49 protein-coding genes, 2 other RNA genes and 2 pseudogenes (1 of these 53 running past the window's edge) are annotated in these 57,239 nt (G+C 65.3%); 25 read left to right on the top strand and 28 right to left on the bottom strand.

The features are described 5' to 3' along the window. Nucleotides 1-125: 125 nt before the first annotated feature. Nucleotides 126-1,274, bottom strand: a complete 1,149-nt coding sequence (locus tag ACDH77_RS16190; RefSeq protein WP_029820216.1) for an HDOD domain-containing protein — start codon at nt 1,272-1,274, stop codon at nt 126-128. Between the two features lie 113 nt (nt 1,275-1,387). Continuing rightward, nucleotides 1,388-1,924 (bottom strand): inorganic diphosphatase, encoded by a 537-nt coding sequence (gene ppa / locus ACDH77_RS16185; RefSeq protein ID WP_005911986.1) that lies wholly within the window; start codon nt 1,922-1,924, stop codon nt 1,388-1,390. A gap of 197 nt (nt 1,925-2,121) precedes the next feature. Here ppa and ACDH77_RS16180 point away from each other — a divergent pair, with 197 nt between their 5' ends. After that, nucleotides 2,122-2,604: a hypothetical protein gene (locus ACDH77_RS16180; RefSeq protein ID WP_008573723.1), complete on the top strand. Its 483-nt coding sequence runs from the start codon at nt 2,122-2,124 to the stop codon at nt 2,602-2,604. 288 nt (nt 2,605-2,892) lie between these two features. Here ACDH77_RS16180 and ACDH77_RS16175 read toward each other — a convergent pair whose 3' ends face one another. Next, complete coding sequence (locus tag ACDH77_RS16175; protein ID WP_014090993.1) at nt 2,893-4,920, bottom strand: sodium-translocating pyrophosphatase; 2,028 nt, start codon at nt 4,918-4,920, stop codon at nt 2,893-2,895. 251 nt (nt 4,921-5,171) lie between these two features. On the opposite strand from ACDH77_RS16175, the gene ACDH77_RS16170 reads away from it, so the two are divergent. Beyond that, entirely contained in the window at nt 5,172-5,696 is a 525-nt protein-coding gene (locus tag ACDH77_RS16170; RefSeq protein WP_011348509.1) for a hypothetical protein, read from the top strand. A 245-nt stretch (nt 5,697-5,941) separates the two neighbouring features. Here ACDH77_RS16170 and ACDH77_RS16165 read toward each other — a convergent pair whose 3' ends face one another. Continuing rightward, nucleotides 5,942-7,198: a 6-phosphofructokinase gene (locus ACDH77_RS16165; RefSeq protein ID WP_071117271.1), complete on the bottom strand. Its 1,257-nt coding sequence runs from the start codon at nt 7,196-7,198 to the stop codon at nt 5,942-5,944. Nucleotides 7,199-7,357: 159 nt separating this feature from the next. Between ACDH77_RS16165 and ACDH77_RS16160 the strand changes: the two genes are divergently transcribed. From ACDH77_RS16160 to ACDH77_RS16145, 4 genes are all read left to right on the top strand, one after another. After that, nucleotides 7,358-7,921 carry an adenylate kinase gene (locus tag ACDH77_RS16160; RefSeq protein ID WP_008573731.1) on the top strand — a complete coding sequence of 188 codons (564 nt, stop codon included), beginning with the start codon at nt 7,358-7,360 and terminating at the stop codon, nt 7,919-7,921. 352 nt (nt 7,922-8,273) lie between these two features. Continuing rightward, a complete protein-coding gene (gene mpl, locus ACDH77_RS16155) occupies nt 8,274-9,641 on the top strand; it encodes a UDP-N-acetylmuramate:L-alanyl-gamma-D-glutamyl-meso-diaminopimelate ligase (RefSeq protein WP_372353549.1) in 1,368 nt (455 codons plus the stop codon). Next, nucleotides 9,641-10,237, top strand: a complete 597-nt coding sequence (locus ACDH77_RS16150; protein WP_029820210.1) for an LON peptidase substrate-binding domain-containing protein — start codon at nt 9,641-9,643, stop codon at nt 10,235-10,237. The genes mpl and ACDH77_RS16150 overlap by 1 nt, the downstream gene beginning before the upstream one ends. A gap of 287 nt (nt 10,238-10,524) precedes the next feature. Next, entirely contained in the window at nt 10,525-11,409 is an 885-nt protein-coding gene (locus tag ACDH77_RS16145; protein WP_008577877.1) for a bestrophin family protein, read from the top strand. Between the two features lie 643 nt (nt 11,410-12,052). On the opposite strand, the gene ACDH77_RS16140 is transcribed toward ACDH77_RS16145, so the two are convergent. Beyond that, nucleotides 12,053-14,146 (bottom strand): bifunctional DedA family/phosphatase PAP2 family protein, encoded by a 2,094-nt coding sequence (locus tag ACDH77_RS16140; protein ID WP_127166003.1) that lies wholly within the window; start codon nt 14,144-14,146, stop codon nt 12,053-12,055. A 151-nt stretch (nt 14,147-14,297) separates the two neighbouring features. Here ACDH77_RS16140 and ACDH77_RS16135 point away from each other — a divergent pair, with 151 nt between their 5' ends. Continuing rightward, entirely contained in the window at nt 14,298-14,957 is a 660-nt protein-coding gene (locus tag ACDH77_RS16135) for a serine/threonine-protein kinase (protein ID WP_008577881.1), read from the top strand. Nucleotides 14,958-15,081: 124 nt separating this feature from the next. Continuing rightward, a complete protein-coding gene (locus tag ACDH77_RS16130) occupies nt 15,082-15,897 on the top strand; it encodes an SDR family oxidoreductase (RefSeq protein ID WP_011348489.1) in 816 nt (271 codons plus the stop codon). A gap of 140 nt (nt 15,898-16,037) precedes the next feature. Here ACDH77_RS16130 and ACDH77_RS16125 read toward each other — a convergent pair whose 3' ends face one another. After that, on the bottom strand, nt 16,038-16,910 hold the full coding sequence (locus tag ACDH77_RS16125) for an ion transporter (protein ID WP_029820205.1): 873 nt from the start codon (nt 16,908-16,910) through the stop codon (nt 16,038-16,040). A 72-nt stretch (nt 16,911-16,982) separates the two neighbouring features. On the opposite strand from ACDH77_RS16125, the gene ACDH77_RS16120 reads away from it, so the two are divergent. Beyond that, complete coding sequence (locus ACDH77_RS16120) at nt 16,983-18,209, top strand: acetylornithine transaminase (RefSeq protein WP_136733895.1); 1,227 nt, start codon at nt 16,983-16,985, stop codon at nt 18,207-18,209. Nucleotides 18,210-18,394: 185 nt separating this feature from the next. On the opposite strand, the gene ACDH77_RS16115 is transcribed toward ACDH77_RS16120, so the two are convergent. Further along, nucleotides 18,395-19,012, bottom strand: a complete 618-nt coding sequence (locus tag ACDH77_RS16115; RefSeq protein WP_218496919.1) for an HAD-IA family hydrolase — start codon at nt 19,010-19,012, stop codon at nt 18,395-18,397. A gap of 285 nt (nt 19,013-19,297) precedes the next feature. On the opposite strand from ACDH77_RS16115, the gene ACDH77_RS16110 reads away from it, so the two are divergent. The 6 genes from ACDH77_RS16110 (at nt 19,298) to azu (ending at nt 26,112) form a co-directional block, all read left to right on the top strand. Next, complete coding sequence (locus ACDH77_RS16110) at nt 19,298-21,592, top strand: TonB-dependent receptor (RefSeq protein WP_122272374.1); 2,295 nt, start codon at nt 19,298-19,300, stop codon at nt 21,590-21,592. Nucleotides 21,593-21,661: 69 nt separating this feature from the next. After that, complete coding sequence (locus ACDH77_RS16105; RefSeq protein WP_057681647.1) at nt 21,662-23,269, top strand: flavin monoamine oxidase family protein; 1,608 nt, start codon at nt 21,662-21,664, stop codon at nt 23,267-23,269. Continuing rightward, nucleotides 23,266-23,691 (top strand): cytochrome c, encoded by a 426-nt coding sequence (locus ACDH77_RS16100; RefSeq protein ID WP_031424216.1) that lies wholly within the window; start codon nt 23,266-23,268, stop codon nt 23,689-23,691. Before ACDH77_RS16105 ends, ACDH77_RS16100 begins: the two co-directional genes overlap by 4 nt. Nucleotides 23,692-23,715: 24 nt before the next feature. Beyond that, complete coding sequence (locus tag ACDH77_RS16095; protein WP_031424214.1) at nt 23,716-24,219, top strand: RidA family protein; 504 nt, start codon at nt 23,716-23,718, stop codon at nt 24,217-24,219. A 30-nt stretch (nt 24,220-24,249) separates the two neighbouring features. Beyond that, the gene (locus ACDH77_RS16090; protein ID WP_372353548.1) at nt 24,250-25,452 is read left to right on the top strand and encodes a pyridoxal phosphate-dependent aminotransferase; all 1,203 of its coding nucleotides are present in this window, start codon (nt 24,250-24,252) and stop codon (nt 25,450-25,452) included. A 210-nt stretch (nt 25,453-25,662) separates the two neighbouring features. Further along, a complete protein-coding gene (gene azu / locus ACDH77_RS16085) occupies nt 25,663-26,112 on the top strand; it encodes an azurin (RefSeq protein WP_005911961.1) in 450 nt (149 codons plus the stop codon). An 81-nt stretch (nt 26,113-26,193) separates the two neighbouring features. Here azu and ACDH77_RS16080 read toward each other — a convergent pair whose 3' ends face one another. From ACDH77_RS16080 to hemL, 3 genes are all read right to left on the bottom strand, one after another. Further along, nucleotides 26,194-28,965, bottom strand: coding sequence for a LuxR C-terminal-related transcriptional regulator (locus tag ACDH77_RS16080; RefSeq protein WP_031424210.1), 2,772 nt, complete (start codon nt 28,963-28,965; stop codon nt 26,194-26,196). Between the two features lie 314 nt (nt 28,966-29,279). Then, nucleotides 29,280-29,355, bottom strand: a non-coding RNA gene (locus ACDH77_RS16075) — sX9 sRNA. A gap of 461 nt (nt 29,356-29,816) precedes the next feature. Further along, nucleotides 29,817-31,106 (bottom strand): glutamate-1-semialdehyde 2,1-aminomutase, encoded by a 1,290-nt coding sequence (hemL, locus tag ACDH77_RS16070; protein WP_011348479.1) that lies wholly within the window; start codon nt 31,104-31,106, stop codon nt 29,817-29,819. 302 nt (nt 31,107-31,408) lie between these two features. Here hemL and ACDH77_RS16065 point away from each other — a divergent pair. Together ACDH77_RS16065 and ACDH77_RS16060 are read left to right on the top strand one after the other, a co-directional pair. Then, nucleotides 31,409-34,593, top strand: a pseudogene (locus ACDH77_RS16065) (TonB-dependent receptor domain-containing protein). 543 nt (nt 34,594-35,136) lie between these two features. Continuing rightward, a pseudogene (locus ACDH77_RS16060) lies at nt 35,137-35,338 on the top strand (hypothetical protein); the annotation flags it as partial. 84 nt (nt 35,339-35,422) lie between these two features. On the opposite strand, the gene thiE reads toward ACDH77_RS16060, so the two are convergent. Beyond that, the gene (thiE, locus tag ACDH77_RS16055; protein ID WP_031424204.1) at nt 35,423-36,061 is read right to left on the bottom strand and encodes a thiamine phosphate synthase; all 639 of its coding nucleotides are present in this window, start codon (nt 36,059-36,061) and stop codon (nt 35,423-35,425) included. A gap of 23 nt (nt 36,062-36,084) precedes the next feature. On the opposite strand from thiE, the gene ACDH77_RS16050 reads away from it, so the two are divergent. Further along, complete coding sequence (locus ACDH77_RS16050) at nt 36,085-36,324, top strand: rubredoxin (protein ID WP_008575804.1); 240 nt, start codon at nt 36,085-36,087, stop codon at nt 36,322-36,324. 144 nt (nt 36,325-36,468) lie between these two features. Here the strand turns inward: ACDH77_RS16050 and ACDH77_RS16045 are convergent, their stop codons facing one another. From ACDH77_RS16045 to ACDH77_RS16005, 9 genes are all read right to left on the bottom strand, one after another. Next, nucleotides 36,469-37,350, bottom strand: coding sequence for a SirB1 family protein (locus ACDH77_RS16045; RefSeq protein WP_014090972.1), 882 nt, complete (start codon nt 37,348-37,350; stop codon nt 36,469-36,471). A 168-nt stretch (nt 37,351-37,518) separates the two neighbouring features. Continuing rightward, nucleotides 37,519-37,968, bottom strand: a complete 450-nt coding sequence (locus ACDH77_RS16040) for a DUF192 domain-containing protein (protein WP_031424199.1) — start codon at nt 37,966-37,968, stop codon at nt 37,519-37,521. 162 nt (nt 37,969-38,130) lie between these two features. Further along, entirely contained in the window at nt 38,131-38,778 is a 648-nt protein-coding gene (gene rpiA / locus ACDH77_RS16035) for a ribose-5-phosphate isomerase RpiA (protein WP_011348472.1), read from the bottom strand. Between the two features lie 96 nt (nt 38,779-38,874). After that, nucleotides 38,875-39,351 (bottom strand): EVE domain-containing protein, encoded by a 477-nt coding sequence (locus tag ACDH77_RS16030; RefSeq protein WP_029820195.1) that lies wholly within the window; start codon nt 39,349-39,351, stop codon nt 38,875-38,877. Continuing rightward, nucleotides 39,348-39,941, bottom strand: a complete 594-nt coding sequence (locus ACDH77_RS16025; RefSeq protein ID WP_031424196.1) for a 5-formyltetrahydrofolate cyclo-ligase — start codon at nt 39,939-39,941, stop codon at nt 39,348-39,350. Before ACDH77_RS16025 ends, ACDH77_RS16030 begins: the two co-directional genes overlap by 4 nt. Nucleotides 39,942-40,225: 284 nt before the next feature. Beyond that, complete coding sequence (locus tag ACDH77_RS16020; RefSeq protein ID WP_031424194.1) at nt 40,226-41,005, bottom strand: acyl-CoA thioesterase II; 780 nt, start codon at nt 41,003-41,005, stop codon at nt 40,226-40,228. Between the two features lie 170 nt (nt 41,006-41,175). Further along, nucleotides 41,176-41,359, bottom strand: a non-coding RNA gene (gene ssrS, locus ACDH77_RS16015) — 6S RNA. Between the two features lie 95 nt (nt 41,360-41,454). Beyond that, nucleotides 41,455-41,754 (bottom strand): cell division protein ZapA, encoded by a 300-nt coding sequence (locus ACDH77_RS16010; protein ID WP_029820193.1) that lies wholly within the window; start codon nt 41,752-41,754, stop codon nt 41,455-41,457. Next, nucleotides 41,751-41,972, bottom strand: a complete 222-nt coding sequence (locus ACDH77_RS16005; protein ID WP_003486122.1) for a TIGR02449 family protein — start codon at nt 41,970-41,972, stop codon at nt 41,751-41,753. The genes ACDH77_RS16010 and ACDH77_RS16005 overlap by 4 nt, the downstream gene beginning before the upstream one ends. 235 nt (nt 41,973-42,207) lie before the next feature. Between ACDH77_RS16005 and ACDH77_RS16000 the strand changes: the two genes are divergently transcribed. After that, nucleotides 42,208-42,750, top strand: coding sequence for a YecA family protein (locus ACDH77_RS16000; RefSeq protein ID WP_011348467.1), 543 nt, complete (start codon nt 42,208-42,210; stop codon nt 42,748-42,750). Between the two features lie 8 nt (nt 42,751-42,758). Next, complete coding sequence (locus ACDH77_RS15995) at nt 42,759-44,087, top strand: aminopeptidase P N-terminal domain-containing protein (protein WP_014090969.1); 1,329 nt, start codon at nt 42,759-42,761, stop codon at nt 44,085-44,087. Nucleotides 44,088-44,249: 162 nt separating this feature from the next. On the opposite strand, the gene ACDH77_RS15990 is transcribed toward ACDH77_RS15995, so the two are convergent. The 8 genes from ACDH77_RS15990 to rph form a co-directional block, all read right to left on the bottom strand. Further along, the gene (locus ACDH77_RS15990) at nt 44,250-44,648 is read right to left on the bottom strand and encodes an XVIPCD domain-containing protein (protein WP_008575817.1); all 399 of its coding nucleotides are present in this window, start codon (nt 44,646-44,648) and stop codon (nt 44,250-44,252) included. Nucleotides 44,649-44,761: 113 nt separating this feature from the next. After that, nucleotides 44,762-46,087, bottom strand: coding sequence for a Xaa-Pro dipeptidase (gene pepQ / locus ACDH77_RS15985; RefSeq protein ID WP_031424190.1), 1,326 nt, complete (start codon nt 46,085-46,087; stop codon nt 44,762-44,764). A gap of 204 nt (nt 46,088-46,291) precedes the next feature. Then, on the bottom strand, nt 46,292-46,639 hold the full coding sequence (locus ACDH77_RS15980) for a PilZ domain-containing protein (protein WP_031424188.1): 348 nt from the start codon (nt 46,637-46,639) through the stop codon (nt 46,292-46,294). Next, complete coding sequence (locus ACDH77_RS15975) at nt 46,636-49,065, bottom strand: DUF1631 domain-containing protein (protein ID WP_218488860.1); 2,430 nt, start codon at nt 49,063-49,065, stop codon at nt 46,636-46,638. The genes ACDH77_RS15980 and ACDH77_RS15975 overlap by 4 nt, the downstream gene beginning before the upstream one ends. Nucleotides 49,066-49,356: 291 nt before the next feature. After that, complete coding sequence (gene hemW, locus ACDH77_RS15970; RefSeq protein WP_218488861.1) at nt 49,357-50,514, bottom strand: radical SAM family heme chaperone HemW; 1,158 nt, start codon at nt 50,512-50,514, stop codon at nt 49,357-49,359. Between the two features lie 15 nt (nt 50,515-50,529). After that, entirely contained in the window at nt 50,530-51,129 is a 600-nt protein-coding gene (rdgB, locus tag ACDH77_RS15965; RefSeq protein WP_218488862.1) for an RdgB/HAM1 family non-canonical purine NTP pyrophosphatase, read from the bottom strand. Beyond that, nucleotides 51,126-51,518: a VOC family protein gene (locus ACDH77_RS15960; RefSeq protein WP_014090965.1), complete on the bottom strand. Its 393-nt coding sequence runs from the start codon at nt 51,516-51,518 to the stop codon at nt 51,126-51,128. The genes rdgB and ACDH77_RS15960 overlap by 4 nt, the downstream gene beginning before the upstream one ends. Continuing rightward, the gene (gene rph, locus ACDH77_RS15955) at nt 51,515-52,240 is read right to left on the bottom strand and encodes a ribonuclease PH (RefSeq protein WP_372353546.1); all 726 of its coding nucleotides are present in this window, start codon (nt 52,238-52,240) and stop codon (nt 51,515-51,517) included. The genes ACDH77_RS15960 and rph overlap by 4 nt, the downstream gene beginning before the upstream one ends. 109 nt (nt 52,241-52,349) lie before the next feature. Here rph and ACDH77_RS15950 point away from each other — a divergent pair, with 109 nt between their 5' ends. The 5 genes from ACDH77_RS15950 to ACDH77_RS15930 form a co-directional block, all read left to right on the top strand. After that, nucleotides 52,350-53,210 (top strand): YicC/YloC family endoribonuclease, encoded by an 861-nt coding sequence (locus tag ACDH77_RS15950; RefSeq protein WP_011348463.1) that lies wholly within the window; start codon nt 52,350-52,352, stop codon nt 53,208-53,210. A 151-nt stretch (nt 53,211-53,361) separates the two neighbouring features. Continuing rightward, nucleotides 53,362-53,973, top strand: a complete 612-nt coding sequence (gmk, locus tag ACDH77_RS15945) for a guanylate kinase (RefSeq protein WP_008575828.1) — start codon at nt 53,362-53,364, stop codon at nt 53,971-53,973. Between the two features lie 259 nt (nt 53,974-54,232). Then, nucleotides 54,233-54,532: a DNA-directed RNA polymerase subunit omega gene (gene rpoZ, locus ACDH77_RS15940; protein WP_002812428.1), complete on the top strand. Its 300-nt coding sequence runs from the start codon at nt 54,233-54,235 to the stop codon at nt 54,530-54,532. Between the two features lie 127 nt (nt 54,533-54,659). After that, nucleotides 54,660-56,831 carry a RelA/SpoT family protein gene (locus ACDH77_RS15935; protein ID WP_008575831.1) on the top strand — a complete coding sequence of 724 codons (2,172 nt, stop codon included), beginning with the start codon at nt 54,660-54,662 and terminating at the stop codon, nt 56,829-56,831. Nucleotides 56,832-56,910: 79 nt separating this feature from the next. Then, on the top strand, nt 56,911-57,239 hold the 5' portion of the coding sequence (locus ACDH77_RS15930) for a RidA family protein (RefSeq protein WP_005911914.1). It continues 52 nt past the right edge of the window; 329 of the gene's 381 nt are visible here — the first part of the coding sequence; its start codon is at nt 56,911-56,913; its stop codon lies beyond the right edge, outside the window.

Below are 57,239 nucleotides of genomic sequence, written 5' to 3'. Positions count from 1 at the left end.
TCGCCCAGACCAAGGCTTGCAATGCGCGGCCCTGGCGCAACGGCCCCATGCAGGGCGGTCGAAGAAACGGCATAAAAAAACGCGGCCTTGGCCGCGCTTCTTTCGGGATGCCGCAAGCGAGTGCCTTACGCCTCGGCGAGCCCCAGCAACGTATCGGCCTGTTCGCGCCAGCTCGGCAGGCGGGCGATGACGCCGACCTTGGTCAGGTACTCTTCGTCCACGCTTTCGCCGCTGGCCAATGCCGTGGCGACATGCACTGCGCCGGTGACCCAGAAGCTGCGCATGCTGGAACGCAGCGGATGGCGATGGAAGGCCACCGCTTCGATGATGGGCATCGGCAAGCCCCACAGGCCGAGCAGGTAGGCGCCGGCTTCGGTGTGACCCAGGCGTTCGTCGCCACCTTCGGCCGGCGCCTCGCGCTCGTCGCGTACGCCCGGCAGCAGCAAGCCGATGTCGGCCAGCAATGCGGCGGTGGAACCGAGTTCTGCGCTGGTCGGCGGAAGCACCTTGGCCGCCAGGCGCGAAGAGAGCAGGGCGCGGCGCTGCATCGCGTTGCGCTCGGCCGGCGTGAGCGTCTGGACCGAAAACACTTCGCTGGCCAGCACCAGGTCGCGCAGCGTCGCCACGCCCAGGCGGGTCACCGCCGTGCGCAGGTCGGTGATGCTGCGGCCACCGGAAAAGAACGCCGAATTGCACAATTGCAGCACTTTTGCCGCGATCGCCGGGTCGCCGGCGATCAGCTTGGCGATATCGGCCGCGTCGGCGCCGTCGTCCTCTTCCAGCGCATGCATCAGGCTCAGGTACAAATGCGGGGGCGAGGGCAGTTTTTCGATCCGCCCGATCGCCGCGCGCAGGCGCGGATTGCTGAGCAGCTCGCGCAGTTCCTCCAGGCTGGTAACCGCTTCGAGCAGCACTTCGGGCGCCAGCGGCATCGGCAAGAAGCGATGCGCCACGCCGATGATGCGGGCCGGCGGCGTGCGCTGGCCGCCTTGCGCATCGATCAACGCAATACGAATGGTGTCCGGGCGCAGCGTGCGGATTTGCCCCAGCAAGGTGGCGGCAGTCAGGTCCGGCAGGACCGGGGCAACGATGACGGCGTCGAACGGCGACAGCGCGGCAGCTTCGATCGCCGAATTGCCATCGGCCACCTGCTGCGCCTGCCACTGGTCGCCCAGGTCGGCGACGTAATCGACAAGGTCGGACGGAAGACTGGCTTCGTCCCCAACAAACAGAATACGCAAGACACTTCCCCAGAAGTCACCGGTGACAGACACCGGCCAAACGCTTTCGGCAATGTACCCAATCTGCCGACTGCGGTCACCGGGATCACGCCAGAAGCGTGATCCCGATCGCCCCCTACACGCAGGGCAGCATCACGATCGATGGATCAGGGTGCGTCGGAATTGTAGCGTTCCACCGACTCGGTCAGGATGCGCTTGGCCTCGGCCGCGCCGCCCCAGCCGTCCAGCTTGACCCACTTGCCCTTCTCCAAGTCCTTGTAATGCTCGAAGAAGTGGCCGATACGTTCCATCCAGTGGCTGGACACCTGGTTGATGTCTTCGATGTGCGCGTAACCGGAGAAGATCTTCTCGATCGGCACAGCCAGGATCTTTTCGTCGCTGCCGGCCTCGTCGCTCATGCGCAGCACGCCCACCGGACGGCAGCGCACCACCGAGCCCGGCACCAATGGCAAGGGCAGCACCACCAGCACGTCGGCCGGGTCGCCATCGCCGCACAGGGTGTTGGGCACGTAGCCATAGTTGCAGGGATACCGCATCGGGGTCGACAGGATGCGGTCGACGAAGATCGCCCCGCTGGCCTTGTCGACTTCGTACTTGACCGGCTCCGAATCCTTGGGGATCTCGATGACGACGTTGATTTCTTCCGGCAGATTCTTGCCAGAGGTGACCAGTTCAAGGCCCATGCGGGTAGCTCCGAGGCGTCAGCAGTGTGTGGAGCGCGATTCTACGCGTTCGGCTGTTGCGCTGCAGCGACACTGAATGGGCAATGTCCTGACCGCTGCGTGCGGCATAGCCCGCGTTCATCGCGGGTGACTGCCTGATCGTTGCGGCCCGGCCGGAGGCGCACGCTGCAGGCTCATCCACCGCATAGGAATTGCCCATGTCCAGGCTTGCGCGTTTGCTGGTTCTCCTGCTGCTGTCCCTTACCGCCCAGTTCGCTGCCGCCGCGACGCCTCCGCCGACCTTTGTGGATGCGGTGGACTGGCCCGCCAATGGCGAGGGCTGGGAGGCGTTCATCGATCTGGAGCAGCGGCTGGACCGCGATTTCGACAATATCTGCGGCGACACCTTTTGTGGCGGCGACTTCAGCGACTACCAGCCGCTGCGCTTCCGCTGCTCGGTGCATCGCGTCACCGGGGTGGTGCGGAGCTGCATCTGGACCTTCGGCGCCAGTGAGGTCAGCGTCGACCCGCGTAGCGGTTACTTGCGGTCGGACAGCCGGGTGTGGCGCTGCACGGCACCGTTGAAGGCCGGTACCCGCCTGGATGAGATGTATCGCACGCTTGCGGTGGCCAATCCGCTGTTCAAGCCACTGCCGGGCGGCGCACCGCCGATCTATGACGGCCTGATCGGCTGCCTGTGATCGTAGGCCGGGCGGGACGGGGGCTTGCCGGCACAGGCCAGCCCCTTCTGCCTGATGGCGCCATCTTCATTATCGACGATGGGGGCCGCCAGCGGGCCCCGGCGCGATGCCGATCCTGAGCTGGGAAGGGCAAATGCCCCGGCCCGGCGACGCCTTATTGGCCCGTTCCCTATGCCCCAGTTGCCGCTTTCCGCAGTGACCGGTTCGGACTTGCCGCGACGCGTTCGGTCGGTCGGCTGCTTCCCGACGTCATGACCGCAGGTCACGTGCCCTGCGGTCATCGCAGCGTTACAGCAGGGGCACGAGCAACAAGGCCACGATGTTGATGATCTTGATCAGCGGGTTGATCGCCGGCCCCGCGGTGTCCTTGTACGGATCACCGACCGTGTCGCCGGTGATCGCAGCCTTGTGCGCCTCGCTGCCTTTCCCGCCGAAGTGGCCGTCCTCGATGTATTTCTTGGCGTTGTCCCACGCGCCGCCGCCAGTGGTCATCGAAATCGCCAGGAACAAACCAGTGACAATCGTGCCGATCAACAAGCCCCCCAGTGCACGCGGACCCAGTAGCAACCCGACAATGATCGGAACCACCACCGGCAGCAGGGAAGGCACGATCATTTCGCCAATCGCCGAGCGGGTCAGCATGTCGACGGCGCGGTCGTACTGCGGCTTGGCGGTACCGGCCATGATGCCGGGAAGTTCGCGGAACTGGCGGCGCACCTCTTCCACCACGGCGCCCGCGGCGCGGCCGACCGCTTCCATCGCCATCGCGCCGAAGAGATAGGGAATCAGCCCGCCAATCAGCAGCCCGATGATCACCGTGTGGTCGGATAGATCGAAGGCGTACACCTGGTCGGGATTGGCCGCCTGCAGGTTGTGCGTGTAGTCGGCAAACAGCACCAGCGCCGCCAGCGCCGCCGATCCGATCGCGTAGCCCTTGGTCACTGCCTTGGTGGTGTTGCCCACCGCGTCCAGCGGGTCGGTAATGTTGCGGACCTCGGGAGGGAGCTCGGCCATCTCGGCGATGCCGCCGGCGTTATCGGTAATCGGTCCATACGCATCCAGCGCAACGATCATGCCGGCCATCGACAGCATGGCCGTTGCTGCAATCGCAATGCCGTACAAGCCGCCGAAGTGAAACGCACCCCAGATTGCTGCGCAGACCGCGATCACCGGCAGCGCGGTAGATTTCATCGAAATACCGAGCCCTGCGATGATGTTGGTGCCGTGCCCCGTGGTACTGGCCGATGCAACATGCTGCACCGGGGTGTACTGCGTGCCGGTGTAGTACTCGGTAATCCACACGATCAGGCCGGTGAGCACCAGGCCGATCAGTGCGCAGGCGTACAACGCCGCGGCGCCGTGGGTGTTGTCGCGCATCAGCGATTGGGTGATGGGCCAGTAAGCCAACGCCGCCAGCACGCCCGACACGATCACGCCTTTGTAAAGCGCACCCATGATCGAACCGCCACCTTTGACCTTGACGAAGGCCGCGCCCACGATCGAAGCGATGATCGATACTCCGCCGAGCACCAACGGATAGAGCACGGCATGCGGACCGGTTTCGGCCAGCGTCAGACTGCCGAGCAGCATCGTGGCGATCACGGTGACTGCGTAGGTTTCGAACAGATCGGCGGCCATGCCGGCACAGTCGCCCACATTGTCGCCGACATTGTCCGCAATCACTGCCGGATTGCGTGGATCGTCCTCGGGAATGCCGGCCTCGACCTTGCCGACAAGATCGGCGCCCACATCTGCGCCCTTGGTGAAAATTCCGCCACCCAGGCGCGCAAAGATCGAGATCAACGACGACCCGAATGCCAAGCCCACCAAGGCATGCAGGTTCTGCTCCAGTGGCAGCCCCATGGCCTGCAGCACAGCAAAGTAGCCGGCCACGCCGAGCAGCCCGAGGCCGACCACCAGCATGCCGGTGATCGCGCCGCCGCGGAACGCCACATCCATCGCCTTGCCGATGCCATGCCGCGCCGCCTCGGCGGTGCGGACATTGGCGCGCACCGAGACGTTCATGCCGATATAGCCGGCTAACCCGGACAACACCGCACCCAGTGCAAACCCGATCGCGGTGTACCAACTCAGGAACAGCCCGACCAACACGAACAGCACTGCCCCAGCAACCGAAATGGTGAGGTATTGCCGGTTGAGATAGGCACGCGCGCCTTCCTGGATCGCGGCGGCGATCTCCTGCATGCGTGCATTGCCGCTCGGCTGCGCGACCACCCAGCGCGCCGACACGATTCCATAGACGATTGCCAAGACCGCACAACCCAGCGCAAGCCACAACCCATAGTGTTCCAGCATGACCCCTCCCAAGAGAATGGATGTCGTCCGGTCGGGACGAACCAAGGGCGATGCACACAACGAGTGGACTGACGAATACGGACTCGACGGCCGCCTGGGCCGTAATGCGCGTCGCGAATGTTCAGGTGGCCGGATCGCGACCGAGTATGCGCCGCGCCTTGCGTGGCGACCAGCGTTATGGCTTTGGCGCGTCGTTCAGTTGCGGCGTGACAGCCTGCGGCCAACGTGATTCGGTCGACCCAGGAGTGTCCATGTCCCACCATGCTGCGCAAAAATACGCCGCGATGCTCGCAACGCTGTTGCTGACGAGCCAAGCGTTTGCGGCCGATCCCACGCCCGAACTCAAGCCGCGCGCACCCGGCACCGCGCAAGCGGTCGGCGCCGTGCACACCTTGCGTCAGATCCCGGAAGCCTGCGCACGACTGGAAGGCGTGTTTACCGGAAATGCTGCACAGCCGTATACATTGTCGGTGGTCCGCAGCAGCCCCACCTGTCAACCACGCGCACGCTTCGTGGATTTCGCCAAGGCCGCACCCAGTGTCGCCTCGGGCTGGATCTTCAACGATGTGATCCGCGTGCCAAGCGCAGCCTGCCCGTCACAGCAAGCGGTCGTGCGCGTATGGCGCAAGCCGGTGGATGCCAAACCGCAGCTCGATGGACAGGGCCAGTCGCGCATCTATCTGGAAGACGCCAAGCAACAAGCCGCTGCCGGCAAGATCCCGCAGGTGCCCATGTTCGCTGCGCAGATGACGGTGGAAGGCAAGGCGTGTCAGTAAGTCGAGATTTGCTCTTCATCCGTAACAACGAACCCCGGCCAGGCCGGGGTTCGCTTTCAGTGCATGCACAGGTGGATCAGTTACTTCGACAATTGCCTAGACAACGCGCTTTCATGATCCTCTCGAAATGACACACGCCCCCAGCGCCACCTTTCGTTAGGGCGCAAGCCACGCGCGTAAGTGCCCGATTTGCTGCACCTCAGTGGAGAGTTGATCATCGCTGTGCATCCCACGCGGCTTCGATCTCACCCTTCCCAAGCCGGCAACTTCTTCGCCACCGCGACATTCTTCAAACTCACATACTTCGGCAAGCCATCGCTGCCGTAGGCCAGCGGCGCTTCGCCCTTGATCAACGGGGCGAAATAGCGGCGGGCGCGTTCGGTGATGCCGAAGCCGTCCTTGCGCAGGAAGCTGGGCGGCATCTTCTTTTCGTGATTGGCCACCTTGTGCAGGGGTGCAGGCACGATCTTCCAGCGGTATGGTGCGTCGCTGACGCGTTCGATCACCGGGATCACCGCGTTCATGCCCTTGATCGCGTACTGCACGGCGGCCTTGCCGACCGCTTGCGCCTGTTCCCAGTCCGTCTTCGATGCCAGATGGCGCGCGGAGCGCTGCAGGTAATCGGGTAGCGTCCAATGCACCTTGTAGCCGAGCTCCTGCTTGACCTGTGCGGCCAGGAACGAGGCCACGCCGCCGAGCTGTGCATGGCCGAACGAGTCGGCCGCGCCGCCGGCATCGGCGACGAACTTGCCGTGTGCGTCCTGGATGCCCTCGCTGGCCACCACCACGCACCAGCCCACCTTGTCCACGACCTGTTTCACCTTGGCCAGGAATGCAGCCTGGTCGTAGGCGCGTTCGGGCAGCAGGATGATCTGCGGGGCGTCGTCCGGGTCTTGCCCGGCCAGGCCTGCCGCTGCGGCCAGCCAGCCGGCATGGCGGCCCATCGCCTCATAGATGAAGACCTTGGTGGAGGTGTCGGCCATGGCGGCGACATCCAGTGCGGCCTCGCGTACCGAGACGGCGGTGTACTTGGCCGCCGAGCCGAAGCCGGGGCAGGTGTCGGTCACCGCCAGATCGTTGTCGATGGTCTTTGGCACGCCGATGCAGTGCAGCGGGTACCCATAGGCCTTTGCGAGCTGCGAGACCTTCCACGCGGTGTCGGCCGAGTCGTTGCCGCCGTTGTAGAGGAACCAGCGGACGTCGTGCGCGCGCAGCACGTCGAGCAGGCGCTCGTACTTGGCGCTGTCTTCTTCCAGCGATTTGAGCTTGTAGCGGCACGAGCCGAATGCACCGCCGGGCGTCTGCGCCAGGGCGGCAATGGCGGCGGCGGACTCTTTGGAGGTGTCGATCAATTCCTCGCGCAAGGCGCCCAGGATGCCGTTGCGTGCGGCCAGCACCTTGATCTTGCGTGCGCGCGCTTCGGCGATGACGCCGGCTGCAGTGGCGTTGATGACGGCGGTGACGCCGCCGGATTGGGCATAGAGCAGGTTGCCAGTGGTCATAGGGGGACAGACTCCTCACATGGGGACATGGCGCAGGGGACAGTGCCGGGACATTCCCCGGATGCGGTAAGCTGCACGACCATACGGTCAGCGCCGGCGAAGACGTGAGTCTAACGCCGCCCACCGCAACGCGTTTTTATTCGAAAGTGGAGTCCACTGATGCGATTGGTTCTATTGGGACCGCCCGGTTCGGGCAAGGGCACCCAGGCGACACGTCTCAAAGACACGTTTGATATTCCGCACATTTCCACCGGCGACCTGTTGCGCGCCGAAGTGGCCGCTGGCTCGCCGCTGGGGTTGAAGGCCAAGGAAGTGATGGCACGCGGGGACCTGGTGTCCGACGACATCCTGCTCGGCATGCTGGAGGCGCGCCTCGGCCAGGCCGATGTGACCAAGGGTTTCATCCTGGACGGCTACCCGCGCAACGTGGCCCAGGCCAATGCGCTGGACGAGCTGCTCGGCAAGATCGGCCAGCCGCTGGATGCCGTGGTGCAGCTGGATGTGGCCAGCGAATTGCTGGTCGAGCGCATCGCCGGTCGTGCCAAGGCCGAAGGCCGCGAAGACGACAACCCCGAATCGGTGCGCAAGCGGCTGCAGGTCTATACCGATTCCACCGCACCGGTCATCGGCTTCTACGAGCAGCGCGGCAAGTTGGCGCGCGTGGACGGCGTGGGTTCGCTGGACGAAGTGCTGGAACGCATCAGCAAGGCGCTCGGCCGCTGAGTCGGCAATGGGCCGGGCGCAAGGCCCGGCCGCAGGCGCGGCGTCTGGTCGCGCCGTGTTCTCGCCGTGATCGCCCGGGCAGTGGTGCCAAAAGAAAAACCCCGGACGTACAAGACGCCCGGGGCAGAATAACGCCAGTAGTAGGCTTGCTCAGAGCCCCAACAGCATGAGCTCCCTGGGGATTTGGCCTCTTGGGGAGTAGGACCAAAGGGATGCTGCGACTGGCGTTCAGCATAGTGAGGGATGTGACCGGGTTCGCACATCGGGAAATTCCCGACAGTACGGTAGGAAATCCCCGACACTTGGGCCTGCGTTGGAATGGAATGTCCGGCAACTGCGGCGATCGGCGACAATGGGCGGCATGAGCAAACTCCACATTCTCGGCATCGCCGGAACTTTCATGGGCGGTGTGGCCGCCCTGGCGCGTGAGCTGGGCTGGCAGGTGGAAGGCAGCGACCAGGCCATTTATCCGCCGATGTCCACACAGCTGGAAACGCTGGGCATTGCGTTGGCGCAGGGCTATGCGCCGTCCAATATTTCGCCGGATGCGACCGACGTGGTTGTCGGTAATGCGCTTTCGCGCGGCAATCCGGCGGTGGAGGCGGTGCTGGATGCCGGCCGCCGGTATACCTCCGGCGCGCAATGGCTGGCCGAGCACGTATTGCCCGGCCGCGACACGCTGGCCGTGGCCGGCACCCACGGCAAGACCACCACCACCACCATCCTGAGCTACCTGCTGGAGGCGGCCGGGCGGGCGCCCGGGTTTCTGATCGGTGGTGTGGCCGAAGATTTCGGCGTGTCGGCACGACTGGGCCAGGGGCGCGAATTCGTGGTGGAAGCCGATGAATACGACACCGCGTTTTTCGACAAGCGCAGCAAGTTCGTGCACTACCGGCCGTTGGTGGCGATCCTCAATAACCTGGAATACGACCACGCCGACATCTTCCCGGACGTGGCGGCCATCCAGCGCCAGTTCCACCACCTGGTGCGCACGGTGCCCGCGCGCGGTCGCCTGATCGTCAACGGCGAAGACGCGCACCTGGCCGAGGTGCTGGCGATGGGATGCTGGACGCCGGTGGAGCGATTCGGGTTCGATGCGTCGCTGGACTGGAGCGCGCGGTTGATCGCGGCCGATGGCAGCGCGTTTACGGTGCTGCACCGTGGCGTGGAAATTGGCCAGGTGCAGTGGCCCCTGGTTGGGCGGCATAACGTCCTGAACGGGTTGGCGGCGCTGGCAGCAGTACAGGCGGTAGGCGTGGATCCGGCGACGGTGATGCCGGCATTGGCACAGTTCCAGAGCGTCAAGCGGCGGCTGGAAGTCATCGGTAGCGCGCGCGCGATCACCGTGTACGACGACTTTGCGCACCATCCCACCGCCATCGCGACGACGTTGCAGGGTCTGCGTGCGAAGGTCGGTGCGGCGCGTGTTGTGGTGGCAATGGAGCCGCGCAGCAATTCGATGCGGCTGGGCGCGCATGCCCAGGCGCTGGCGCCGTCGTTGCACGATGCCGATGCAGTGGTGTTTTTGCATCGGCCGGAACTGGCCTGGGACGCGGCACCGATCATTGCGCAGGTGCGCGGCGAGGCACGCGTGGTGCAGGACGTGGATGCCTTGCTGCGCGCGCTGGGCGACATTGCCCGGCCCGGAGACCATGTGGTGTTCATGTCCAACGGTGGCTTCGACGGTGCGCCGCGTCGTTTCCTGGCGCAGTTGTCCTGATGGTGCCGATCCCCGCCACTGCAGACACCAGCGCGTTGCCGCTGTTCCCCTTGCACAGCGTGCTGTTGCCTGGCGCGGCGATGGGCTTGCGCGTGTTTGAACGCCGCTATCTGGATCTGGTACGCGAATGCGGCCGTAACGGCACCAGCTTCGGCGTGTGCCTGATCCTGGAAGGCAACGAAGTCGGCGTGCCGGCTACGCCGGCCGCGTTCGGTACCGAAGGACGCATCGAGGATTTCGATGTGGGCGCCGACGGCGTGCTGGTGCTGCGCTTGCGTGGCACGCGGCGTTTCCACGTACAGCGCTCGCGCATTCGCGATAACGGTCTGGTGGTGGGAGATGTCGCCTGGCGCGAACCGGATCCGGACGACGAATTGCGCCCCGAGCACGGCCTGTTGTCCACGGTGCTGGAGCGCATGCTGGAGCAGGTGGGGGGCGAATTTGCATCGGTGGGACCGGGGTTGATGGATCAGGCCGCCTGGGTTGGTTGGCGGTTGGCCGAGCTGCTGCCATTGACCGAGCAGCAGCGGCTCTCGCTGTTGCAGCAGGACGATCCGCATCGGCGGCTGGATCAATTGCTGGCCTGGATGCCTTAAGAGCGGCTGCTAACACGGCTGCGCCCGCCACATGGGTACGGGCTGCGCTCCGAACTTTCATGCGCCACGTGTGCACTGTGTTCCCGCACGCCGTGCACACCCAACGGATGGCCGCTCGCGACGCCTTCCATCACGCCGGTCGCGTGGGGCAATGGTTTCGATCCGCCCCATCACCGTGCTTGCACCGTGGCAACGGCACACTGCGCACGCTTGAGTGCGCTACCGACCGCATCCATGCACTGGATGCGCGCAATGGCGTCACTCGTTTCTTTTGATGGAGTGTGCCTTTGATTGTCGATGTAAAGCCGCGTGTGGCAGATGTGATCAGCCAGGTCTGGCGGACCCTGGCGGTATTGTTCGTATGGGATGTGTTGATCACCATCATTTACTACGTGCTGCCGTTCCGTGCGCCGGCGTTGCCGCTGACCATCTTTGGTTCTGCGCTGGCGTTGTTCCTGGGCTTTCGCGCCAATTCCACCTATCAACGCTGGTGGGAGGGGCGGGTGCTGTGGGGCCAGATGATCAATGCCTCGCGTAATCTGGTGCGCTTGAGCGTCAGTATCCTGTCCGCACCGGAAGCCGGCGATCTTGGGCGCACCATTGCGCTGCGCCAGATTGCCTACGTCAACGCGCTGCGCTGCCAACTGCGCCGGTTGCCGGTGGCGATGGCATTGTCCCCGCATGTGGACGCCGACGAAGCGGCGGCGGTGGTGGTGCGCACCAACGTGGCAAACGGGTTGCTCGATACCACCGCGCGCAGCGTCGAGCAGGCGCGTCGTGAGGGCTGGATCGACAGCATCCAGCAGGCCAGCGTCGAACGCATTCTGGTGGACATCGCCAACGCGCAAGGCGGCATGGAGCGCCTGAAAAATACGCCGCTGCCGTATCAATATCGCTTCTATCCGAACCTGTTTACGCGGCTGTTCTGCGTGCTGCTGCCAATCGGCTTGGTGGAAACGCTGCAGTACGCCACGCCGGTGGGATCGACAGTGGCCGGCCTGATGTTTCTGGCGGTGCTGAAGATCGGCGATGAACTGGTCGACCCGTTCGCCAACACCATCCACGACCTGCCGCTGGATACCATGTGCCGCACGGTGGAGATCGATGCGCTTCAGGCAATTGGTGAGCAAGCGCCGGAGCCGATGCAGCCAGTGGATGGCGTGTTGTGGTGAGGCATCGTGCGCTGATTCAACGCGGTTTTTGCATATCCGAACGGCGCTGATTCCCAGTGCCCCAATCGCTTTGAAAGGCGATTGAACGGCGCTGACAGTTGCGGAGCCGATGATCCGCGGCTTTGCCGCAGGGCCCTTGCCCGCCCACCATCGCGGGACACGCTGCAAGTACTTCCATGTAAGCTCCGTGGCGGCATCCACGCCGCAAAGGGTCTCTCGACGGTGAGCGGGCAAGGACCAGTCGAGAGGGTCGGTGTGTCGGTGCAGGCGACAGGCAATGTTCGATGGCTATGTAAATAAGCGCTGGGAGTTGGCAACGCCCAAGCGCGAAGCCGCACACCGCCTTCGCACCACGAGCCGCTTTTATAAAACTGCCGACCCACTGTCTGGTGCGGTGTCCTTACCGATTGCGGGACCGTTGGCGGCATGGATGCCGCCATCGAGCCCCCAGGGACGGGTTTACGGCGTGTCCCGCGAGCGGTGAGGGCACCGCGCACTCGACGCACGAGGCTTTCGTCCTAAAATTTCAGCTGCATCCAGACAACGCCAACACACGACCGCCACCGATACGGCGTTCATTGCTGGCAGCTCCTATCTACAGAACCGTGCGATCAATATCGGCTTGCTATTGCTGCCAGATCGATCAGCGCCGCCGATGTGACGAACCCGATGCAGCAGCACCGGACGCAGTGGATCCCGTCTGCGATACAGCGTTGTCGTTGTCGTTGTCCTCACCACGCACTGCACTGCCCGAGGTGCTGTCGATCAGGATCACCGGCACCTGCGAGCGACGACGCTGTTCCATGCGATGGGGCAGCGGGCCGAGTGCCTCGCGCAACGCGCTCAGTGCAGGATCGACGCCGCGCAGCGGGTACCACAGCCCGATCAGGCTGAAATGGCGGCTGTAGCGCAAGGTCTGGGTGCTGCCCACCCACAGCGGTTGTGCATCCGGCTGCAGGCGCGCTGCCGCCGGCCACAGACGCAGCACATGCACGTGGCCGGGCGCGGCGTGGCGCACCATCAACAGGGCCTCGACCTGGGTATCCAGCGTGGCCGGCAGAATCGGCACTTCGTCCGGGCGGCCGCTGACGTCGAGCAGGTGCAGCGCCTGTTCCCAGCCCGCCTGCGGCTGGACCCGCCAGCCGCGCGCCTGAAGCTGGCGCTGCAACGGGGCGAGCGGGCCGGCCAACTGGACGTCCAGCGGCCAACGCTGATCGTCGTCGAATTCGTTGCGGCGTGCCGGCAGCAGGCGCCATTGGTCTTCCCACCACGCGTTTGCGGGTAACTCCATCACTGCCGGCGGCGGCGGTTCGAACTTGGCCAGCTTGAGGTCGAGGTTGCGCGGCGCAAAATAAATTGCGCAGCTTACGAACACCCCGTAGAAGATCCACGACACCGGCTTGACCCAGAACGCGCGCGTGGCACGGCGACGGTAGGCAATGCCCAGCACCAGCAGCCAGAAGATGCCGAACAACATGCCGCCGACGACGTCGCTGAGCCAGTGCGCACCGAGGTACAAACGCGCAAAACCGATCAGCGAGACGATGGCGCCGCTGACCAGATACGGCCACACGCGGCGGCGGCCAGGCAACTCGCGCGCGATCAACAGCGCGAAAAAGCCGAAGGCGATCGTGGCCATGGTGACCGCAACCGACGGAAAGCCGAAACCGCTGCTGGCCGCAGGCGGGCGCACCACCTGCACGGTGGCGCCAAGCAGCTGCGTGAGCGCCAGGCCGAACGCCAGCGCGATGACCCAATGGGCCACGGCCATCCAGCGACGGCGCCAGGCCAGATAGCCCATCGCGGCGGCAATGGCCGGCAACAGCACCTGCCAGTCGCCCAACGAGGCCAGCGCCACCATCGGGTAGTCGGCCAACGGGTTACGCAGCGCCAGCATCAGGTCGTGCACGGCCAGGTCCACGCGCAGCGGCTCGCCATGCGCCAGCACCACCATCAGCAGCACAAACCAGCCCCAGCCGAGCAGCAAGAGCATCAAGGCCATCATGGCCAGCGGCACCGATTCGCGACGGCGTGGGTCGAAGACGCCGACCGACCAATTCCCCAGGACCGGATGCCGGTGCGACCACTCCAGCAGGCGCGCCAGCAAGGCATCCAGGTGACCGGCCGACCAGCGATACGAATACAGCACCACCGCCCAGGCAAGCCCGATCACGGCCGCCAGCAAGGCAACCACCACAAATAGGCGCCCGGCCACTGCGGCCACTGCGTCGTAGGCCGTGCCCAGCACCCAGCCGGGCACCAGGAATAACAACGCCCACGACACGCAGGCCAGGCCGCTGGCGACCAGATACCGTTTGAAGGGCATGCGCGACATGCCGGCAATCGCCGGCACGAACGGGCGCACTGCCCCCACGTAGCGCGCAATCAGGATGCTTTTGAAGGCATTGCGGCGGAACAGCAGCTCGCCGCGTTCCAGCAGTTGCGGGTAACGCCGGAATGGCCAGTAGGTGTGCAGCTGATGGCCCCAGCGATGGCCGACCCAGAAGCTCAGCGCATCGCCAACGAAGGCGCCCAGGGTGGCGCACACCACCGCATAGGGGCCGTTGATCTGCCCGAGCCCGATGAGCACGCCAATGGCGAACAGCAACGGCAACGCAGGCACGATGGCGCCCAGCACGATCACCGCATCACAAAATGCGATGCCAAAGATCACCACGCCAGCCAAGGTGGGGTGGTGTCCGATCCACTCCAGCGTGGCGTCGATCCATGAGTTCATACCTGAATTATAGGTGGGCGCGGCGGCGCCTGACCTGCATCGTCCTCACATCGGGGGATCGGCTTCACCTGAGGTTGCGGCCATGCAGCTGCCGCACGCGCGCGCGCCGCAAAGGTGGGCAGCGAGACAGACCTGCCGCCTACAATGGGGGATGACTCACGACCCTGCAGCCAATCTGCCGCTGAAGTCCGATACGTTCGGACGCATTCTGCTGATCCGCGATGGCCAACGCATGTTCGTGCGTCGCGACCTGAGCGTGGCGCCGTGGCTGTTGCGCGGCGTGGCCTGGTGGCTGGCACGCCGCGAAGCGCTGGCCTTGCGCCAGCTGGATGGCGTGCCGCGCACACCGCGGCTGCTGCATTGGGACGGGCGGCACCTGGACCGCAGCTATCTGGACGGCGCTGCGATGTACCAGCGACCGCCGCGCGGCGATCTGGCCTACTTCCGCAGCGCGCGCCGGCTGTTGCAACAGCTGCATCGCCGCGGCGTGGCCCACAACGATCTGGCCAAGGAAGCCAACTGGCTGGTGCAGGAGGACGGCAGCCCGGCGGTGATCGACTTCCAGCTGGCGGTGCGCGGCAACCCGCGCGCGCGCTGGATGCGTCTGCTTGCCCGCGAGGATCTGCGCCACCTGCTTAAACACAAGCGCATGTACTGCCCGGCCGCACTGACCCCGGTGGAACGCCGCGTGCTCAAGCGCACCTCCTGGGTTCGCGAGCTGTGGTTTGCCACCGGCAAACCGGTCTACCGCTTCGTGACCCGCCGCGTGCTGCACTGGGAAGACAACGAAGGGCAGGGGCCCAAGCCCTGAGCGGCGGGGATTGGTTGTTCGGGATTGGGGATTCGCAAGAGCGTATTGCTTGAGCGGTGTGTGGTTGGTGGTAGCAATGAAGGAATAAGCTCTTACGAATCTCCAATCCCGACTCTCTAATCCCATGACGTTATCGGGCAAAACCCTGTTCATCACCGGTGCCTCGCGCGGGATTGGCTTGGCGATTGCGTTGCGGGCGGCGCGCGATGGGGCGAATGTGGCGATTGCGGCCAAGTCGGCGGTGGCCAATCCCAAATTGCCTGGCACCATCCATAGCGCGGCCACGGCGGTGACGGCGGCCGGTGGGCAGGCACTGGCGCTCAAGTGCGACATCCGCGACGAAGATCAGGTGCGTGCGGCAGTGGCGGCAACGGTCGATGCGTTCGGCGGGATCGACATCCTGGTCAACAACGCCAGTGCGATCTGGTTGCGCGGTACGTTGGACACGCCGATGAAGCGCTTCGATCTGATGCAGCAGGTCAACGCGCGCGGCAGTTTCCTGTGCGCGCAGGCGTGCCTGCCGCATCTGCTGCAGGCGGCCAATCCGCACATCCTCACCTTGGCCCCGCCGCCGTCGTTGAACCCGGCGTGGTGGGGGGCGCACACCGGCTACACGCTGGCCAAGATGGGCATGAGTCTGGTCACCCTGGGGCTGGCCGCGGAATTCGGCCCGCAAGGCGTGGCGATCAATGCGTTGTGGCCGCGTACCGTGATCGCCACTGATGCCATCAACATGCTTGCCGGCGTGGACGCGGCGGCCTGCCGTCGGCCGGAGATCATGGCCGACGCCGCGCATGCGGTGCTGACGCGCGCCGCAGCCGGGTTTTACGGCCGGTTCCTGATCGATGACGAGGTGCTCGCCCAGGCTGGCATCACCGACTTGAGCGGCTATGCAATGGATCCATCGCGCGCGCTGTTGCCAGATCTGTTTCTGGACTGAGAGCGGCTAACCACAGGGTACGCACTTGTCGTGAGCGTGGACGGCACGGCGCAACCGCCGTGTACGCGTGGCACACGCACTGCCGAGCAACGGCCGCGTCCGCCTGACGGCGGCGCCGTGGCGTTGGCTGCTCCAGCGCCTCAGCCGTTGCCCAGCTCCGGCAGTGGCTCGGCGCATTGCCGGCAATAACGTGCGTCGGCCGCGTGGCCTTCCAGCCCGCAGCGGGCGCAGTTGCGCGCATCGCGTTTGCCGGTGTGGCCACCGTCGCGCAATGAGCTGGCCAGTTCGGCAGTGTAGATGCCGGTGGGCACTGCGATGATGCTGTAGCCGATCAGGATCAGGGCCGAGGTGACGAAGCGACCCAGCGTGGTCTGCGGCACCAGATCGCCGAAGCCCACCGTGGCCATGGTGACGATGGCCCAGTACATGCTGGTGGGGATGCTGGTAAAGCCGTGCTGCGGGCCTTCGATGATGTACATCGTGGCGCCGGCGATCACGGTGATGGTGAGCACGGTGAACAGGAACACCAACACCTTGCGACGGCTACGCCACAGCGCATCCAGCAACTGTCCGCTTTCTTCGATGTAGCGGGTGAGCTTGAGAATGCGGAACAGCCGCAGGATGCGCAGCACGCGCACCACCAACAGCGTCTGTGCGCCGGGCACGAAGAACGAGAGATAACTGGGCAGGATCGACAGCAGGTCGATCACGCCCCACACGCTGAGCGCGTAATGCAGCGGTCGCCGCACCACGGCCAGGCGCAGCGCGTATTCGATGGTGAAGATCACCGTGAACGCCCATTCCAGCGGCACCAGCCAGTCCGCGGCATGCGAATGGATGCGCGGCACGCTGTCGATCATGATCACCACCACGCTCGCCAGGATCGCGACCACCAGCATCAGGTCGAAATTGCGCGAGGGGCGGGTGTCGTGGCGGTAGATGATGTCGAACCACTGCCGGCGCCAGCCATCGTCGGTGGCGGCAGTGAGTTGCGGATCGGAGAAGGGGCGCATGCGCGCATTGTGCCGCAGGCCGGCGAATGCGCGAGAATGCCGCTTCTCCCTCCGCTTCTGCGACCCATCCTCATGAGCACCGCTGCCGATTCGCCCCTGTCCCTCGCGCACTACTACCTGCCGGTGTATCGCCCGCGCCAGGTGGTGCTGGAGCGCGGCCAGGGCAGTCGCGTGTGGGACGATGCGGGCCGCGAGTATCTGGATCTGTCGTCGGGCATCGCGGTGAGCGGGCTCGGCCATAACGACCCTGATCTGGTGGCTGCGCTCACCGAGCAGGCCGGCAAGCTGTGGCACACCAGTAACGTGTTTTTCAGCGCGCCGCCGCTGAAACTGGCCGAAGAACTGGTGAGCGCCTCGCGTTTCGCGCACAAGGTGTTCCTGTGCAATTCCGGCACCGAGGCCAACGAGGCGGCGATCAAGCTGGTGCGCAAGTGGGCCAGCAACCAGGGCCGTCCGGCCGACAAGCGTGTCATCGTCACCTTCCGCGGCAGTTTTCATGGCCGTACGCTGGCATCGGTCACCGCCACTGCGCAGCCCAAGTACCAGGAAGGCTACGAGCCGCTGCCGGGTGGATTTCGCTATGTGGATTTTAACGATGTCGCGGCGCTGGAAGCGGCGATGGCCGGCGGCGATGTGGCGGCGGTGATGGTCGAGCCGATCCAGGGCGAGGGCGGCGTGATGCCGGCCGCGCCGGGCTTTCTGAGCCGCGTGCGCGCGCTGTGCGACCAGCATGATGCGCTGCTGGTGCTGGACGAAATTCAATGCGGCATGGGCCGCACCGGCACGCTGTTTGCGCATTGGCAGGAGCAGGTGACGCCGGACATCGTGACCCTGGCCAAGGCCTTGGGTGGCGGTTTCCCGATCGGCGCGATGCTGGCCGGGCCCAAGGTCGCCGAAACCATGCAGTTCGGCGCGCACGGCACCACCTTCGGCGGCAACCCGCTGGCCGCGGCAGTGGCGCGCGTGGCGCTGCGCAAGCTGGCCTCGCCGCAGATTGCCGATAACGTGGTGCGGCAATCTGCGGCATTGCGCGCCGGGCTGGAAGCGCTCAATGCCGACTTTGGCCTGTTTGCGCAGATTCGTGGGCGTGGCCTGATGCTGGGCGCGGTACTGGCTCCTGCGCACGCGGGGCAGGCCGGGGCGATCCTCGACCTGGCGGCCACGCATGGCTTGCTGCTGCTGCAGGCCGGCCCAGATGTATTGCGCTTCGTGCCGGCACTCAATCTCACCGATGCCGAACTGGCCGATGGCCTGGCGCGCTTGCGTCTGGCCATTGCCGAGTATGTCGCCCAGGCGTGATGTCGGGCGGTGCTTGCGCGCCCTCTGGCCGGCACCATGTCGGCTGGAAGGGCATTGGAGATGCGTGGTGTGTGGCATGTAGCGCGCTGACGCAGTGCCCGGTCTTTTTATTGCCCGGAGGGGATGGCTGTCTTCCGCCGTACCCTCACCCCCAACCCCTCTCCCGACGGGAGAGGGGCTTGGTTTCATGCAAGTCCGTATCGCTTCAGCACTCGCCGCAGTGCACGCGCATCGCGCACGGTGTCGGCGTGCAGGCCGGCCGCGCGTGCGCCACGCACGTTGACGAACAGGTCGTCGACAAACAACGTGCGTTCGGCGCGTTGCTCAAGTTGCGCAAGCGCGCGCTGATAGACCGGCACATCCGGTTTGCGGCCGCCCAGTGCACCGCTGCACAGCACGCGGCCCCGCAACAACGGAAATAGCGACGGCACGATCCGCTCGATCGCTTCTGCCATCAACGGGCCATTATTGGTGAGCACCGCCACCGCCGTGGTCGTCGACACCGCCAGCACCTGTGTCACCACCGACGGGTCGGCGCGGCAGGCCGCCACGCGCGCACCGATCCAGGTTGCGCGATCGATCGGCTGCCCCAGCCCTTCGCTCAACTGCGCCAGATACGCCTGCGTGTCGATCGCACCCGCATCGTAGGCGCGCTCCAGACCCTGCACGAACAACACCTCCTGCACGCGCTGCGGTGAGCACTGCGCCGCTGCGGCAAGCGCGGCCAGGCGCCGTGGCCGCGCGTAGTGCGCGAGCACGCCGTCGAAATCCAGCAACAGCAGCGATGGTGGTGCGGGCGACATATGCGTGCTCGTACGGCGGCTGCGCAGCGTTGTCGATTCGGCGCGGCATGGCAAGCGCGCAAGAGCTGCAATGCAGGGCATTCGCGCAGGTAGGTGGCTGCGCTACCTATTCAGAGTTTTGAATTCGGTAGCGACCTACCCGCCTGCGCCGAGCCCACCCGCCGCACCCAGGTCAGGCAGCAATCGCGCTGGTTATGGTCACTGCACGCCGCATCCGCGGTATCAGCCGGTCTCGGGGGAGCGCCCGGTCACTCAGCACGCCACACGTCTCCAGGGGTTGATTGCATGCCAAAGTGCTCGAACACCGATCGATTGGCGGCCTCGGTCGCCGACATCCTCGCCACTACCCGCCCGCGCCGCGCGCTGGCATCAATGACCTTGCTGCTGGCCGGCGCGCAGAGCTTGCCTGCGCTGGCGCAAGACGCACGCACGCTGGATGCGGTCAGCGTGGTGGGCACCGGCTCCACGCGCACCACCGCGTCCATCTCGGCGGACGAGATCCAGGCGCAGGTGCCAGGGGTGGCGCCGCAGCAGCTGTTGGCCAGCCTGCCCGGCGTGAACGTGCAGACCACCGACCCGTTCGGGCTGTATGAATTCGGTGATTCGATGACCATCCGCGGGTTTTCCGCCAACCAGATCGGCGTGACCTTGGACGGCATTCCGATCGAAACCTTCGACACCCGCGAAGGCGGGCCGATTACGCGCTACGTCTCCAGCGAAAACCTGCTCGATGTGACGGTGTCCGCCGGTTCGGGCGATGTCACCCAGCCTTCCTACCATGCACTGGGCGGTGCGATCCGCTACACCAGCCTGCCACCAAAGGGCGGCGACAGCTGGAGCGGCAATCTCACCCAGACGATTGGTTCGGACGATCTGGTGCGCAGCTTCGTGCGCCTGGATACGCCGGACTGGTGGAAAGGCGGCCCCAGCGCGTATCTGTCCGCCTCGCGCACGCAAGGCGGGGTGTGGGACATGGAGCCGGCCACGCAGAAGAGCGATCACTTCGAAGCCAAGATTCGCCAGGCCTGGGACGCTGGCAGCCTGACGCTGGGATGGATCTACAACAACCGCAAGGACTACGACGTGCAGTCGTACAACTCCGACGGTTCGGTGGCGTGGGACCTGCATGAGCGCATCACCGGCAACCCGGAAGTGGATGCCGAGCATTACAGCGAATGGCAGAACGGGCGACGCGACTCGCTGCTCAGCCTGCACGGCAATTTCCTGTTCAACGATGCAATCGGCTTCACCTTTACCGGCTATTACGAGAACAAGCATGGGTATGGCGTCGGCGGCACTCCGCCGAGCACGGCGACAGGCCTGTACAACGATGCCATCGCCGGCACGCCGGGGCGCACCGACATCGCCATCAACGACCCGCAGATCGTCGATGCCAACGGCACTGTCACCCACGTCGGTGCGATGACGCGGCGCGAAGAAATCATGGGGGGCGATCGCTATGGCCTCACCACAGCGGTGTCATGGGAGACCGAGCACAACAAGCTCGAAGTCGGCGCGTGGTACGAAAACTACGACTTCGATCAGGTGCGCCCGCTGTACAACCTGGACCCGGCCACCGGCGAGCTGCTCAAGGGCGCGCTGCCGATCGTCATCTACTACGACAACCACTTCTCCACCGAAGTGAAGCAGCTCTACATCAAGGACACGCTGCGCCTGCTCGACGACCGCTTGACGATGGAGTTCGGTGCCAAGGGGCTGGATGTCAAACGCGACTACAACGGCATCGCCAATCTGGATGATTTCAATGTCGGCGTGCGCCGCGATGTCACCATCAAGAACAGCGACTGGTTCCAGCCGCAGGTGGGCGCCAGCTTCCAGCTTGCCGAGGGCGTGCAGGTGTTCGCCAACTATGCGGAAAACTTCAGCTCGGCGCCGCGGCTGGCGCTGACCTCCGGTGCGTTCAACCCGGATATCGCACCGGAAGAGTCCACCAATATCGATATCGGCATCCGCGCCGAATCCACGCAGTGGAGCGGCTACATCGCCGCCTACAGGATCGATTACGAGAACCGCATCATCGCGCTGACCGACCCGGACCCGCTGGTGGTGGCGCCCACCGTCTACGCCAACGTCGGCGACGTGCAGACGTACGGGGCCGAAATGTCCGGCATGTGGAAGCCGGCGCCAGGCTGGCGGCTGGGCGCATCGCTGACCTGGAACAACTCCGAGTTCCAGGACAACTATTTCGGCCCGGTCAGCGGCAACCTGGTGCAGGTGAAAGGCAACGAGGTGCCGGATGCGCCGAAGGTGATGTTCAGCGTCAACGGCGGTTGGGAAGGCACGCATTTGTTTGCCAACCTCGATGCCAAATACACCGGCAAGCGCTACGGCGATACGCTCAATACCGATCGGGTAGATGCCACCCTCATCGTCAACGGCAGCGTCGGGTACCAGGGCGAAGACGGCGGGTTTCTTGCCGGTGGCCGGCTGCAGTTGTCGGTCTACAACCTGTTCGACAAGGACGATGCGATCGGGGCGGTATTTCCCAACGAAAGCTCGGGCTCGTATCAGTTGATCGCACCACGGCAGCTGTTCGCCAGCCTGGCCTACACATTCTGAAGTGCAGCCGCGGCCGGCAGGGTTGCCGGTCGCGTGCGTTGGTCCACGACATGCAGGGGACGTGCGTTGATGCAAGGCAATCACACGGGAGCGATGACGCGGCGGCAATTGCTGGCGCGCATCGGTATGACCGCCGGCGGCGCGATGATGTATCAGGCGATGAGCAGCCTGGGCATGGCGGCCGAATCCAGTTTCAAAGGCCCACTGCAACTGGATGGCGACCCCAAGGGGGCGTCGGTCTTGATCCTCGGTGCCGGGCTGGCCGGCATGAGCGCGGCGTTCGAGTTGCGCAAGGCCGGTTACCGCGTGCAACTGCTCGAATACAACGAACGCCCCGGCGGGCGTAACTGGACCCTGCGCGGCGGCGACCGCTATGCCGAGCTGGGCGGGGCTAGGCAGCATTGCCAGTTCGACGAGGGTTTGTATCTCAATCCCGGGCCGTGGCGCATTCCGCATCACCACAAGGCGGTGCTGAGTTACTGCAAGCAGTTCGGCGTGGCGCTGGAAGCGTTCAATCAGGTCAATTACAACGCGCTGCTGCACAGCCAGAAAGGCTTCGGCGGCAAACCGCAGCGCTTTCGTGCCATCGACGCCGACTACAAGGGCCATGTGTCCGAGTTGCTGGCCAAGTGCACGCAGCAACGCGCCCTGGACACGGCCGTCAGCCGCGAGGATCAGGAGCTGCTGCTGGAATCGCTGCGTACCTGGGGCGCGCTCGACCAGAAGTTCGGGTATGTCAAAGGCAAGGACAGCAGCGAGCGGCGCGGGTTTGCGCGCTATCCCGGCGGTGGCTTGTCGGGCAGGCCGGAATTCTCCGATCCTTTCAGCGTGCAGGACGTGCTGCGCTCGCGCCTGTGGACCACACTGGCAGCCGGCAACAACTATGAAATGCAGACCACCATGTTCCAGCCGGTGGGAGGCATGGACCAGATCGGCAAGGCGTTCGCGCGTCAACTGGGCAATGCCATCACCTATAACGCCAAGGTCACCAAGATCGACCAGGACGGCAGCGGCGTGCGCGTGTCCTGGCAGGATGCGGCGCGTGGCGGAGAAGAACGCCTCGCCACTGCGGATTGGTGCATCTGCACCATTCCGTTGTCGGTGCTCAGCCGCATACCGGTCAACGCCAGCGATGCGATGACCACGGCGATCGGCAAGGTGCCGTATGCGGCCTCGGTGAAAGTGGGGCTGCAATTCAAGCGCCGTTTCTGGGAAGAAGACGAAGCGATCTACGGCGGCATCAGTTACACCGATCTGCCGATCACCTTGATCAGCTACCCCAGCACCAACTACCACAGCCCTGGCAAAGGCGTGCTGCTCGGCGCCTATGTGTGGGGGCTGGATGCCTACCAGTTCACCGCGATGTCCCCGGAGCAGCGCGTGCGTAAAGCAGTGGAATACGGCACCCAGCTGCATCCGCAGTATCCGCGCGAATTCGAAAACGGCATTGCGGTCGGCTGGCACCGCGTGCCGTTCACGCATGGCTGCTTCGGCATGTGGAGCGAGCAGGCGCGCGCCGAGCATTACCAACCGCTGTGCCAGATCGACGGACGGCTGGCACTGGCCGGCGAGCACGTGTCGTACATTCCGGCCTGGCAGGAGGGTGCCATTCTTTCGGCGCACGATGTCGTTGGCCGCCTGCATCGCAAGGTCATTGCCCAGGGAGGGCGCGCATGAGTCTGCTGCCAAGAGTGTGCGGCGCCACTGTTGCGCTCGCCATTCTCGCCTTGTTGGTGCCGCCCAACGTGCGCGATGCGCAGGCGCAGAGTTCCGATGCCACCCAGCTGTTTCCGCAGCAAGGCTTCGCCAAGGCCTCCGGCCAGGACGTTTACCAGGCGATCTGCCAGGGTTGCCATATGCCGGCCGGGCGTGGCGCGCAAGGTGCCGGCGACTATCCTGCGCTTGCCGGCAACCCGAAACTGGCCGCCGGCCCGTACGTGACGATGATGGTGCTCGACGGCCACGCGGGGATGCCGGGTTTCGCCGACATGCTCGACGACCGCCAGGTGGCCGAAGTGGTGAGCTATGTGCGCACGCACTTCGGTAACGACTATGCCGAGCGCGTGACCATCGACGATGTCAGATCACTCCGCCGCTGATCTTCTCTCCTACAAGGAATTGCCATGCTCCGTTCCATCACGACCGTTCTCACCGCCGCAGTGCTCTGGTCTTCCAGTCTCGGTGCCGCACACGCGGCCGAGGTGATCCGCCACAAGATTCCCAACAGCGATTTTCCCATCGCTGCCGCGGTGGAAATTCCGGCCGGCAAGGCCACGGTGTATGTCAGTGGCAAGGTGCCGGCGGTGATCGATACCAGTGCGCCGAAGGATTCGGCGGCCGCCTATGGCGACACCAAGGCGCAGACGGTGAGCGTGTTGAACCAGATCAAGCAGCAGCTGGCCACGTTGGGGTTGGGCATGGGCGATGTGGTGAAGATGCAGGTGTTTCTGGTCGGCGATCCGGCAATGGGCGGCAAGATGGATTTCAACGGCTTCATGGAAGGCTATCGCCAGTTTTTCGGCACCAAGGAGCAACCCAACCTGCCGGCGCGCTCGGCATTCCAGATCGCAGCGCTGGGTAACCCGCTGTATCGGGTCGAGATCGAAGTGGTTGCCGTGCGTCCCTGAATCCGCGTTGTCATCCTGCTGGAGGTTGTCATGAACACTGCTCTTTCGCGCCGCGCTTTTCTACGCGAGTCTGCGTTGTTTGCCGGCGCCGCCGGTGCCGGCAGCTTGCCGCTGCTGGCCAGCGCCGTCGAACGCTCCACTGCCATCGCGCCCGCACCGGCAACGGCGCTGGCACCGGTGATGATCGACTCCAATGAATTTCCGGATGGACCGTCGGCTGCCGCAGTAAAGGCCATCGCGCAGATCGCCCCGCAAGGCGGGCGGTATTTGCGGCAGGTACAGATGGAATTGATGACCACCCTGGCTGCCGAGCTCGCGCTGCCGGTCGATCACCTGATGGCGTATGCCGGATCCACCGAACCGCTCGACTACACGATGCTGGCATTCACTTCGCCCAGTGCCGCGTTGGTCACGGCCGACCCCACCTACGAATCCGGTTGGCGTGCGGCAACCCGCAATGGCGCGCGCCTGATCAAGGTGCCGCTGCGCAAGGACTTTTCGCACGATGTACAGGCCATGTGCGCGGCGGACGCCAACGCGGGCGTGATCTACATCTGCAACCCCAACAATCCCACCGGTTCGGTCACCACACGCAAGGATCTGGACTACGCTTTGGCGCACAAGCCCAAAGGCAGCGTGTTGGTGGTGGATGAGGCGTATATCCACTTCGCGAAAAACACGCGCAGCATGGTCGACATGGTTGCCGCAGGCGAAGACGTGGTGGTGTTGCGCACCTTCTCCAAACTCTATGGCATGGCCGGCATCCGCCTGGGCTATGCGGCCGCGCGTCCGGACCTGCTGGCCAAGCTGAAGTTCTACAGCGTCAACAGCTTGCCGGTCACCGCCGCCGCTGCCGGGCTGGCCAGCCTGCGTGATCCTGCACTGGTGCCGCAACGGCGCGCACGTACGGCCGCGACGCGCACGGATGTGATGGAGTTTCTCGCCAGGCAGGGCTATGCATGCACTGCCTCGGAGAGCAACTGCTTCATGGTGGATGTAAAGCGGCCTGCCGCCGGTTTCAAGGACGACATGGCCACCCATGGCGTGTTCATCGGCCGCAGCTGGCCGGTGTGGCCAACCTGGTCGCGGATCACTGTGGGCACCGATGCGGAGATGGCGCGTTTCAAGCAGGCGTTCGTACAAGTGATCGCCGGTAAGCGCGGCCCGTTGCCGGTGCCGGCCATCGCGTCCGCAGCAGCAGATCCGATGGATGCGTTTTTCCGTTACGCGTGAAGCACGCATGCGACGGAAGGTCTGCTTGCAATCAGCAGGGCGCCTGGCATCGTTGGTCGATGCGCGAGCGCATGCAGTGGGCTCGCGCGTGATGCCCTGTTGATTGCGACTCCGCGTTACTCTGGCACTATCAGCACCTCTGACCACGTCGCTGTTGCAACGGTGCGCCGCGTGCGATGTGCTGCACCTTCCCAACGCAGGAGTGTTCTCTTGAAGCTGTTTTCCACGATTGCTGTGTGTGCGCTGGCGCTGATGGCGCCGACGGCATGGGCACGGACGTGCGCGGTGACCATCACCGGCAACGATCAAATGAAGTTCGACCAGAGCGCGATCAAGCTAGCGCCCGAGTGCACGCAGGTGGAGCTTACGCTCAAGCATTCCGGCAAGATGGCTGCCACCGTGATGGGGCACAACTGGGTGTTGACCAAGTCTGCCGATTTCCAGGCGGTGGCCAATGCCGGCGTACGTTCGACCATCGCCGACAGCTATCTCCCCAAGGCCGACGCACGCGTGATTGCGCACACCAAGGTCATTGGCGGCGGCGACAGCACCACGGTGAGTTTTCCCACCAGCAAACTGAGCAAGGGCGCCGACTACACGTTCTTCTGCTCGTTCCCCGGCCATTGGGCGATGATGAAGGGCACGCTGACGTTCGGGTGATGCGTGCGGGCGGCCAACGCTGTCAGGCCTGGCCGCCACACGTGCAAACCTGCGTTGAACGCAAGATGCATGCGACCTGGCTCAGCCAGGTCGCAGCGGCTGATCTGCATGCGGGCCGCTTCCACGCAACAACCCGCGCTGCAATGCTTGCGCAAGCGCGCTTTCGCGGCTGCGCGCGTCGAGCTTGCGGTACAGGTTTTTCAGATGGAATTTGACCGTGTTTTCCGACAGGTGCAGGCAGCGTGCGATCTGCTTGTTGGAATAGCCACGCGCCAGTTGCGCCAGCACTTCCAGTTCGCGCTCGCTGAAGATGTCACCGGCCGGGTCGTCGTCGCCGCTAAGGCGTTCGAGCAAGGCCTGGATGGTCAAGGCACGCGTGGTGCCGCCCACGGTCTGCGGGTCGTGCTGGCGTAGCGAGCGCAGCATCGCCTTGGCCGGCAAGCCCAGTTCCACGATCGCCTGCCAGCTTTGCGTGAGCGCGACATGGTCCAATGCGCTGTACAGATACGGCAGGGCGGCAACCAGTTCGCCACGTTGCTGCAGTACCAGCGCGATGCGTCCACGGGCGCGCGCCAGATGGCAGACATTGTCGTTGGCCAGGCAGGCTTGCTCGATCTGTCCGAGGATGCTCAGCGCGGCGCTGCTGCGCCCGGCCAGGCGATGCCAGCGGGCCAGTGCGAAGCCCATCGCCGCGCGATCGTGCCAGCGGTGTGGCGAGCGCAAGGTATGCGCCAGGCCGGATTCGCCGCCGGTACGTGCGATCAGCACATCGATGGCGGCGTTGCCTGGATGTTCCAGTAACAGCATCAGCCGCCATGCTGCAGCCAGTTCCGACAAGCGCGCCAATTTGCGTCCGTGTGCGATCTGTTCGATATGCTCCAGCAACAGCAACGCGCTGCGTCCGCTATGGTCGCGCACGCGTTCCAGCCCCAGCGCAGTGCCGTATCCGGCGGCCAGCACGTCCACGCCGCCATCGTGCTGCTCCAGCAATTCCAGCGCCGGATGCAGCAGGTCGGCTGCGTCGTCGTGATGGCCGCGTTCGTAGTGCAACTGCGCAAGCAGGCACTGAGCGGCGGCTTCCAGCACCCGATCCGGCTGCGGGGTACGTGCGCACCAGCTCAGTGCCTGCTGATAGCAGGCTTCCGCATCGCTGAGCCGGCCGCGATAGAACAGGCTCTGCCCCAGCGACAACATGGCCCGGCTGGCACCGACCTCGCTGCCGCCACGTTGCATGGTGTCGCGCGCGTTGCGCGCGTAGCGCTCGGCAACCGCGAACGCGCCCTGCGCAATCGCGGTGGTGGCGCAGATGCAGAGCAACATGCCGCGGCCCAGATGGTCGTCTTCGTCCAGTGCTCCAGCCTGGGCGGCAATCTGGGTCAGGCCATGCGGATTGCCGCAGATTTCATCCAGACGGTCGCGCAGCAGCGCCACGACCACGGTGTAGTCGCGCTGCAGCGGCTCGCGTAACGCAGCCGGAAAATCGCGGAAGCGCTCCAGCAACAGGCGTGCGTGGGCGAATTCGCCCAGCTTGATGTGCAGGTGCGCCTGGGTGAGATTGAGCGCGGGTGTGTCGCGGATGGTGCGGTGGTCGAAATGGCGCAGCAGTGCGCGTACTTCATGCGTGCCGTGAGTCAACAGCAGCTGCCAGGTGCCGGCGCGTGCGATGTAGCTGGCGGCAAGATCGCCGCAGCCGCCGCGCCAAGCATGCCGCACCGCTTCGGCAAGCTGCTGATGATCGCCGAACCAGCGCGCTGCGCGTTGATGCAGCTGCACGCTCAGGCCTGGATGTTCGCGGTCGAGCAGTTGCTGCAAAAAGTCGGCAAACAGCGGGTGGTAGCGGAACCATTCGCGCTCGCCATCCAGCGGCACCAGCAGACCATGGAAATGCTCCAGCCGCGCCAGCAAGCGGCCGCTGTCCTGGCGTTGGCGCACCGCGTCGGCGAGCGCGGCGTTGAAGCGTTCCAGCGGGCTGGTGCGCAACAGGAGTTCGCGGGTGTCTGGGTCCAGATCGTTGACCACTTGTTCGGCCAGGTACGCGGCAATCTGCGCGCTGCGCCCGGAGAAACGTACGGTGACTTCCTGCCGACGCTGGGTATCGCCTTCCAACCACAGCCGTGCCAGTTGCAGCGCCACCGGCCAGCCTTCTGTGTAGCGCCGCAGTTCGTCCGCCACCGGTGCGGTCACGTGCGGGCCCAGCAACGCCTGCGCTTCGGTGTCGTCGAGCGCCAGCTGCGTGCTGCCGATGCGGCTGAGCTGCGCGTGCAGATCCAGCCGCGCCAGGGGTAGATTGGGTACGCGGCGGGTCGCGAGTGCCAGATGCAAACGCCCGCCACTGTGTTCGATCAGGCGTAGCACCAGTTCATCGACAGGGCTGCTGCCGAGTCGGTCGTAGTCGTCGAGAATCACGCTGATGCGGCGGGGCGCTGCGCGCAGCGCTCGAATCAGCAATGCCGCCGCGTCGCGCGGGTCGTGATCGCGGTTGTGCAGCACGGCCGCGCACAGCGCGTGGTCCGCGCCTGCGTTCTGCAGCGCATACGCAAGATGGCCGAGAAAACGCCCGGCGTCGGCATCTTCTTCGTCCAGCGACAGCCATGCCACCGCGCTCTGCTCGCGCGTACTCAGGTGCGCATGCCACTGCGCCAGCAGCGTGGTCTTGCCGAATCCGGGCGGGGCGAGCAATAGCGTCAGCGGACGTGCCTGCGCCTGATCCAGCGCAGCCAGCAGTGCGCCACGCACCACCGCGCCGGGGGGCGGCAACGCAGGCTCCAGCTTGCCGGCAAGCAGCCAATCGGGATTCACGGGGTCGCGCGACGGTGTCGGGCGCGGGGTGAGCAGCGCAACAGGCTTGAGCATGAGGCGAGGGCGGCCGTATCGAGCGTCGACAGCGCGCCGACTCGACACGCTGCAGATCGGGGTGAAACAGCGGCAATGCAGCGTCATCACCGGATTCGGCGACGCAGGTGCAGCGGCTGCTTCGAGGGTCCCCACCCATGCCCGTCCCTGAGCACCTTTTTCAGAAAGGTATGACAGCCACACGACAAAAGCAAAGCGTGTTGCGCCGAGTCGAGGAGGCATTGCGGCCGAAGCGCCGGCCCGTGCACTCGGTCAAGGAGCGCTAGAGGTCGCCTGCTCGTGGCCGCGGTGGTGAGAGAGCAGCGACTAAGAGCGGCTAACAAGACGTAGCGAGCAGCTGTCAGGTGGGCGCGGACGGCGCGCAGGAACCGGAGTGTACGAGTGGTACATGAGGATTCCGAGCACCGGCCGCGCCCACCTGGCGGCTGCGCAGTAGTTTTGTTAGCCGCTCTAAGAGCAATTGCCAAAGCGACTACGCTCGCTACCACACAGCCGCGGCCGATGCGCGATGCGGCGTGGACCACGCACCGCGGTCCTGCGCCCCGCCCAGGCCCGGCTGACGGCTACCCGCTGGGTTGTGGCAGCCGCTCCTATGCAAAGACAGCGCCATCCACAGTTCGCTGCGAGCATGGCGCGCAGTCTGGCAACGCGCACCGCCGTGCAGTCGCCGTTGCTACGAACGAAACCGCTGCACGCACGCGCAGGCTCACCAGCAGTTCCGGTGATGCCTACCTCGCCAATGTCCTGCGCCACTGCCAGTGCGGCACGATCACGCCGCACCGCAAAGCAGCAAACCAGCGACGCCTCCGCGCTCACCGATTCCCAATTCCCAATTCCCAATTCCCAACCAATCAGCGCGCCACGTCCGCAAACGCCTCGCGCGCCGCCGCCAGGGTGGCTTCGATCACCGCTTGGTCGTGCGCACTGGACATGAAGCCGGCTTCGTACGCCGAGGGTGCCAGGTACACGCCCCGCTGCAGCATCGCGTGGAAGAAGCGGTTGAAGCTGGTGATATCACATGCCGTGGCCTGTGCGTAGCTTTCCACGATGTCGTCGGTGAAGAACAATCCGAACATGCCGCCGACCTGATTGGTGGTGACGGCAATGCCTGCCGCGCGTGCGGCATCTTCCAGGCCTTCGCACAGCATGCTGGTGGCCTCGCTCAGGCGCGTGTGGAAGCCCGGCTCCTGCACCAGCTCCAGCATCGCCAGGCCGGCGGCCATCGCTACCGGGTTGCCCGACAAGGTGCCGGCCTGGTAGATCGGCCCGGCCGGAGCAACCTGCTCCATCAAGTCGCGGCGGCCGCCGTAAGCGCCCACCGGCATGCCGCCGCCGATGATCTTGCCGAAGGTGGTCAGGTCCGGGGTCACGCCGTAATGTGCCTGCGCACCACCGAGCGCGACGCGGAAGCCGGTCATCACTTCGTCGAAGATCAGCAGCGCGCCGTGCCGCGTGCACAGCGTGCGCAGATGCTGCAGATAGCCGGCCTGCGGCGGAATGCAGTTGGCGTTGCCGACCACCGGCTCGATGATCACCGCCGCCACCTCCGCGCCGATCTCGTCGAACAGCGCGGTGGCGCCTTCGAAGTCGTTGAAGCTCAGCGTGGCGGTCAGCTCGCTCAGCCCGGCGGGTACGCCGGGCGAGGTCGGTACACCCAGGGTCAGCATGCCGCTGCCGGCCTTGACCAGAAACGAATCGCCGTGGCCGTGATAGCAGCCTTCGAACTTGATGATGCGATTGCGCCCGGTGGCGCCACGCGCCAGGCGTACCGCCGACAGCGTGGCTTCGGTGCCGGAGTTGACCATGCGCACCATCTCGCAGGAGGGCACCAGCCGGGTAATGGTCTGCGCCATCGTCACTTCGGCTGCGCACGGCGCACCGAACGACAGCCCGTTGCCGATCGCCCGCTCGACCGCTTCGCGCACGGCCGGGTGGTTGTGTCCGGCAATCATCGGTCCCCACGAGCCCACGTAGTCGATGTAGCGGTTGTCGTCGACATCGAACAGATACGGGCCATCGGCGCGCGCCACGAAGAACGGCTCGCCGCCGACCGATTTGAACGCCCGCACCGGCGAGTTGACGCCGCCGGGTAGCAAGGTCTGCGCCTGGGCGAACAGGGCGTGGGAGCGGGAATGGTTCATGCGCAAATCCTTGAGGAATACCGATTGGGGGCATCGACGCCCGGCAGCGGGCATCGCGTGCGCCATTGTCAGGCCTGCGGCCTTGCGCGCCTACCCGTCGGACACCCGCCTACCCGTCGAAGTGGGCGGATGGGGGAACTTGGCTGCCTATGATCGAACGCGACGTAATCGACAGTTTGGAATGAGCTGATGGCGCGCAGTCATTGGCATCGCGCTGCAGATGTTCAGAAAGTGTGATTTCGGTAGCCATTGGCACCGTTCGTTTGTCGCCTTGCCGACAGTTCAAGACCTGGGGAGAGAGCATGAACCGTAGTATCCAGAAGCGTGCCTTGGCATTGGCATTGGTCGTGGCCATGGGCAGCGTCCACGCGCAGTCCACCACCGGCAGCATCGTCGGCAGCGTGGGGCAGGGCAGTGGCACGAGCGTGCTGGTGGAAAACAATAGCGGCTTCAGCCGCGAGGTGCCGGTGGACGCACGCGGCCGCTACACCGCCGGCAATCTGCCGCTGGGCACCTACAAGGTGACGGTCAAGCGCGATGGCGCAGTGGTGGAGACGCGCGAGAACGTCGCCATCACCGTCGGGGCCAATACAGACGTGTCCTTCGCTGCCAGCGCAGCCGCGGGGAGCGGCGTGCAGACCCTGGACAGCGTCACCGTCAGCGCCGCTAGCCTCACCACCATCGACGTCAGCAGCGTGGATACGCGCCCGTGGTCACCGCCGAACAGTTGCAGCAACTGCCGCTGGGCCGCACCGCCGAAGCGATCGCGCTGCTGGCACCGGGGGTGGTGGTCAACAGCGGCGGCTTCGACAACGGCCCGCTCGGCGGCTCGCTCCCCAGCTTCGGCGGCTCGGCCGCCAGCGAAAATGCGTACTACCTCAACGGTTTCAACACCACCACCATCAGCAATAACCTGGGCGGCCTGACCCTGCCGTACGGCGCCATCGACCAACAGGAAATCTTTACCGGCGGCTACGGCGCGCAGTACGGCCGCGCCAACGGCGGCGTGATCAACCAGATCGGCAAGCGCGGCACCAATGAGTGGAAGTTCGGCGCTGCAGTGATCTGGGAGCCGAACGGCCTCAAGGCCAATCAGCGCGACATCTATTGGCGCCCGGACAGCCAGGGCAGCACCATCAACAACGCCGCCTACCGCTATGCGCGTGCGGCCAATGGCCTGTACCAGCCCGCCAGCGAGGCCGAGGCCAACCAGACCACCTACAGCGCCTATGTCGGCGGGCCCATCATCCAGGACAAGCTGTTCTTCTTCCTGGCCGCCGAGCAGGTGAACTCCGACGGCGTGCGCGTGGGCACCAATCGCGACACCGACAACGGCCGCACCGGCGGCCTCACCGACTACGACTACACCCAGAAACGCTGGTACGCCAAGGTGGACTGGAACATCACCGACAACCACCTGATCGAGGTGACCGGTGCTAGCGACGAGGCAGAGACCAATGGGTCGATCTACCGCTACGACTACCTGGCGCGTGAGCGTGGCAGCTATATCACTAACGACGCGACCTGGAAGACCGGCCCGACCCTGTTCACCGGCAAGTACACCGGCTATCTCAGCGACAACCTCACCGTGACCGCGCTGTACGGCAAGATGAAAACGCCTGACGAGCTGACTCAGTACAACTACAACGCTGAGAATGGCCCGTTCATTGACAGCACCGCATTGCAAAATCCTGCCTACACGGGCGGTACTCCCATAGAAGGACGGCAGCCGGTAAATACGGCGATCACGTCGCCTGATCGTGCCTACAAGAAGGACAATCAGCGTCTGAACCTTGAGTGGCGCATCGGTCACCACACGCTCAACTTCGGTATCGACAACCAGAAGTCCGAGGGTATCGATGTTGGTTCCCAATTACGTGGCCCTGGATACTCGTGGACCTACGGCCAGACCGATGATCCTAACGGGGTAGGGACGGGCGGACTGGTCAGTCAGTCGGCCAATGAAGCCGGTGGCATCGGTGCGCCGAGCCCGGGTTTGGTGGATCCGGTCAATGGATCCAGTGGCTACTACGTGGTGCGCAACATCAACACCAGCCTGTATTCGTACGAGGCCAAGCAACGCGCCTATTACATCGAAGACAAGTGGCAGGTCACCGACAACGTGTTGCTGAGCATCGGTCTGCGCAAGGACGAGTTCACCAACTACACCCCGTCCGGCGACCCTTACATCGAAGTGGACAATGCCTGGGCGCCGCGCCTGGGCTTCAGCTGGGACGTCAACGGCGATTCCAGCCTGAAGGTGTTCGGCAACATCGGCCGTTATTATCTCGGCCTGCCGCTGTCGGCAGTGGGTCTGTTTACTCCTCAAATCACTACAGATACCTATTTCACCTACAGCGGCATCAACGCCGATGGCACGCCGATCCTGGCGCAGCAGCTGGGTTCGGCGGTGTCGGCCAATTCGCGCTTCGGTCGCATCCCCGATGTACGCACCGCGGTGGCCAAGGACATCGAAGGCGAAAACCAGGACGAACTCATCCTCGGATTTACCAAGCAACTCGATAGCGGCTGGGTGCTGGGCGTGCGCGGCACGCATCGCCGTCTCAATGCCGGCATCGACGACCAGAACTACGACGTCTCCAACACCGCGTTGATCGATGCGGCAGCGGCGCAAGGCGTGACCATCGATTTCTCCAAGGTGGCGGGCGCATCGTTGATCAATCCGGGCCAGACCAATACCTGGGGGGTGATCGGCACCGATGGCCAGTTCCACGAAATATCGGTGAGCCGTGAGGCGGCAGGTTTCCCGAAGTTCAAGCGCAATTATTCGGCGTTGGAATTCAATCTGGAGCGTCCGTTCGACGGCAAGTGGTATGCCAAGGTCAATTACGTCTGGTCGCATAGCTACGGCACCACCGAGGGCCAGGTGCGTTCGGATCTGTGGCGCACCGGCGGCGCGCTGGGCAGCTATCAGGGCCAGGCCTCGGTCTCGACCACGCAAAGCTGGGACCACCCTGCGTTGATGGAACACTTCAATGGCGATCAATCCAACGATCATCGCCATCAGCTCAAGCTGTTCGGCTTCTACCAATTCACCCCGCAATGGGGCGCATCGGCCAATTTCAGCCTGATTTCCGGTGCTCCGCACAACTGCCTGGGCAACTACTACGGGACCGAATATAGCGGCCGCGATCCGGCCGGCTACGGCGGCAGTGCAATTACCGGCGGCCCGTACCACTACTGCTACAACCCGGAGACCGGCACCGGCGTGGCATCGCCTCCCGGCTCGCAGGGGCGTTTGGGCTGGATCGCGCAGCTGGACATGGGCGTGACCTACAAGCCGGCATTTGCAGATGGCAAGCTGGCGTTGCGCTTGGACGTATTCAACATCACCAACGAGCAGACCGCGACCAACATCTACCCGTTCTCGCAATTGCCCGACAACACCACCAACCCGCTATGGGACCAGGTCGTCGCCTATCAGGCGCCGCGCTCGGGTCGGGTGACGTTGAGCTACGACTTTTAATCGCGCCACGCGATAGCGGCAGTCCCGGCAGCGACGCGTGATGGCACGCGTCGCTGTTTTTTTTGGGGGATGGCGGTCGAGTGGGGGCGGCTCTGCTGAGTGAAGACATACAGCCGGCTTGCTGAGCGCAGTGCACTTGATCTCGGCGTTCGGCTAGCAGGGGTACGTCATGATCGCGTGTCTGCATCGCTTTCAATAAAACTGCCAGCAAACCGTCTGGCGAAGGCACCGCGCACGCGATGTTCGAGGCAACGCGATGCAGTGAAATACATGTCGCGGTCTTGAAGTGGATTGGACGGTTTGTATGGCCAAGCCTGGGAGCCTTAGATCTGCTTCTTGGCTGCAGGGCCCTTGCCCGCCTATCATCGCCGGACACGCTGCAAGTACGTCCCTGTAAGCTCTTACGCGGCATCCATGCTGCGTAAGGTCCGGCGACGGTAGGCGGGCAAGGGCCTGTCGCGTTGGTTGCTGTGCATGTGGGAGCAGCGCTCGAGGCGCTTTCCACATCGGTCAATCACCCGCTTCTCTGGTCATTCTCTCGTCGTGCCCGGCAAGTGCCATCACGAAGCAATCGGCAGCAGCGTGGCCGCGCACGCAACGACCCGCTCGGTTGGCCGCCAGCCAACCTTCTGGTGCGGTGTCCTCGCCGCTTGCGGGACCGTTGGCGGCATGGATGCCGCCATCGAGCCTCCAAGGACGGATTTGCGGCGTCTCCCGCAAGCGGCGAGGGCACCGCGCGCGCGACGCACCTGGTTTTTCACCCAAGCGATGCAGCGAAATGAAAAACGCGCTGTCTTCAAATCGATTGAAGCGCTTGGATGAACAACTTTCAAAGCTTGCCGCGCTGAGCCGCAAACCCTGCGCGATACTCCTGCACCGCTGCGACCGGATCCGGCGCCGCGTACACGCCACTGACCACCGCAATGAGATCGGCGCCGGCAGTCACCAGCGCAGTCACCTGAGCAGGCGCAATGCCACCGATCGCGACGCGCGGCAGGTTCAGTTCGGCTGCCTGCTGCAGCAACGCAGGCGTTGCGCGCCGGGTGGTCTGCTTGGTGGTGGTCGGGAAAAATGCACCGAAGGCCACGTAATTGGCGCCCGCTTCCGCTGCGGCGCGCGCGCGCTCGATATCGTCGTAGCACGACACCCCGATGATGGCCTGCTCGCCCAGCAGTGCGCGCGCTGCCGCCACATCGCCATCGTCTTCGCCCAGATGTACGCCTTGCGCACCGACCTGCGCCGCCAGCTGCGCATCGTCGTTGATGATCAACGGCACGCCATGGGCCGCGCATGCCTCGCGCAAGGCGCCGGCCTGGCGCAGCCGCAGCGCCGCATCCGCCTGCTTGTTGCGGTATTGCAGCCAGGTGATCGACCCCAGCAACGGCGCCGTGCGCAGCAGCAGGCGCTGCGTGTTGGGCTCGTCGGGGGTGATCAGATAGACGCCGCGAACGTCGAGACGGTTGGGCATGGCAACGCTTCCGAAAGCGGTGGATGGGATGGGACAATGCAGGCCCACTGTTGCATGACCGCGATTATCCGATGAGCGAGACATCCACGACCACCTACCGCACCTGGATGTGCGTCGTCTGCGGGTTTCTCTACCACGAGGCCGACGGCATCCCCGAAGAAGGCATCGCCCCGGGTACCCGCTGGCAGGACGTCCCCGACACCTGGACCTGCCCCGATTGCGGCGTGACCAAGGAGGACTTCGAGATGGTGGAGATCGACTGAGCGCCGCCAACGGCGTGCAATCAGGCAGTGTCGGCGACCACGATGCTGCTGCGATGCGGGCCGGCCAGTGCGCGCGTTGCCGAGAACCACGCGGCGGTGGCCTATCCGGGCAGACTGGCCTAGCCAGCCGGCGCGTCTACCCGCTCAATGCGCCCGCGCGCGCTGGCTATTCAATTCCACCAGGTGTTCGTGCAGATGGGCCGCGTCCTGCGCGCCCGGGTTGAGCACCAGGTAGCGCGATAAATCGTGGCGTGCGCCGTTGCGGTGGCCCAGATGCAGATAGGCCATGCCGCGGTCGCGCAGGGCCTCGGGTTGGTCGGGCACCAGCTTCAGGATGCGGTCGGCGCTGCGGGCAGCGCGGTCCCAGTGCTCGGCATCGGCATAGACGCCGTGCAGGTTGCGCAGGATGCGGATCAAGATCGCGCGGTGCGGGGCGGGGTCGAGAATCTGCGCGAGCGCGCGGTCGTCGGGAATTTCGCCGCCCAGATGCGGGCGGGCACGTTCGCGCAGCTCATCCACGCCCAGCGGACGGCCGCCGTTGAACGGGTCCATCACCAGCACGCCGTCATCCACCGGCAGACGCACCAGGAAATGGCCGGGAAACGACACCCCCGCCAACGGGATGCCCAGCCGGCGCGCCACTTCGATCTGCACCATCGCCAGTGAAATCGGATTGCCCAGCCGGCGCTCGAACACCTGGTTGAGGTAGCTGTTACGCGGGTCGTAATACTCGTCGTGATTGCCCGAATAGCCCAGCTCGTCGAACAGGTAGCGATTGACCGCCGCCATCTTCAGCGGCCATAGATCGATTGCGTCCACTTCGCGGCGCAGATGCTCGACGTGGCTCTGCACCAGCGTGTCGTACAGCTCGGCATCCAGCTGCGGATACTCGTCGCGCGCGATCAGCAGCGCGGTGGACATCAACGGCACCGCATCGTCGTCCAGGCTGGCGAGCGCGGTCCAATGGGGAAGTGGGAGCATGTCGACCATGCTGCCAAGAGTGTCGGCAAGCGGCGCAGGGTTCAAGTCCGGTACTTCCTGACAGGGACGCGGGGCGCATGAACGCGTAACGCTGAAAGGCGGCCCTGCGTCCGACGGTCGCAAACGCCGTTCGGAAAGGTGACGCGCAGGTCTCACCCGTCGGCAGGCCCCATGCGCCTGGCTGGTATGGTCCCAGGACCTGCTTGCAGCCGCTTATTCGGGCGTCGGGATGTCCGGGCTGAAGCGCAGCGTTGCCCCATCCTTCAGGCCGAGCTTGGCGGCCTGGCCGGCATTCAGCTCCAGCACATAGCGCGCGGGCTGCCTGCTGGGATAGGGCGGACAGGCGTCGCCGGCCGAACACGGCGGCACATCGCGCTGCTGGGAGACCAGCCGGCGCTGTTCATCGAAATACAGGATATCCAGCGCGATCTTGGTGTTCTTCATCCAGTACGCCATCGGCTCCTGGCGGTCGTGGATGAACAGCATGCCGCGGTCTTGGTCCATGGCATCGCGAAACATCAGGCCCTTGGCGCGATCGGCATCGTTCTGCGCCAGTTCCACCTTGTAGCGCGTGCCTGCCAGTTCCACCCAGCTGTCGCCGCTGCTGGCGCAGCCGCCGAGCAGCATCAGAAGCGCAAGGATTAGAAGACCAGAACAACGCATGCGGCATACCGACTGGCGAGGATGCCGCACCATCTGCCAAGCGGCCGCGTGCGTCAAGCGGCTGCGGCGCGTCGTGCGGTTGCTGCAAGCGGGATATGTGCGACCCGCCATCGCTTCGCAATGCGGGCCGTCACTGCGCATGCGAAGGCCCGCACGCGATCTTCAGATCACCTGTGGTGGCTCGCCGCCCACGATCACCACATCGGCCGGGCGCCGCGCGAACAAACCCACGCAGACCACGCCGGGAATCTGATTCAAGCTGCGCTCCAGGCCCACCGGGTCGGTAATCTGCAGGTGATGCACGTCCAGCACCACGTTGCCGTTGTCGGTGACCACGCCATCGCGCCACACCGGCTGGCCGCCGGTGAGCGCCAGGATCTGGCGGGCGACCAAGCTGCGCGCCATCGGAATCACTTCCACCGGCAGCGGGAACTTGCCCAGCACCGGCACCTGCTTGCTGGGGTCGACGATGCAGATGAAGCGCTCGCTGGCCTCGGCAATGATCTTCTCGCGCGTCAGCGCTGCCCCGCCGCCCTTGATCAGACAACGGTTCGGGTCGCACTCGTCGGCGCCGTCCACGTACAGCGACAGATTGCCGGTGTGATTGAGGTCCAGCACCTCGACGCCATGCTGGCGCAGGCGCGCGGTGCTCTGTTCGGAGCTGGACACTGCGCCCTTGATGCGATGGCCGATGCGGCCCAGCGCGTCGATGAAGTAAGCCACCGTCGAGCCGGTGCCCACTCCGACGATCATGCCGTCTTCCACGTAATCGATCGCTTTTTCGGCGGCCAGGCGTTTTGCTTCGGACATGGGTAAGAGCTCGGGATTAGTGATTGGGGATTTGGGATTCGTAAAAGCCGGTCACGCGGGGTGGCAATGGGCGAATCCCAACTGCCGAATCCCCAATCACGGCGTTTCCATCGCCAGCAGCAACTTCCACTGCGCGGCGGTCACTGGCAGGATCGACAGGCGGTTACCGCGTGCGATCAGCGCAAAGCCTTCGCCCAGCGCATCGGCCTGTTGCTTGATTTCATCCAGCGAAATCGTGCGGGCGAGTTTGCGCTCGAACGCCACGTCCACCAGCATCCAGCGCGGGTCCTCGCGGGTGGATTTTGGGTCGTGGTAGTCGGAAGACGGGTCGAACTGGGTGTCGTCCGGATACGCCGCGCTCGCCACCTTGGCGATGCCGACGATGCCGGGCACCTTGCAGTTGGAATGGTAGAAAAACACGCCATCGCCCACCTGCATGCCATCGCGCATGAAGTTGCGCGCCTGGTAGTTACGCACGCCGTTCCAGGGCTCGGTGCCGACACGTTCCAGATCATCGATGGAGAACGTGTCCGGCTCGGACTTCATCAACCAGTAGCGCTTGCGGGCAGTCATTCGGAAACGGTGTCGTCTTTCAGGAAGGTGGCGCGTTCGGTGCAGATGGCGTCGACCGCCACATCCCATGCTTCGGAAGGCAGGGCGGGCACCTGCTGCGCAGCGAAGCCAGCACCGACCAGCCAGGGAGGCGGCGCCTGGCGATGCCGGAACGCGAAGCTGCGATCATACCAGCCGCCTCCCATTCCCAGCCGACGGCACGCCGCATCGAAGCCGGTCAGCGGCGTCACCACCAGTGCCATCTCCTCCGGTGCCAACGTGTCGGCGCGTGCCACATCCGGCTCCGGAATGCCGTAGCGATTGCTCACCAGCGGCTGGCCCGGCCGCCACGGCGCAAAGCGCAGCACGCGCCCGTCCAGCACCGGCAGGCAGTAGCGCACTCCCGCCGGCAAGGTCAGCTGCCAGCGGTGCAGCGCAATTTCGCCGTCCATCGCCCAATAGCCCGCCACGGCACCGCGGTGCGGTGCGAACGGCAAGGCCAATAGCCGCTCTGCCAGCGCGTCTGCCGCCACCAATCGCTGTGGTGCGGGCAGCGCGCGGCGTTGTGCGCGCAGTTGTCGGCGCAGGGAATCGCGTTCGTCGTCAGTCATCGGGCCGGCTTGGCGAGGCAGGGCGCTATTGTCGGCGCCGGCGCGCGCACTGACCAGGGCGTGTCCGCCATTCCCGAATATGTTGGATTGGGCCTGCGAGAACCAACCAGAAGGACCGCGCTTGTGTGCGGCCATTGCTGCGTCATCGCTCGGGCGTGGAAGGACGTCCATTTCCCCGCGCTTGCTTGCCGCAGGCACACGCAATTGCAGCGCAACCTGCCCAGAAATTGGTGATAGGCCATAGGCAATGGACGACACACCCTAGACGCGGCCGCCACTGGGGATCACGCGTAGAGTGCCACCGTCTGTCGGCCCCACAGCACCAGCCGCCCGGCCGTGTCCCAGATTTGCATGTCCTGCAGCGAGTAGCCGTCCTCGGCATGGCGGCTGACCGAGCGCAGCAGAAACCAATCGCCGGTGCTGGCCGGTTGCGGGAAGTCCAAGCTCCAAGTCATCGAACTGACTGGCGCCGGTTCGGTGAAGCAAGTCATCGCGGCCGGCGGCAGGCAGTCGCCCAGCGCGACAAGGGCCACGCTCGGGTCCACGCCGCTAGCGTCGCGATGGCGTGCCCAGACCAGCAATTCCGGGTCGGTCGCGGCGGACACCGGCAGCGCGCCGCCCGCCAGGCGCATGTCGAAGTTGACGACGAAGGCCGGAGTGACCACGCTGTCGGTGATCGGCTTCGCCTCATTGGGGCCGACCACTGCCGGCCGTGCCGACAGGAAGTTATGGACAATTCGGCTGGGCCGTGGCTGCGCGAACAGCAATGCCGCACGTAGGGCGACTTGGTTGTCGGCCAGGCAATCGACTGCGACCGAGGTGGCGGACTTGCCATGGCGCAACACCTGCGCAGCGAAGCGCAGGGTGCCGTCGGCGGGGCCAATGAACCCGATATGCGCGGACTTCAGCGGCGGCAACGCCGATGACGCTGTGCGCAGTGCGGTCTGCAGGGCGAGTGCTGCGGATAATCCGCCGAACGCGGTGCGGCCTTGTCGCCAGCTGCCGGGCATGTCAAATCCCGCAGCGGGGTCGAAGCTGTCGAGGATCTGGGCAAGCGTCGGCAATTCGGGATCTCCGTGGTGGGTGCACCAGTATCCCGTATTTCGAAGAACACCAGGCGCGTGGCGCCAGCCTTGCGCAGGCGACGACGGCATGCTGGGTGCGCCAAAGCATGGACGCGCAAGTCGTACACGCATAACAAAGAAACGACGCCCGAAGGCGCCGTTTCAGATTTGCATTCTCCGCCGTGACGATGCGGGCGAAACGACCTTGAACCCGGGGTTCAAGTGGGGACGTTGTGAGGCCATCGGGCTTCCCGCTACAAGGCGGACTTGCACACCCGGCTTCGTCGCGCCCCCGTGGTCGTAATTAAGGGACAAGGCGAATGTTTTGCACGCTGTCGTTTACAGCAGAGAACGCAGGTGAATTATAGACCTCTGTGCCGCGATGGCTAGCCCACTCGTCGGTCGGCGGGCTTGAGGATTCATATTTGCGATGGCAGTGCGAATTCCACTCAGCGCGGTGTGTCGGCAACGCTGTCGAGCCGGCGATTCAAGGTGTCCAGCGTCGTTGCCAATTCACGATCGTAGAGCGCCTGTTGTTCGCGCAGTTGCTGCAACTCGTGCGCCAAGTTGAGCGCAGCCAGCACTGCCACACGGTCCACTGCTGCCATGCGATTGCTGCCGCGGATCTCACGCATGCGTAGATCCAGCAGCCGCGCGGCGGCGGTGAGACTTTCGTGCTCGTCTGCCGTCACGCCCACCGTGTATTCACGATCCAGAATACGCACGCTGACCGGTTCGTTGTTGCTCACGTGTGCTGCTCCAATGACTTCAGGCGGGCGATCATCGCTTCCACCCGCGAGCGCGCCTGCTCGTTCTTGGTCAACAGTTGGGAGCGCTCGCCGATGAGCTGCTCCTGTTGGTGACGCAGGCTGCGGTTCTCGTCGGTGAGCCGTTGGGTACGCTCCACCAACGCCTCCACGCGGGCAGCGAGTGCGCGGATCTGGGCGAGGGCGGCAGCGTTGTCCATGCGCTCACGATAGGGGCGCGTGCGCGGGGTGGTCAAGCGCCCACGCTTGCCCCAATCCCTGGCGTCGGTCCAAGCCCTGCAAGGCCTGGCACCGATCCAGGCAGGCCGGCATTGCAGGAGGAGAACGCGCGCTGAAACGCGCAGGTCGCGGCTCACGCAGGCCGCCTTGGTACACTGGGAAGTCATATCGCCGGCCGTGCGCCGGCACCTTTCGCTCTTCAGCCTGGATGACCCGATGGATCTGCCCGACGTAACCGCTGTGCAACACGAAAGCCGTCAGCTCGCGCTGGCGTCCTCTGCGGCGGAGTTGCATGGTGGACTGTGCGGGTGGCTCTCCGGCGGCGGTGCCGACAGCGCCGACTGGCTGGCGCGCATTCTGGCCGACAGCGGTCAGGTGGCGCCCCAGCAGGGTGGGGCGCTGGATCAGCTGCGGCAGGCCACCGTGGCGCAACTGGAAGACCGCGATTTCGCCTTCGAGCTGCTGCTGGTCGAAGACGGCGCCCCGTTGCCGGCGCGCACCGATGCATTGTTCGACTGGTGCCGCGCCTTCCTGGGCGGCTTCGGCCTGGCTGCGCAGCAGCGTCCGGCACTGAGCGAAGAAGGCGAGGAAGCGCTGCAGGATCTGGCGCGTCTGGCGCAGGCCTCCAGCGAGGACTTCGACGCGGCCGACGAGGACGACACCGCATTGGCCGAGATCGAAGAATTCGTACGCGTGGCGGTGCTGTTGCTGCATGGCGACTGCGTGATGGGGCCGCGCTTTCGCCAGCGTCTGAACTGATTGCCGGCATGAAGAAGCTCACCGGGATTGGCGCGGCCGAGTACGCGCGCCGGCGCAAGCAGCTGATGCAGATGGCGGGCGAGCAGGCGATTTTGATCTTGCCGGCCGCGCCTGAGCGCGTGCGCAGCCACGACACGCATTACCCGTATCGACAGGATTCGGATTTCTGGTATCTGAGCGGGTTTCCGGAGCCCGAGGCGGTGCTGGTGCTGGTGCCCGGCCGCAAGCATGGCGAAGCGATTCTGTTCTGCCGCGAACGCGATGCCGAACGCGAAGCCTGGGATGGCCCGCGCGAGGGCCAGGAAGGTGCGGTGGAACGCTACGGCATGGACGATGCGTACCCCATCGACGATGTCGACGAGATCCTGCCCGGCCTGCTGGAAGGGCGTAGCCGCGTGTACTACCACTTCGGGCGCGATGTCGATTTCGATCTCAAATTGATCGGCTGGCTCAAGCGCGTGCGCGAGCAGGTGCGCCACGGGGCGCAGCCGCCACACGAATTCCTCGAGCTCGGGCATCTGTTGCACGAGCAGCGCCTGTTCAAATCACGCGACGAAATCGCGCTGATGCAGCAGGCTGCCGACATCAGCGTGCGCGCGCACCGTGCAGCGATGCGGATGGCGTGGCCGGGTGTGCACGAATACGAACTGCAGGCCGAGGTCGAGCGCGAATTCCGCGCTGCCGACGCATGGCCGGCATACGGCAGCATCGTCGGCACCGGCAGCAACGCCTGCGTGCTGCACTACCGTGCCAACAATGCGCGCAGCCGCGATGGCGAGCTGGTGCTGATCGATGCCGGTGCCGAATATCGTGGGTATGCGGCCGATATCACCCGCACCTTTCCGGTCAACGGCCGCTTCACGCCAGCGCAGCGTGCATTGCACGATCTGGTCGGTGCTGCGCAGGCGGCTGCGCTTGCACAGGCGCGCCCCGGCGTGGCGTACGAAGCCGGGCATCTGGCGGCGGTGGAAACCTTGACCGAAGGCCTGCTGCGCCTGGGCCTGCTCAAGGGAAAACTTGAGCGCAACATCGCCGATGGACACTACAAACGCTTTTATCGGCACAAGACCGGCCATTGGCTGGGCCTGGATGTGCACGATGTGGGCGACTACCGGCTGGCCGGCGATTCGCGGCTGCTCGAGCCCGGCATGGTGTTCACCATCGAACCGGGGCTCTACGTGTCGGCCGACGACACTTCGGTAGAGGCCAAGTGGCGCGGCATCGGCATTCGCACCGAAGACAATGTGCTGATCACTGCCGATGGCCACCGTGTGCTGACCGATGCGCTGGCGCGCAGTGCCGACGAGATCGAAGCGGAGATGGCCGGCGGCGCATGAGCGCCGGCGTGCACGACATTCATAAGGGCCGACACGCTGCAGCCGGCGTCATGGTGCAGGCGTTGCCGCAGCGCAATTGCCGCAGCAGTGCCATGGCGGACAACGGCTCCTGGCATCGGCCGCGCGCGCCCGGCGGCTGCGCAGGCGTGGGTTGGCTGGCGGTTATTGGCCCAGCTGCGGCGCCTGCGTGCGTTCGGGCTGTTGCACTGGCGCGCTCTGCCCGCCGAGCTGACGCGCGCGCTCGAACGATTGCTCTTCCGGCGTGCCCAGCGCCTGTTCGGTTTTCATGTGCGCGCGCAGATGCGCCGGGTTGGCCGGGTCGCCTTGCACCACGAATACGTTTTCGCCGCCGTGCACGCCGCGATCGTTCGCTTCGCTCATCAGCACATGATCCACGCGCACGAGCCCACCTTCCTTGGCCAGTGGCAGCAAGGCGGCGGTGAGGCGTGCGCTGGTCTGGTCGGGGACGCGGCCGTGCGCGGCGTCGATCGCATGCACGCCGCGTTCGATCTGTTGATACATCGGGTGGTCCGGGTGCGAACTCTGGCGTGGGTCGTTCATGGCGGTGTTCCGTAGGGTGGTGCCCAAACGTTGCCGGGCGTGATCGGGCGGTGGATGGCGCGGCTGAGCGCCCACTTCAGCGCAACCGTAGTGTCGTCAGTTGCGCCTGGTGCTCATGCGGAGGCAAAGACCGGGCGGGTCAGATTTTCCGCGCTGCCGTCGGTGCACACCACCTCATCTTCGATGCGAATGCCGCCGTAGGGCTTGAAGGCTTCCACGCGCTGCCAGTTGACGCTGGCGGCGTGGCCGTTCTTCTTCACTTCGTCCAGCAGCATGTCGATGAAGTACACGCCAGGTTCGATCGTCACCACCATGCCGGGTTCCAGCACGCGGGTCAGGCGCAGATACGGGTGGCCGGCCGGGCGTTCGATGCGGCCGCCGCGGTCGCTTGCGGCAAAACCGGCCACATCGTGCACTTGCAGGCCGATCAGATGGCCCAGGCCGTGCGGGAAGAACGCGGCGCTGACGCCGGTGGCCAAAGCCGCTTCCGGCGAGACGGTCAGCACGCCGAACTCCTTGAGGATGCCCATCAACGCCAGATGCGCCTCGATGTGCAACTGCTTGTAGTCCACGCCGGCGCGCACGTTCTGGCCCATGCGCAGCTGGGCGGCGTCCACCGCGTCGATCAGTGCCTGAAAGTCGCTGCCGGGGTCGGCGGCGTAGGTGCGGGTGATGTCGCTGGCGTAGCCGTATGCGGAGGCGCCGGCGTCGATCAGGAAGCTACGCAGCGGTTGCGGCGGCTGCTGGCCCAGTTCGGTGTAGTGCAGCACCGCGCCGTGTTCGTTGAGCGCGATGATGTTGCCGTACGGCAAGTCATTGGCGTCCTGGCCCACTGCCGCGCAATACGCCATGTGGATGCCGAATTCGCTTTGGCCGGCGCGGAACGCGGCTTCCGCAGCGCGATGGCCGCGCACCGCCAGTTGCTGTGCGATGCGCAGCAATGCCAGCTCGTAGGGTGTCTTGAACGCGCGCTGGTATTCCAGGGAATCGAGCACCGGCTGCGGGTTGTTCGGCACGTATGCACCGAGCGTGCTTTGCGGCTCGCCGAGGATCGCGCAGCGCTCAGCGTGCTTGGGCAGCAGCGCCAGCGCCTGCTCCGGGGTGCGGATGATGTGGATGTCGCAGTGGTCGACCCACCAGCCGCTGGGCGCGTCGGGCACCACATGCCAGTAGTCGAACGGCTGATAGAAGATCACCGTCGGGCGCTTGCCCGGCGTGTAGACCAGCCAGCTGTTGGGGACCCGTGTCAGCGGTACCCAGGCCTTGAACTGCGGGTTCACCGCGTAGGGGTAATCGCGGTCGTCGAACAGCTGGTAATGCGTGCTGCCGCTGGGAACCACCAGATGCTCGAAGCCGCCGCGTTGCAGCGCTTCGTCGGCGCGCGCGGTGAGAGTGCGCAGGTGGTCGGAGTACAGGCTGCTCAAGGAGGGTTGGGGCATGCGGGGCTCGATCGGCAATGCAAAGGCGATGCGCAGTTTGCCGCAATCCCTGCAACGGCGCTGTGTCTGATACGGCCGACAACCAGGGCGCAATCGTCCGTGGACGACCGCCGGCGCGAAGGAGCAACAGGCGACGTATGGGCCTGCAGCGGCAGGCAGCGGCAGCGCCCGCTTGGCCATTGCGTGGCCGTGTGTCGGCCGCGCTTACCCGGCCAGATGTTCTTCGGCGATCCAGGCGCGCAGGCGTTGCCGGTGCGGCTCGGACATGGTCAGGAAGCGGAAGCCCGCCCAGGCCTGCCCGGGTGCGTGTGCGGCTTCGGACCACAGCAGATGCACGCCGACATCGATCTCGGTCGCGCGGCCAACCCGTTCGGGCAGCGAAAAGCGCAACTGGTACAGGGCGTCGTCGTGCAGTGGCACCGAGGCCAACAACAGCATGCCGGTTTCGGACACATTGCCGACCCGGCCGATCTGCGCCTCGCTGAGCATGTCGACGACCGGCAGCAGGTCGGTCGGCTGGCGGCGCGGTGCGCGGCGGGTGTCCTGGATCATGGCTGGGCCTCGGCAACAGGCGACTGGCCGGCCAGGCTGCGCAGCGTGCGCACGGTGGCATGCCAGGCGCGATCGATCAGACGCGATTTCTCTTCCACCACCAAACGTGCCTGCCCACCGGCCATCAGCCGTGCCAGGCTGTCCAGCGAGTGCTCGCCAACCTTCTGCCCGCGCTGATTCACGAACAGCGCGTTGCCGGTCATCGGGCTGTACCAGGACAGGCGTTGCCGGCGCAGGTCGCCTTGCTGGTTGACCACGAATTCGAACCAGGTGCCGAACGGCAAGCTGCGCACCTGCAGGTAGCACTCCTCTTCGGCGGGCGTGCGCGGCGTAGCCGCCTGCTTGCGCGCAGCGTTGTCGCCCTGGTCGCCAAGCCGCGCGCGTGCCTTGAGCTTGGCGGCAAGCTCGGTGCGCGAGGTCACCTCGTCCTCGCCACCGGGCGTGGACAAGCGCCGTGCGATCGCCGCTGCTTCATCGTGGTGATACCCCACCTGCAGCAACGCGGTTTCCACGTCGGTGCCCAGCGCGATGTCGGTGGGTTGGCCCTTGCTGCGGCAGGTGACCTCGCCAATGCGTGCGGTCAGCGCCTGGCGCTCTTCCCATTCGGGCGACTGCTCGCCCTGCCGCAGCAAGGTCAGCGTGAGCACGTCCGACCAGGCCTGGCGCAGCAGCGATTGCACAAAGCGCGGCGGCGCGCTTTGTTCGCATAGCTGCTCGATGCGCGCTTGGGCCTGCTGCTTGGCAGATTCCAGCCGCTCCTTTCCGCGCGCAGCATCCACATGCCGCCGCTCGGCCACCTCGGCCTTGCGCGCGAGGGTGCGCAGATGCGTCTGGATGTCGTCGTTGGCCGCGGCGAAAACAGCCTCGTCGCCTTGATAGTCGTTGACGATCTTGTCGACCGCGCTGCCCAGCTTGTGCAGCAGTTGCGGGTCGGCATCGTCCTCGCCCAGCCACACGGCCCCGGACTCGGCGACGGTGTTGAGCAGTTCGCGCACCGGGTGCTGGTCGCGCACGAAAAAATGCGCGTCGGCCAACGCTGCGCGCACCACCGGCACCTGCAACTTGGCAAGCAGCGCCTGGGCGGGAGCTTGCTCGCGCACTTCGCGCTGCATTTGCGCATAGAGCAGGCCGAGCAGGTCGAAGGTGTCGTTGTCCTGCGGCGATAGCGCGGCATCGGGGCCGTGCTGACGGCGCAGCACTTTCAGCACCTGCCGCTGCACCGCATCGATGCCGGATGCATGTGGCGTTGCTGCCGCCTGCGTGGCCAGCACGCCTTGCAGGCTGGCCAAGGCATCGCCAAGCGCTGCCTTGGGCACCGCAGCGGCGGCACTGTGCTGCGATGCCTGGGCCACAGCGGCGAGCGAGGTGGGAGAGGGCGCCATGACCTCGTGATGGGCGGGCGCCCCCGCGCCTGCGTGGCTTGCGTGCACCGCTGCCTGCGACTGCCGTGCCGACGCCATCAAGCCGCCCAGCGCCTGGACTGCGTCGTTGAGCGCCGGCGACAGCGCCTGCGCAGGTGCGGCGATTGCCATGGCTGGTGGCGCGGCAGCGGGATCCAGCAAGGCGCTCTGCCACGCCGTCGGTGCGGCTTGGCCCGCCCAGCCGTTGGCCGGTCGCGGTGTGCGCGGGCCCGCACCGGGCGTGCTCATTGCGGCAGCGTCCTTCGACCCATGCGCCGCTGCCGGTGGCGCACGCCGCGACTGCACCTGCGTGGGTTTGACCAGATACGGGTGATAGATCAGCCCCGGCAGGATGCCTTCCTGGGCCAGCGCGCCGTTGGCACTTTCGAACAGGTCGCCCAGGCGGTCCATCACCTGGCGCTCGAACACCTTGTACAGCGTCAGCTGCCCATCCAGGTTCAGCCCCAGCGTCTGACCGCACTGGCGCACGATGCGGCACAGCGCGTAGGGACCCATCGGCAGTTCTTCCAGCTCGAATTCGGCCACCGCGCCGATCACCGCCAGGCGCTGCGCCAGCAGGTGCAGGGCATCGGCACGCCGCGACGTTTCGCGACGCGCGATGTCGCTTAATACGATGTCGCGGTCGATATCGGTGTCTTCGACCAGGGTCAGCATCTGTGTCTGCGCAGGCACATCGGTCAATGGTGTCGGCACCGGGCGCTCACGCAGGCTGGCCAGCGCGTGCGCCAGTTCCTGCAGGAATGCCTGCGGAAACCGGTCGATGTGGTCGCGCAGGCCGCGCATCTGTGCGTAGGTTTCGGCCTGGATCTGGCTATTGCGTGCATGCTCGGCCTGATGCAACAGCTCGCGCTCCAGCTCGACGACAGTCAGCCGCAGCGGCCCGCTCAATGCCTGCACGCACTGCGCGTGCAGCATGCCGAGCAGTCGCCGGCCGCGCGCGGACACCGGCGCATCGGCAATCGGGCCGCTAACTGCAGGTTGCATGGAAGACACGTGCATGGACATCCGGGGGAGGTGGGCTCGGTTCGAAGCGTGAGCTATGTAGCATGTTTTTTTGCTGACCGCGCGGCATCGGCGCGCGCCGGCGCATGCGGCCTGCGGTGTGCCAGCCGGTGGTCATGCGGGTATGCGGCAGCTCGGACGGCCGATCCATCGGTACTGCCAACGCGCCCAGGCCCGCTCACACCTCGCGCACGGGTCAGCCAGGCGTGATGGCGTACTGGACGCAGGCGATACATGCCGATGCCAGGCGCCCGGCCGCGCCGACCTGGCAGTGAACGCAGCTCTTCGCTGCGCTCAGACCAGGAACAGCTCGACCACGTCATTGGTAAAGCGCCTTCCCAACTCGGTCGGCACCATGCGCCCGTCTTGCCGCCTCATCCAGCCCTGCGCCACTGCGCGCGCCAGCGGCGCGTCGATGACGCAGGCCGCAAGGCCCGTCGCAGCCTCGAAGTTGCTGAGCCGGAAGCCCTCATGCAGGCGCAGCAGGTTGAGCATGTATTCGAACGGCAGCCGTTCGCCCGGCACGATTTCATCGCCGCCGATGGATGCGGCGGTGCCGGCACTGGCCAGATAACTTTGCGGATGCTTGTGTTTCCAGCGCCGCAACACGTGCTCTTGGGCACCGGAGCTGATCTTGCCGTGTGCGCCCGCGCCAATGCCCAGGTAGTCGCCGAAGCGCCAGTAATTGAGATTGTGCGCGCACTGTCGCCCGGGCTTGGCGTACGCGCTGACTTCGTATTGGGCGTAGCCGGCGTCGGCCAGCAGGCGTTGGCAGTGCTCCTGGATATCCCAGGCGGCATCGTCGTCGGGAATGCCCTTGGGCGGCCGCGCGAAGAACACCGTGTTCGGCTCCAGCGTGAGCTGGTAATGCGACAGGTGCGTCGGCTGCAGCGCGAAGGCGCGCTCCAGATCGTGCTCGGCCTGCATCAGCGTCTGCTCGGGCAGCGCGTACATCAGGTCGATATTGAAATTATCGTAGCCGGCGTCTTGCGCCAGTTTGATCGCGCGCTCGGCTTCGGCGCTGTCGTGAATGCGGCCAAGTCGCTGCAGTGCCAGGTCGTCGAAGGTCTGCACGCCGAAGCTCAGGCGGTTGACGCCCGCAGCGCGGTAGTGTTCGAAACGGCCGTGTTCTGCGGTACCGGGATTGGTTTCCAGGGTGATTTCGAGATTCGGGGCAAAACGCAGCCGCGCCGCCGCGGCCTGCAGGAAGCGGTCGATCGCCTGCGGCGGAAACAGGCTGGGCGTGCCGCCGCCGAAGAACACCGAATGCACCACGCGGCCCCACACCAGCGGTAGATCCGCATCCAGGTCGCGGATCAGCGCATCCACGTATTCTTCGAACGGCAGCACGCCCTTGGCCGCGTGCGAGTTGAAATCGCAGTACGGGCATTTGCGCACGCACCAGGGCAGGTGCACGTAGAGCGACAGCGGCGGCGGAATCAGCTGGGGCATTGCGCGAGGCGTGCCTTACAGCGCCATCGCATGCAGCTTGTGCTGCAGCGTAGCCAGGGCGACCGCACGATGGCTGAGACGGTTCTTCAACGCGGTGTCCATCTCCGCGGCGGTCAGGCCATACACCGGGTCCAGGAACACCGGGTTGTAGCCGAAGCCGCCAGCGCCGCGCGGTTCGGTGGTGATCACCCCTTCCCAACTGCCTTCGGCAATCAGCGGCTGCGGATCTTCCGGATGCCGCAGCAACACGATCACCGCATAAAACCGCGCGCTGCGGCGATCGGTCGGAACCTCGCGCATCGCATCGAGCAACTTGGCGTTGTTGGCCTGCGCATCGGTTGGGCTGCCGGCATAGCGCGCGCTGTACAGACCGGGCGCGCCATCCAATGCATCCACGATCAGCCCCGAGTCATCGGCCAGGGCCGGCAAACCGGTCACCGCGCTGGCATGGCGCGCCTTGATCAGCGCGTTCTCGACGAAGGTCAGGCCGGTTTCCGGGACATCTTCCACGCCCAGGTCGCCTTGCGCGACGATGCGCAGCGGCAGGCCGGCGAGCATGGCACGCAGTTCTTCCAGCTTGCCGACGTTGCCGCTGGCCAGGACCAGTTGTTTCATTGCTTGGGCTCCAGCAGATCCCACTTGGTACCGTACAGATCGCGAAACACCACGACCGTGCCGTACGGCTCTTCGCGCGGGGTTTCCAGAAATTCCACGCCGAACGCCTGCATGGCCGCGTGGTCGCGCCAGAAGTTATCGGTGTAGAGGAAATGATCCACCCGCCCACCGGTCTGGTCGCCGATGCGCGCGCGTTGCGTGGCGTTGGCAGGCTGCGCCAGCAGCAGGGCGGCATCGTCTGCACCGCCCGGGCCGATCACGACCCAGCGCTTGCCGTCATCGAGCGGGCGATCCTGCAGCACGTGGAAACCCAGCGCGCCGGCGTACCAGGCAATGGCCGCATCGTAATCGGCAACCAGCAAGGTGGTCAGGGCGATACGACGGCTCATCCGGCCAGCGCAGCGCGTTGCAGTGCGAACAACTCGCCCATGCCTTTCTCGGCCAGGGCAAGCAGCGCGTTGAGTTCGTCGCTACGGAACGCATGGCCTTCGGCCGTGCCCTGCAGCTCGATGAAACCGCCGCCGTCGTTCATCACCACATTCATGTCGGTATCGCAGTCGCTGTCTTCCGGGTAATCCAGATCCAGCACCGGTTCACCACGATAGATGCCGACTGACACCGCAGCCACCGCGCCGATCAGCGGGTGTTTCTTGATGTCGCCGCGCTTGATCAGCAGGTTCACCGCATCGGCCAACGCCACGTATGCGCCGGTGATGGCCGCGGTGCGGGTGCCGCCATCGGCCTGCAGCACGTCGCAGTCCAGGGTGATGGTGCGTTCGCCGAGTGCATTGCGATCCACGCAGGCGCGCAGTGCACGGCCGATCAGGCGCTGGATTTCCAGCGTGCGTCCGCCCTGCTTGCCGCGTGCAGCCTCGCGGTCGGAACGGGTGTGGGTAGAGCGCGGCAACATGCCGTATTCGGCGGTGACCCAGCCTTCGCCCTTGCCGCGCAGGAAGCCCGGCACGCGGTTTTCCACGCTGGCGGTGCACAGCACGCGGGTGTCGCCGAAGCTGACCAGCACCGAGCCTTCGGCATGGCGGGTGAAGGCGCGTTCGATGCGCACCGGGCGCAGCTGGTCGGCCGTGCGGCCGCTGGGACGGGAAAAGGTCATGCGATGAGTCCGGAAGTCGGGAGGTGGGTCTGGCGCCACTGCGCAGCGTGCAGGCAGCCGGCGAGGGCGGCTAGGGTACCATTCGCGCTTTGACGGCACGGGATTGACGATGATCCGAAGCATGACGGCGTTCGCTGGCAGCGAACGCATCACACCCTGGGGCACGCTCGGTTGCGAGCTGCGCTCGGTCAACCACCGCTTTCTGGAAGTGGGTGTGCGTCTGCCCGAGGAATTGCGTGCGCTGGAACCGTTGCTACGCGAGCGGGTGGCGGCGAAAAACAGCCGTGGCAAGCTGGATCTGACGCTGCGCCTGCGCGCGCCCGACAACGCGCAGACGCTGGCGGTCAACGAATCGCTGCTACAGCAATTGGGTGCGCTGGCCACGCGGCTGGATGGTCTGTTCCCCAAATTGCAGGTCGGCTTCACCGACCTGCTGCAGCTGCCCGGCGTGCTGCAGGTGCAGGACGTGGACGCCCCCGCGTTGCAGGCACAGGCGCTGGCGTTGCTGGAGGAGGTGGTGGGTAGCTTCGTGATCGCGCGCGAGCGCGAGGGCGCCAAGCTGGCCGAGGCGATCAGCGAGCGGGTAGATGCCATCGAACGCATCGCCGCCGAGGTGCGCGTCCTGATTCCGGTGATTCGCGAAGGTCAGCGCGCCAAGCTGGCCGCGCGCCTGGCCGACCTGCCGCATCCGGTCGACCCGGGCCGTGCCGAGCAGGAGCTGGTGCTGTGGCTGCAGAAGCTGGATGTGGACGAGGAGCTGGACCGCCTGTCCAGCCACATCGCCGAGATCCGTCGCGTGCTCAGGCAGCGCGAACCGGTCGGTCGCCGCCTGGACTTCCTGCTGCAGGAATTCAACCGCGAAGCCAATACGCTGGGCTCCAAGTCGGTGGACAGCCGCACCTCCAATGCCGCCGTGGATCTGAAGGTGTTGATCGACCAGATCCGCGAGCAGGTGCAGAACATCGAGTAGCCGGGATTGGTGATTGGGGATTCGGGATTGGTCGACGGCAACCTCGCGTTTCAGCGGGCTGCGGCCAATCCCGGTAGCATGTCGACCCCGGTGGCACCGGTCCGCAGTCCGTTCGCGAATCCCGACTCCCCAATCCCGAATCCCTGATCCTATGCGCGGCACTCTCTATATCGTTGCGGCCCCCTCCGGCGCCGGCAAGAGCAGCATCGTCAACGCCACCCTGGCACGCGACCCGAAGATCGCCCTGTCGATCTCGTTCACCTCGCGCGCGCCGCGGCCGGGCGAACGGCATGCCGAGCACTACCATTTCGTCTCCGCCGACGAGTTCCAGGGCATGATCGAGGCGGGCGATTTCTTCGAATATGCGCTGGTGCATGGCGACTGGAAGGGCACCGCGCGGCAGTCGGTGGAGCCGCAGCTGGCCGCCGGCCACGACGTCCTGCTGGAGATCGACTGGCAGGGCGCGCGTCAGGTGCGCCAGAAGGTGCCCGATGCGGTCAGCGTGTTCATCCTGCCGCCGTCGCGCCAGGCGCTGGACGAGCGCATGCGCAAGCGCGGGCAGGACAGCGAGGACGTGATGGCGCAACGCCTGGCCGCCGCCCGTGAAGAGATGCTGCATTTCGAAGAGTTCGATTACGTGATCATCAACGAGACCTTCGACATCGCCGTGGCGGAGATGTGCGCCATCTTCACCGCCAGCCGGCTGCGTCGGCAGGCGCAACAGCAGCGGCACGCCGGACTGATCCAGGCGCTGCTGGAGTAAGCGCCGCCGGCAGGGCGGGGCTGGTCACCGGACGGGCGCCGCCGCGCGACGGCATCCACCGCGCGTAGACCGCGGTTCTGACACGCGCCGGCTGCACCAGCGACTGCTCAGGAAGGTTCCTGATCGCTCCAAGCGGCTCAAACCGCTGATTCCAAAGGAAACTGAATGGGTGGCGGTTGCTGCGGCGCCGGCCGGAGCGTACACTCCGCCCCCTTTCCCTCATTCGATGCGCGGCCGTTGCTGGTCGCCGGGAGCCCGCATGGCCCGCATTACCGTAGAAGATTGCCTGGAAGTCGTGAACAACCGTTTTGAGCTGGTCATGATGGCCTCCAAGCGCGCCCGTCAGCTCGCCAACGGCGTGCAGCCGCTGATCGAGAATGCCGATGCCAGCGACAAGCCCACCGTGATGGCACTGCGCGAGATCGCCGCACGTCGGATCGACAACGCGCTGATCGATGAAGTCGAGAAGGCCGAGCGCGAACGCGCCGAGCGCGAAGCGCTGGAATGGGCCGCCGCCGAAGTGGTCGCCGACGAAGACATGTCCAAGAACGACGATTGATCCCAGCATCGCTGCGATCGATCAGAACAGCCCGCCTCGATGCGGGCTGTTTTCGTTTTCGGTCCCGGCAATACGCCTGCGTGTGCAAATGTTTGCCCAGACTGCACGGCTGGCATAGTCTTCCGGCATGAACCCAGGCCCCACTGCCCAGGCGACCGTCGTGACGTCTCCGTCTTCCGACCAGGCCATCCCCGACTACGTCCTGCATCTCGAGCGCGCGGCCAGCTACCTGCCCAAGGAGCAGCTGCCGATCCTGCGCCGTGCCTGGGAAGTGGGCGCCAGCGCGCATGCCGGGCAGACCCGCAAGTCGGGCGAGCCCTACATCACCCACCCGGTGGCGGTGGCTGGCGTGCTGGCCGAGCTGGGCCTGGACATGGAATCGCTGATCGCCGCAATCCTGCACGACACCATTGAAGATACGCCGCTGACGCGCGAAGAACTGGCGTCGGAGTTCGGCGAGGCGGTGGCCGAACTGGTCGATGGCGTCACCAAGCTGGACAAGCTCAAGTTCCGCGACCGCCAGGAAGCGGCGGCGGAAAGTTTCCGCAAGATGCTGCTGGCGATGTCGCGCGACCTGCGCGTGATCATGATCAAGCTGGCCGACCGCCTGCACAACATGCGCACGCTCGGCGCACAGAGCACCGAGGCGCGCGGCCGCATCGCGCGCGAGACGCTGGAGATCTACGCACCCATCGCGCAGCGGCTGGGCATGAGCCTGATCAAGTCCGAATTGCAGAACCTGGGCTTCCGCGCGTTGTATCCGTGGCGCCACGCCATCATCGAAAAGCACATCCGCAGCCAGCCGGTGGTGCGGCGTGAATCGATGGCGCAGGTGGAAGTGCAGCTGTCCCAGCGGCTGGCCAAGGAAGGGCTGGAGCATCGGCTGGTCAGCCGCATCAAGACGCCCTGGAGCATCTATTCCAAGATGCACGAAGAGAACAAGTCCTTCGACCAGGTGATGGACGTGTTCGGCTTTCGCCTGGTGGTGCGCACGGTGGCCGATTGCTATCACGCGCTGGGCGCGGTGCATGCCAGCTTCAAGCCGCTGGACGGGCGCTTCCGCGATTTCATCGCAATCCCCAAGGCCAATGGCTACCAGTCGCTGCACACCGTATTGTTCGGACCATACGGCTCGCCGATCGAAGTGCAGATCCGCACCGAAGAGATGGACCTGATCGCCGAACGCGGCGTAGCGGCGCACTGGACCTACAAGGTCGGCTCGGCCTCGCCCAACAGCGCGCAGAGTCGTGCACACGACTGGATCGTGGAACTGATCGATTCGCAGCGCGCCGCTGGCTCGTCGCTGGAATTCCTGGACAACGTCAAGGTCGACCTGTTCCCGGACGAGGTCTATCTGTTCACGCCCAAGGGCAAGATCCTGGCGTTGCCGCGCAATTCCACCGCGCTGGATTTTGCCTACGCGGTGCATACCGACGTGGGTAATCGCGCCGTGGCCTCGCGCGTGGACAAGAAGCTGGTGCCGTTGCGCACCAAGCTGGTCAGCGGGCAGGCGGTGGAGATCATCACCGCACGCTCGGCCACGCCCAAACCGCAGTGGCTGGAATTTGTGGTCAGCAGCAAGGCGCGCACCGCCATCCGGCATCAGCTCAAGCAACTCGAGCACGAAGATGCCGTGCAGTTGGGCCACCGCATGCTGGACCGCGCGCTGGAGGCAATGGACTCTTCGCTGGAACGGCTGCCCAAGGGTCGCCTGGACGCCTTCCTTGCCGAGCACCGCTATCCGCGTCTGGAAGCGTTGCTGGCCGATGTGGCGCTCGGCAACTGGATGCCCAATCAGGCCGCGCAGGCGTTGATGGCTTACGCAGAACTGCGTGGCGGTGGCCTGTCCAAGCATTCGCACGAGAAGATCCTGATCGACGGCAGCGAGCGCGGCGTGATCAGTTTCGCCAATTGCTGCCAGCCGATTCCCGGCGACGAAATCATGGGCTATCACACCGCCGGCAAGGGCATCGTGGTGCACCGCCTGGACTGCCCGAACCTGGCGGAATTGCGCAAATCGCCCGAACGGTGGGTGCCGATCGACTGGGACTCCAACGTGACCGGTGACTACGACACCGCGCTGGTGGTCGAAGTGGAAAACCGCACCGGCGTGCTGGCGCAGCTGGCCGCAGCCATCGCGCAGAGTCAGTCCAATATCGAGCGCGTGGACTATCTGGACCGCGACTTCAACGCAGCCGTGCTGCGCTTCAACATCCAGGTGCGCGACCGCCGCCACCTGGCCGAGGTGATGCGCCGGCTACGGCGTCTGCATGTGGTGCAGAGCGTCGGACGCCAGTAGCGCCTGGCGCACTCGCGCAACAGTCGAGCAAATCCGCACAAAGGCCTAAACTGCGGCAACCCTTTGCAGTGGAGTGTCCATGTCCCAGATCATCCATACCGACCAGGCGCCTGCCGCCATCGGCCCGTATTCGCAGGCCGTGCGTGCCGGCAACACCGTGTATTTCTCCGGGCAGATCCCGCTGGACCCGGCCACCGGCGAGATCGTGCCGGGCGACATCGGTGCGCAGGCACGCCGTGCATTCGACAACCTCAAGGCGGTGGCCGAAGCGGCCGGCGGCTCGCTCGACAAGATCGTGCGTCTGGGTCTGTATCTGACCGACCTGGGGCAGTTCGCTGCAGTCAACGCGGTGATGCAGGAGTATTTCCAGGCACCGTTCCCGGCGCGTTCGACCATCGAAGTCTCCGG

The organism is Xanthomonas axonopodis pv. maculifoliigardeniae, assembly GCF_041519315.1.
Classification (GTDB): domain Bacteria; phylum Pseudomonadota; class Gammaproteobacteria; order Xanthomonadales; family Xanthomonadaceae; genus Xanthomonas; species Xanthomonas euvesicatoria.
The sequence above is the reverse complement of the archived record's forward strand: the minus strand, read 5'-3'. Positions and strand labels throughout refer to the sequence as shown.

Coding starts and splice junctions, on each gene's coding strand:
- ppa (WP_005911986.1), bottom strand. CDS start 1,924: ATGGGCCTTGAACTGGTCACCTCTGGCAAGAATCTGCCGGAAGAAATC.
- ACDH77_RS16180 (WP_008573723.1), top strand. CDS start 2,122: ATGTCCAGGCTTGCGCGTTTGCTGGTTCTCCTGCTGCTGTCCCTTACC.
- ACDH77_RS16175 (WP_014090993.1), bottom strand. CDS start 4,920: ATGCTGGAACACTATGGGTTGTGGCTTGCGCTGGGTTGTGCGGTCTTG.
- ACDH77_RS16170 (WP_011348509.1), top strand. CDS start 5,172: ATGTCCCACCATGCTGCGCAAAAATACGCCGCGATGCTCGCAACGCTG.
- ACDH77_RS16165 (WP_071117271.1), bottom strand. CDS start 7,198: ATGACCACTGGCAACCTGCTCTATGCCCAATCCGGCGGCGTCACCGCC.
- ACDH77_RS16160 (WP_008573731.1), top strand. CDS start 7,358: ATGCGATTGGTTCTATTGGGACCGCCCGGTTCGGGCAAGGGCACCCAG.
- mpl (WP_372353549.1), top strand. CDS start 8,274: ATGGGCGGCATGAGCAAACTCCACATTCTCGGCATCGCCGGAACTTTC.
- ACDH77_RS16150 (WP_029820210.1), top strand. CDS start 9,641: ATGGTGCCGATCCCCGCCACTGCAGACACCAGCGCGTTGCCGCTGTTC.
- ACDH77_RS16140 (WP_127166003.1), bottom strand. CDS start 14,146: ATGAACTCATGGATCGACGCCACGCTGGAGTGGATCGGACACCACCCC.
- ACDH77_RS16135 (WP_008577881.1), top strand. CDS start 14,298: ATGACTCACGACCCTGCAGCCAATCTGCCGCTGAAGTCCGATACGTTC.
- ACDH77_RS16130 (WP_011348489.1), top strand. CDS start 15,082: ATGACGTTATCGGGCAAAACCCTGTTCATCACCGGTGCCTCGCGCGGG.
- ACDH77_RS16125 (WP_029820205.1), bottom strand. CDS start 16,910: ATGCGCCCCTTCTCCGATCCGCAACTCACTGCCGCCACCGACGATGGC.
- ACDH77_RS16120 (WP_136733895.1), top strand. CDS start 16,983: ATGAGCACCGCTGCCGATTCGCCCCTGTCCCTCGCGCACTACTACCTG.
- ACDH77_RS16115 (WP_218496919.1), bottom strand. CDS start 19,012: ATGTCGCCCGCACCACCATCGCTGCTGTTGCTGGATTTCGACGGCGTG.
- ACDH77_RS16110 (WP_122272374.1), top strand. CDS start 19,298: ATGCCAAAGTGCTCGAACACCGATCGATTGGCGGCCTCGGTCGCCGAC.
- ACDH77_RS16105 (WP_057681647.1), top strand. CDS start 21,662: ATGCAAGGCAATCACACGGGAGCGATGACGCGGCGGCAATTGCTGGCG.
- ACDH77_RS16100 (WP_031424216.1), top strand. CDS start 23,266: ATGAGTCTGCTGCCAAGAGTGTGCGGCGCCACTGTTGCGCTCGCCATT.
- ACDH77_RS16095 (WP_031424214.1), top strand. CDS start 23,716: ATGCTCCGTTCCATCACGACCGTTCTCACCGCCGCAGTGCTCTGGTCT.
- ACDH77_RS16090 (WP_372353548.1), top strand. CDS start 24,250: ATGAACACTGCTCTTTCGCGCCGCGCTTTTCTACGCGAGTCTGCGTTG.
- ACDH77_RS16080 (WP_031424210.1), bottom strand. CDS start 28,965: ATGCTCAAGCCTGTTGCGCTGCTCACCCCGCGCCCGACACCGTCGCGC.
- hemL (WP_011348479.1), bottom strand. CDS start 31,106: ATGAACCATTCCCGCTCCCACGCCCTGTTCGCCCAGGCGCAGACCTTG.
- thiE (WP_031424204.1), bottom strand. CDS start 36,061: ATGCCCAACCGTCTCGACGTTCGCGGCGTCTATCTGATCACCCCCGAC.
- ACDH77_RS16050 (WP_008575804.1), top strand. CDS start 36,085: ATGGGATGGGACAATGCAGGCCCACTGTTGCATGACCGCGATTATCCG.
- ACDH77_RS16040 (WP_031424199.1), bottom strand. CDS start 37,968: ATGCGTTGTTCTGGTCTTCTAATCCTTGCGCTTCTGATGCTGCTCGGC.
- rpiA (WP_011348472.1), bottom strand. CDS start 38,778: ATGTCCGAAGCAAAACGCCTGGCCGCCGAAAAAGCGATCGATTACGTG.
- ACDH77_RS16030 (WP_029820195.1), bottom strand. CDS start 39,351: ATGACTGCCCGCAAGCGCTACTGGTTGATGAAGTCCGAGCCGGACACG.
- ACDH77_RS16025 (WP_031424196.1), bottom strand. CDS start 39,941: ATGACTGACGACGAACGCGATTCCCTGCGCCGACAACTGCGCGCACAA.
- ACDH77_RS16005 (WP_003486122.1), bottom strand. CDS start 41,972: ATGGACAACGCTGCCGCCCTCGCCCAGATCCGCGCACTCGCTGCCCGC.
- ACDH77_RS16000 (WP_011348467.1), top strand. CDS start 42,208: ATGGATCTGCCCGACGTAACCGCTGTGCAACACGAAAGCCGTCAGCTC.
- ACDH77_RS15995 (WP_014090969.1), top strand. CDS start 42,759: ATGAAGAAGCTCACCGGGATTGGCGCGGCCGAGTACGCGCGCCGGCGC.
- ACDH77_RS15990 (WP_008575817.1), bottom strand. CDS start 44,648: ATGAACGACCCACGCCAGAGTTCGCACCCGGACCACCCGATGTATCAA.
- pepQ (WP_031424190.1), bottom strand. CDS start 46,087: ATGCCCCAACCCTCCTTGAGCAGCCTGTACTCCGACCACCTGCGCACT.
- ACDH77_RS15980 (WP_031424188.1), bottom strand. CDS start 46,639: ATGATCCAGGACACCCGCCGCGCACCGCGCCGCCAGCCGACCGACCTG.
- ACDH77_RS15975 (WP_218488860.1), bottom strand. CDS start 49,065: ATGTCCATGCACGTGTCTTCCATGCAACCTGCAGTTAGCGGCCCGATT.
- hemW (WP_218488861.1), bottom strand. CDS start 50,514: ATGCCCCAGCTGATTCCGCCGCCGCTGTCGCTCTACGTGCACCTGCCC.
- rdgB (WP_218488862.1), bottom strand. CDS start 51,129: ATGAAACAACTGGTCCTGGCCAGCGGCAACGTCGGCAAGCTGGAAGAA.
- ACDH77_RS15960 (WP_014090965.1), bottom strand. CDS start 51,518: ATGAGCCGTCGTATCGCCCTGACCACCTTGCTGGTTGCCGATTACGAT.
- rph (WP_372353546.1), bottom strand. CDS start 52,240: ATGACCTTTTCCCGTCCCAGCGGCCGCACGGCCGACCAGCTGCGCCCG.
- ACDH77_RS15950 (WP_011348463.1), top strand. CDS start 52,350: ATGATCCGAAGCATGACGGCGTTCGCTGGCAGCGAACGCATCACACCC.
- gmk (WP_008575828.1), top strand. CDS start 53,362: ATGCGCGGCACTCTCTATATCGTTGCGGCCCCCTCCGGCGCCGGCAAG.
- rpoZ (WP_002812428.1), top strand. CDS start 54,233: ATGGCCCGCATTACCGTAGAAGATTGCCTGGAAGTCGTGAACAACCGT.
- ACDH77_RS15935 (WP_008575831.1), top strand. CDS start 54,660: ATGAACCCAGGCCCCACTGCCCAGGCGACCGTCGTGACGTCTCCGTCT.